The sequence below is a fragment of the Microcystis sp. M015S2 genome, from assembly GCF_020245945.1.
Lineage (GTDB): Bacteria > Cyanobacteriota > Cyanobacteriia > Cyanobacteriales > Microcystaceae > Microcystis.
Genome location: NZ_JADBTX010000048.1, coordinates 1 through 57,671 on the forward strand (window position 1 = coordinate 1; position 57,671 = coordinate 57,671).

Below are 57,671 nucleotides of genomic sequence, written 5' to 3' on the forward strand. Positions count from 1 at the left end.
ATTGGGGAAAAAACCAAAAAGTTTAGCAGCACCTCCCAAGACAGCAACCACCAAAGCGATGAGAATCCCCCGGTTGGTAAATTCCTGATAAGCAACCCGTACCGTTAATCCCTCGATTTTCTCGTCTAATACTTTAATATCTCCTTTTAACTCGGCCTTGAGTTCGGCCTGTCCGATTTCTAATTGGGTTAGCCGGTCATCCACCTTGTCAAATCTCTCATCTATCCGTTTTTCCAGGGAGTCGATTTTACTTTCAATCCTTGTCAGTACGGATTCTAGGGAATAGCTGACAGTTTCGTTAGACATTTTGCTACACTCCTCGACTTATCTGGCGACTATCTTAATTATTATACTAAATCCCTTGAGTAAGTAAGTGGTTCTAATTAATATGATTCAAAACTTATAAATTCAATATAATCGAATACACAACTAAACTTGATATTTCTGTAATGCTTAAGTAGATAGGTATTAAAAACTTTCAGATCCCCCCGCCTATCGGCACCCCCCTTATCAAGGGGGGATCAAGGGGGGATTAAAGGCAAAATCCATTTTTAATTTAATTATAACCAGCTACTTAATTCCTTAAAAGCGTTTTCTAGTCGCAGATATGAACAAGCTGGTTATCCTCAATCAGATGGGAAAGATGCTCTTTGGTCTCCTAGTTATTTTGTTTCTTCTGTGGGAACTGTGCCATTGGCAGTTCTTAAGTGATATATTAGAGATCAAGAAAAGCCGTCGTGAAACGACGGGGTTTTAAACCCAAATTTTCGATAATCAGATAGCCATTATCTCAAAAAATATCACCATGACGATCGATCCGCAACAACTCATCGAACTAGCTCTCAAATCGGGAGCAGTGGCAGCCGAAGTTTATCAATCTTCCTCCCTTTCCCATCCCGTTTTTTTTGAGGCTAATCGTCTCAAACAGCTAGAAAGTTCCGAATCCGTGGGAACTGCCTTAAGATTATGGCGCGAGGGTTGTCCGGGGTTAGCGGTGGGTTATGGTGATGTGGAACCGAAAATTTTAGTAGAAACGGCGTTAAATTTATCCTATCTCAATGCCCCGGAAGAAATCGAATTTTCGGCACCACGACGGGCAATTTATGACCCGATTGGTCAGGATGTGGCGGTAGAATCTTTAATCGAGATGGGTAATCAAATGATTGGCCATATTCGCCAAGTTTATCCTGAGGTTATTTGTAGTGGTGAATGGGAATGTGAACGGGAAATCACCCGTTTGGTTAATTCCCAGGGTTTATATTGTCAATATACCGATACATCTTTGAGTTATTATCTGGGGATTGAATGGGTACGGGGGGAGGATTTTCTCGCGGTTTATGATGGGGAATATACTCGCAGTACACCTCATCCCGCAACCGTAATTAAACAGTTATTGCAGCGACTACAATGGGCAGCCAATAATGTGGATAGTCCCACGGGAAAATTACCAATTTTATTGACCGCTAATGCAGTTACCCTGTTATGGGGTACGGTGGCGATGGCTTTAAATGGTAAACAGATCTTAGAAAAGTCTTCGCCCTGGAGTGATAAAATCGGTCAATTGGTGATGTCAGAAAAGTTGACTTTATCCCAACAACCCCAGCAAGAACCCTATAGTTGTCCCTTTGATGATGAGGGAACTCCCACCAAATTTTTATCTTTAATTGAGGGAGGTAGAGTTAAAGAATTCTATAGCGATCGTACCACGGCCAGATTATTAAAAACTACTCCGACGGGAAACGGTTTTCGTCCCGGTTTAGGGGTTTATCCCATGCCAGATTTGGTTAATTTAATCGTGGCACCGGGAGAGGGAACTTTAGAGGATTTAATCTCGCAAATAGACGAAGGCCTAGTTATTGACCAAATTTTAGGTCATGGGGCCGATATTTCGGGCGATTTTTCTGTCAATATCGATCTGGGTTATCGCATAGAAAAGGGCAAAATCACCGGACGAGTTAAAGATACAATGGTGACGGGAAATGTTTATACAGCTTTGCAGAATTTAATCGCTTTGGGGTCAGATAATCAATGGAATGGTTCCTGTTATACTCCCTCGCTAATCGTTGATAGTTTATCGGTGGTGGGTTAAATCAGTTATCAGTTATCAGTTCACTGAAATTAACTCAGCCTACTTTTTCGGGGTAATTCTTTGGGGCTTTATTTGACCTGAAAAGAGGGGGGTCGCAGGCCGGCACGGATTCCCATTCTATAAGAAATTATCTGTCAAGTCGCGGGGTTTTGTCAAGCTTTTTTGGGAAAAAAATTTAACCGACACTCAAGGGGAGAGGCAAGGAGCAACAGGTAGTTAGATATGTGCAATTAATTGTGTCTAGCTACTTATCAGTTCACCGTTCACTGAAATTAACTCAGCTTACTTTTTGGGGTTAATTTTTTTGGGCTTTATTTGACCTGAAAAGAGGGGGTCGCAGGCCGGCACGGATTCCCATTCTATAAGAAATTATCTGTCAAGTCGTGGGGTTTTGTCAAGCTTTTTTGGGAAAAAAATTTAACCGACACTCAAGGGGAGAAAATTGTCGGCAGAAATATTATTTAATTCCCCCTGTGAGTCGGTATTTTTTAGCTTGGGATTAACGCTTTAGTTGCCGAGGCACCAAGGCGATTCAATTGCCGATTAATTTGCCATCCGACGAGGGTTAAACCCAACCACTGACTGAAGATTGCTAAAGCAAAAGAGGGAAGTGTAGCGTATTTAGTAGCGGCAATGGGGAGAAAAGTAAAAAACCATAAAAGCGGAGATTGACTGGGATTAACTCTCAAGACAGCGAAACAGAGGAAGGGGAAAATAATCAAAATGCCGATGCTAGTAGCTGCCAGCAAAGCGCGTTTATTTGTGCTGGCTAACATCAATAATTGGGCGATAGCGGCATAGACTAAAATCATGTTCATTGCCAAGAGAAACCCGGCTGCAGTGGCTAGTTTATATTGATGGAGAGGGGCGATAAAAATAGCGGGAAGGATGAATAAAATGGCAATGGCGACGTTAACAGCCATGGCTAGGGTAGAAGGGCTTTTTTCGCCAAAGATTAAAGCTTTCCCCAGACTAATGCCCGTTTTTCCTTGTAGATGACGATAGCGCGCCCAATCTTGGAGAGTTTGACGGGGGGGAGTGAGGGCAAAAAGGATTAACAAGCCAAAAATCGCCACAAAAACGCTAAGAATGACAAAATTATCGAAAAGATAGCTCGGTTCCAGAGTTTGGAAGACAAAACCCAGGCTAATGGCACTAAAACAGCCCATCATCCAGTAACTTTGGGGTTTACTAACAAGAGTAACGAGGGGATTATGGAAGCGACGCTGGAGAATTCTGGTTAAAACGTAGGTGCAGAGGGCAAAATTGAGCAAAATTAAACTAATACCCGTTGTAACCGATTGCCAGAGAGATTGACCGTACCAACGCAGATCAAAGATTTGTGAGATTCCTAGATAGCGTACCGCATCGGGGGGGAGAAAGGTAGATTTAACTAGATAGGGGAGGACAAAACTAGGATTAAAGAGAATTAACCAATCAAAGGGGGTACGGGAACCACCATAGCCCGATAAAGTAAAAATACTGCTATAAAACACAAAGATTAAGACTGTTGCACTGCCTAACCAGGGTTGAAATCCTCCTAACCATGGCGTGGCTAAAGCGAAACTGAGGGCGGCATGATAGAAAAAGGCACAACTAGCGATCAGAACCGCGTAGAACGCTAAAATTAACGACAAGGGAATACCCGCTAATAAACCCGCCCCCAAGTGAAAGGGTAAAGCGAGAAGACAGACGAGATAGAGGAGAATGGGAACCCCGAAAATTTTGCCGATAAAAATCGTTTTGGCGGGTTGGGGACTCAGACGGATAAAATTAAGTGTACCCCGGCGCTCTTCCCCAGAAAGATCGGCGATTAATTGATAGGTTCCCACCACTAAAAGAGCGAAAATGCCGGTAATGCTCAGAAAAGTGAAGATATCTAACCACCATAACCGGGAGATAATCATCCATTGACCATTTAAGTCTTGGATGCAGTATTTAAGCCCACTATAGGGATAATAATCGTTGTTATTGGGGGGATTAGCGGTACAGTAACGACTAAATCCCGCCCCCACTGGCAGTAGATTTTTGTAGTATAAATAAACTAATAATTGACCAACTAAGGAGATAACCGAGGCGATCGAGATATTTTTCGGGGTTAATCTTCCTTGCCATTCTCGCATAATTTGCGGGTTGGTTTCCGTGAGGCGATCGATTATTGTCGCTATCATATTTCTGTCCTCTCTACAGCCGTTATCAGGAGCTAATCCTAGATTAACCCGGCAACTTCTCGATCGGTTCGGGGAGGAAGAAATCCATCGAGATGCAGCTAAAATCTGGGTTCGGGAATCAAAAAGGGAAAAGTGCCGGACCCGGGAGCTTCTGTTTTACACTAGAATTTGGCCGCCTGAATCTAGATCTATGCCCACTCTGACCCTCAATTTTCCCCTAACTGCCGTTGTCGGCCAAGAAGCGATTAAATTAGCCCTACTCTTAGCCGCCGTGGATCCCGCCCTCGGGGGTGTGGTGATTGCCGGTCGTCGGGGAACCGCCAAATCAGTCATGGCGCGGGCGATACATTCCCTATTGCCACCGATCGAAATTATCGCAGGTAATGTCTTTAATTGTGATCCCAACCATCCCGACGAATGGGACGATCGCACTAAAGAAGAATATAGCAGTGGAGAGGTCCCCACGGAAGTTATCCGGGCCCCTTTCGTGCAGATTCCCCTAGGAGTGACCGAGGATCGTTTATTGGGTTCCGTCGATGTGGAAGAATCGGTGAAACAGGGGGAACCAGTCTTTCAACCCGGTTTATTAGCCAGCGCCCATCGGGGAATTCTCTACATCGATGAAATTAATCTACTTGATGACCAAATTGCTAACCAATTACTCACAGTTTTAAGCGAAGGACGTAACCAAATCGAACGGGAAGGCATCAGTTTTCAACATCCCTGCAAACCAATCCTGATCGCTACTTATAACCCGGAAGAAGGGGATTTACGACCCCATTTATTAGATAGAATTGCCATTGCGCTTTCCGCCGATGGTGTCCTTAGTTTAGACCAACGAGTCACCGCCGTCAATCAGGCGATCGAGTATGCTGTTTCTCCCAGCGCTTTTATCGCCCAATATGCCCAAGAAATCGATGATCTAAAAACCGAAATTATTCTGGCGAGGGAATGGTTAAAAGAGGTAAAAATTAAACCCGAACAAATTAGTTATCTAGTGGAAGAAGCGGTGCGCGGTAAGGTAGAAGGTCATCGCGCCGAGATTTTTGCCGTGAGAGTAGCCAAGGCGGCCGCTGCTTTAGAAGGTCGGGATTTAGTCAGTGCCGATGACTTAAAAAGAGCCGTCGAATTAGTTATTGTACCTCGATCGCTGATTACGCCACCACCCCCAGAACAGGAACAACAGCCACCGCCACCACCGCCACCACCGGAACCGCCCCAAGACGAAAACCAGCAGGAACAGGAAGAAAAAGAGGAGGAGAAAGAGGAGGAAAAAGAACCGGAACAGCCCGATAATTTGCCGGAAGAATTTGTTTTCGACCCAGAAGGGGTTTTACTGGATCCCAGTGTGTTGTATTTTGCCCAGATGGCCCAGCGTCAGGGGAAATCGGGGGCGCGTAACCTGATTTTCTCGGAAGATAGGGGACGTTATATTAAGCCGATGTTACCCCGGGGCAAGGTAAAAAGAGTCGCCGTCGATGCCACTCTCCGGGCGGCCGCCCCCTATCAAAAAGCCCGTCGCTTAAGAAATCCCGAACGTCATGTGATTATAGAAGAAGGGGATCTGCGCTCAAAAAGGCTGGCCCGCAAGGCCGGTTCTTTAATTGTCTTTGTGGTTGATGCCTCCGGTTCCATGGCCCTGAATCGGATGCAGTCGGCTAAAGGTGCGGTTATGCGTCTGTTAACGGAAGCTTACGAAAATCGCGACCAGATTGCCCTGATTCCTTTCCGGGGTGAGCGAGCAGATGTACTATTACCGCCGACCAAATCGATTACCCTAGCGAAAAAACGTCTAGAAACCCTGCCCTGTGGCGGCGGTTCCCCTTTAGCCCACGGTTTAACCCAAGCGGTTCATGTGGGGATGAATGCCCGTTTATCGGGGGATATCGGTCAAGTGGTGATTGTGGCGATTACCGACGGTAGAAGTAATATTCCTTTGGCGAAATCTTTAGGCGAACCGATTCCGGAGGGTGAAAAACCCGATATTAAGGCAGAACTGCTCGATATTGCCGCTAAAATTCGCTCTTTAGGCATTAAATTGCTGGTTATCGATACGGAGAAAAAATTCGTCTCCACTGGTTTTGCCAAAGAATTAGCCCTAAAAGCCGGGGGTAAATATTATCATCTACCCCGGGCCACGGAACAAGCGATCGCATCTATGGCGCGAGGGGCAATTGCAGGACTGTAGCTAGGGTTTGCGGCAAAAAGTTTTTCCTGGGGGCAGGGTGTGGGGTGTGGGGTGTTAGGGTGTGGGGTGTGGGGTGTAGGGTGTGGGGTGTAGGGTGTGGGGTGTAGGGTGTGGGGAAGGAAACCTCTTTCATCTGTGGGGGTGAAAATTTTTTCATCGGGACTGCCTCCTGCCTTCGTTAATGACTCGAATTTTGCTGATTTTCTGTTTTTTTTTCGGTCCAGTGTGACAGCATCTAGAAAAACTTAACAATAATCAGCAATCAGCGAGAGATATACTACAAACAAACTTGAGCAAGTTTTAATTAAGAGAACTATGAACTTTCGATTTGGCAAAATCTTGATAGCAGGGGTATTAGCGGTACTTTTGCTAGTAACTTCCTGTGCTAAAGCTCCCTCACAATTTGACCAAGCGCAACAAGAAAGCACCGCTCGTGGGGCGGCGGCAGTGGTGAAAGAATCCACCTCTGGCGGCAGTTTTAATCGGTTTTTCCCGCCTTCTGGGGAAGGATACGAGCGCGTCTATACCCAGGAGAAAAAAGGCTTTGCTGAGGCAAAACTGAAGCAAGATGGCAAAGTTCTGGCTATGTTAGCCATATCTGACATCAGCAATAATCCCGCCGCGGCCAATAAATTCCAAGACAGTCAAACCACAATTAAAGGTTTTCCCTCTGTGGAACAGGGTGCAACCGCCAGCGCCGTTTTAGTCAATAATCGCTATCAAGTCAAGGTTTTATCGCGGGAGCCAGATTTTGCTGCCAGCGATCGCCAAGCTTGGTTAGCTAAGTTCGATTTAGATGGTCTAGCAAAATTAAAGTAAGGAGACATCCGTGAGTAAGCCAATTTTTGAACTGGTGGACGAATTACCGACGAATAATCTCACCGTCAAAGTTCTCAAAACCCTTGATTATGTCGTGCCGGGAGAGTGGGATAACCTAGTCGGGTTTAAAAATACGATTATCACAGTCACCGGCGAAACCGACGAAAGCATGATCCAACAGATTGGCGATCGAGCCGTTTGGTTGTTTAATGATAAATCCCAGGGCTATCAACGGGCGCTCTGGCTCTACCAAACCATCGACAGCGCCGATAATGCCCTAGCCGCCGCCTCTCTTGCTAATGCCGTCGGTGGTAAAATTCCCCTCATGGGCGGTTTAATCGAAAGATTAACCCCTGCCCCCGAAAAAGCGCAAACCATCGATCTAACCTTGAAATTAGTGACCGAATTAGTCGCTTTTTGTCAAATTAATGGCATTCCGGGGGATAGTATCGGGGATTTCGTCACTTCTCTGGGAGATTATAGCGGCGAATCCCTCATGCGGATGGCGGCGTTAGTTTGTTTGGATGGTTTAATCCCTCTGGGGGGCAGTTTTATCCGCAAAGTGGAATCGGGCCTCAGCATTCTCAGGCCAGGAGAATTAGAATCTAACTCCACTTTCGCCAGTATTAAAGAATTGATTCCGGGGGCAACTACTGCCAGAAAATTAGACTTTATCGGTCAAAGTTTCGACTCGACTAAAGGTTGGATGAGTAATTTTGTCAGGGAGCGCGATTTGAGCCAGCAGGTATTATTGAGCAAAATTCAGGGATTTATCGACTTTTCTGCCGATAAATTGGTATATGTTGGGGCATTCCTCGATATGACGACTAATTACTATGAACATACCGGCATTCAAACCCTGGCTCGTCGTTTAATCGAAAGAGCCGTGGCGGAAATTTAACTGCAAGACTCGGAAACAACCGAAGAAAAAGCCCTAGAGAAACGGGAGGAGTTAACTGAAGCTGCTGAGACTCTATCTCATCAGAGACACTCCTCTTTTCCCATCAGGATGTAGGTGCTTACTTCGGCTATCAAAAAGCGGTGAGTGAAATGCCCGCACAACCCGGAGCGATCGAACAAGCCCGATCAATTTTCCTGTCCCCAACCTGATATGATCGGAATTGGCGATCTTGCGATTAAGACCAATTCAAAATTTTCCTATCTCCAAATCTCAATGATTTAGGGCTTTTTTTCTTGGGAATTTGTCGTTAAGGACAGCAGCACCAGCTTATTTTTGATCTCTAGCCCCGCATATCTAACCGCTCATGTCTATTGAAGAAGCCTTGAAACTCCTAAAAGAATATGGCTGTATTCAACTAAAAATTGCCCAATCCCCTGAAGAAGAAGAAGCTCTAAGACAGGCAATTTTATTAGTTAATCAAGGTTCGGAATCAATTAATTTAGGTATCTGTGCCGATAACAATGAAGAGGGATTTAAAGCCCTGAAAACTTATCTACAGGCCCTAGGATACCCTCCACCTAATAGTCTCCCAGAAGACCAACCAGAACCGAGAGCGGTGTATATTAAATACAATAACCAAAGACAAGCTTCCTATCTCGATTCCTACACGGGAACCTATCGCGGTGTCCTGATTTCTTGTCAATCAGAAAATGATCAATTAGTCGGTACTTATGGTCACTTTCCCCTCGATTTATTCTCTTAAGAGGGATATTTTTGGGGTTATTTAAGCGATTAACAATCATCGGCACCCCCCTGATCAAGGGGGGATTAAGGGGGGATATATTTAAACCACTTACTTAACCAGCAAAAAGCTCCCCACTGCTGTCCACTGAATTCTTAACTTTTTACCTGAAAAAAATATGTATTTGTTAATTCCAGCAGCGGGAATGGGTAAACGGATGGGCAGCGGTCGCAATAAGTTACTGCTCACCCTGCACGGAAAACCGCTCCTGACTTGGACTTTGCTGGCTGCCATGCAATCCGGGGCAATTATCTGGATTGGGATTATGGCACAACCGGAAGACTTTGAGGATATCCGAGAAATTATCACCGCCATAAATGCCCTTAAACCCGTGCAAATCATTCAAGGAGGCGAAACCAGACAAAAATCGGTTTATAATGGCTTACAAGCCCTACCAGAGGAGGCTGAGGCGGTTTTAATTCACGATGGGGCGCGCTGTTTAGCCACTCCCGAATTATTTGATCGCTGTGCCGCCGCTTTAGCCACTTGTCAGGGTTTCATTGCGGCGATTCCGGTGAAAGATACGATTAAAATTGTCGATAGCAAGGGCTGGATTGAGGATACACCGGATCGCTCGCAGTTGTGGGCGGCCCAAACGCCCCAGGGTTTTCAGGTAAAATTATTAAAAGAATGTCATGAACAGGGCCGAAAATTAGATTGGGAAGTCACCGACGATGCCGCCTTATTAGAAAAATGTGGTTTTCCCGTCAAAATTGTCGTCGGTGAAGAAACTAACTTAAAAATTACGACTCCGGGAGATCTGGCAATTGCCGAGTATATTTTAAGTCAACGTTTATAATTTTTCATCTACTTTAACGCCGTCCCGTTTAATAATACGAGCGGGAATACCCACCACTACACAATTAGGTGGAACATCTTTGACTACCACTGAATTTGCGCCCACGGTGACATTATCACCGATGGTAATGTTTCCTAAGACTTTAGCGCCGGCGGTAATCCTGACATTATTGCCAATTTTGGGGCGACCGCTTTTATCTTTATAGCCAATTGTTACCTGTTGATTAATCCAACAGTTATCGCCCAAATCCGCCATAACAATCGTACTAAAACCGTGTTGAATAAATAATCCTTTGCCAATCGAACAGGAAGAATCTAGAAATAAGTAGGAACTTTCGCGATAGAAAAACCTAAGAATATACATTAAAAAACGGCTGAATGAACCACCTTGAAAAAGACGACAATAATATAAATTTCTAAATTCTTTTGCCTCCAGACACAGAGCTAAGAATTGTAACCAATCTGCTCTTTTTTCCCAGCCTAATAACTCTACCCAACGCCGCACATCACCTAAGATAAGCTCTCGATTATTAGCTACCTCAAAGGCAATGATTAAAGGGGAGAGCCAAAGAATACCCGCATAGAAAAATAATTTTCGGAAGAAACTTTTCATCGTTGGTCTAAAATAAGTGACAATAGACTTGCTTTTTGTTGCTCTTGATTATAGTAGTATTGTAGCGAATAGTTCAACCGTCGCCCGTTTATTGGACTCCAACGATGTCAACTACCTTACAGTTCTTGCCCGAAGTATCCGTGATCGTGCCAATTTATAACGGAGAGAAAGATCTACCCCCTCTCATTGATTGTTTAGCCAAACAGACCTATCCCCGTCAATTAGTTGAATATATTTTAGTTGATAATAATAGTAGCGATCGCACAGCAGAATTATTAGGAAAGGCAGCAGAAGAATACAGGGGACTGAACCTGATGATTTTAAGCGAAAATCAGATACAAAGCTCCTACGCTGCTCGTAACAAAGGGATCAAAAGCTCTCGTTATCCTTTTCTGGCCTTTACCGATGCCGATTGTCGTCCCGCACCGCAATGGTTGACAGAATTGATTCAACCCTTTAAAGATAATAGGATTGGTCTGGTAGCGGGTGAAATTGCCGCCTTAACTGGTTCCACTTGGTTGGAAAAGTATGCGGAACGTCGTCACTTTATGTCACCAAAATTTCTTTTAGAACATTCTTTTTGTCCCTACGGTCAAACTGCTAACCTCGCTATTCGTCGAGAAGCTTTTCAAAAAGTTGGTTTATTTCGTCCTTATTTAACTACCGGTGGTGATGCCGATATCTGTTGGCGTATTCAACAACAAACTGACTGGCAATTAACCTACGCACCGGAGGCAATTATTTACCATCGTCATCGTTCCACCTTAGAAGACTTAAGAAGTCAATTAAAACGTTACGGGCGCTCGAATCGCTATCTTCACGAATTGTATGATATCGAATTGATGCGACCTTTAACCAACCAAGAGTTATTTTTTACTCTCGGTCGTTGGTTATTAAAAGAGCTACCAAAAAATACTCTCAAGTTATTGTTTGGTAAAGCTGATATAGTAGATTTATTGGCTACTCCCCTCGATTTAATTGGGTTTCAGTCCCGCAGCCAAGGACAAGCCACGGCTAAATTACCCGAAAAAGCTAAAGAAATCGAATGGCTTTAATTCAGTGATCAGTTATCAGTGATCAGTTATCAGTTATCAGATGTGAGTTTTCAGTGATCAGTTATCGGTTATCAGATGTAAGTTTTCAGTTCACTGATTACTGTTTACTGATTAAGGTTTCCTCTATGGTTTCTCCCTGAGTGAAACATCCTGGAATATCCTTAATTTCTGATACATATCCCCCGTCATCATCAGGATAAATTGTTATTGGATATTTTAACCATAAATAAAACTCTAATGATTCCAGCTTAGTTTTATTACTTGTACTAATATTTTTAGCTCTTTAAAGTTAGCAAATAGGATAAATATAAGTAGGTAGGTATTATTTCAGATGCCCCCGCCTATCGGCACCCCCCTTATCAAGGGGGGATCAAGGGGGGATTAAAGGCAAAATCCATTTTTAATTTAATTATAACCAGCTACTTATTTTGAATAAATACTCAGAAAATATCAAGAAGAGAATCAGCTTTAAACCTTGTCGGTCAACTATCCATTCCCCTCTTCTGGCGCTCCAGGCTTCAAAGTGGGCGACAAAATGAGGTAAGGTAAAAAAGCTGTGCCGATAACCGAGACTATGAGCGTTGAATGGCAATCCGTCAAAACCTACGAGGACATTCTTTACCATAAATGGGGGGGAATCGCCAAAATTACCATCAATCGCCCCCATAAGCGTAATGCCTTCCGTCCAAAAACAGTTTTTGAGCTTTACGACGCTTTCTGTGATGCTCGCGAGGATGCCCGCATTGGGGTAGTATTGCTCACGGGTGCAGGTCCCCACAGCGACGGCAAGTATGCTTTTTGTTCTGGCGGCGATCAGACGGTGCGCGGTCTGGCGGGTTATATTGGCGATGATGGCGTACCCCGGCTCAATGTGCTGGATTTACAGAAATTAATTCGCTCCATCCCCAAGGTAGTTATCGCGCTGGTGGCAGGTTATGCGGTCGGGGGCGGTCATGTTTTGCACTTGGTTTGTGATTTAACCTTAGCGGCGGATAACGCCGTTTTTGGTCAGACAGGTCCGAAAGTGGGCAGTTTTGACGGCGGTTTTGGCTCTAGTTATCTGGCCCGGGTGGTCGGTCAGAAAAAGGCTCGCGAGATTTGGTTTCTCTGTCGGCAGTATAACGCCCAACAAGCTTTAGAAATGGGTTTGGTTAACCATGTCGTCCCGGTGGAGGAATTAGAGCGGGAAGGGGTTAAATGGTCCTTAGAAATTCTCGAAAAAAGTCCCTTGGCGATTCGCTGCCTGAAATCGGCTTTTAATGCTGATTGTGATGGTCAAGCGGGTTTACAGGAGTTAGCGGGCAATGCCACTTTACTCTACTATATGACCGCCGAAGGAGCCGAAGGGAAACAGGCTTTCCTCGAAAAACGTCCCCCCGATTTTAGTCAATATCCTTGGCTACCCTAATCAGTGATCAGTAAACAGTAAACAGTAATCAGTGAAAAGAAAGCAGAAAACCGCCGTGTAATACTGCTCACTTAATACTCCCTACTCCTACTGATAACTGATCACTGATCACTGATAAGCTATGCTAGTTTAGAGAGAGTAGTTAGGTTCGGTAGCAGCATTGGTTTCAAACAGAAGTGGTTTTTCCCTGATGGCCTTGACTGGGTTGTGTCCGATCTCCTTCTCGAAATGGCTGTGATATTGGGAGACAATCCATGACGATTTACGTTGGTAATCTGGTTTATGACGTCACGAAAGAGGACTTGCAAGAGGTATTCGCTGAATACGGCACGGTTAGTCGCGTTTACTTGCCCGTAGATCGGGAAACGGGTAAAATGCGCGGTTTTGGTTTTGTGGAAATGTCCTCCGATGAGGAAGAAGCAATAGCGATCGAAACTCTTGACGGGGCCGAATGGATGGGACGACAGATGAAAGTCAACAAAGCTCGTCCCAAAGAAGATAATTTTGGTGGTGGTGGTGGCGGCGGTGAGCGCAAAAACTCCAGGCGCCTGGAACGTTAAACAGATTCTTGTAAAATTCCAGAAGCGGTTATTTCTGATAACCGCTTTCTTATCGATAATTAATAAATCTCCGTTTGTTTTCTAACATCCTAATGCCCATTTTAAATGTGTAACAGCTATGAATGATCAATCCGTTGCTCTGACCTCGTCCTCGCTCGAGGATGAACCACTCCACCGGACATCGGAGCTGCCGATCTGGTTCGATAATTTCGCCAATCTGGCACAGGCCTACGAGGGAAGGCTCAACGAATCCGACCCCGTAATAGAGCCTAACGATCTTCGTCTGCATCTATTAACCACATTGCTCGGCACGCCTCCGTCAGAGGCCTATTATCTCGTGCAGGGTTTGGGCCGGTGTCGGGAGATAGAGGGCGATGTGTGCGAGTTTGGTGTGGCGCAGGGAGAAACCTCCGCGCTGATCGCCAATGAAATCGCTGGAACGGACAAGACCTTACATCTATTCGATTCCTTTGAAGGGTTGCCCGCCCCCTCGGAAAAAGATCGCTTGCTCCACGATATTTTCGATTTGGGGAATATGGAAGCCTACAGGGGAAAAATGCGATGCCGTGAGGGAATGGTTCTAGAGCGATTACGGAAGATTTCTTTTCCCGAACATCGCTATGTAATTCACAAAGGATTTTTCGATCGAATCCTCGAGCGAGCGGAAAATTTACCCGCGAGGGTTTCTTTCGCCTATGTGGATTTCGATCTGTACGAACCGATCAAACAGGTATTAGAGTTCCTCCACCCGATCACCTCCCCTGGGGCGGTTATCATCGTCGATGATTACGGTTTCTTTTCTTCGGGCGTGAAGACGGCCGTAGATGAATTTATTCAAGATAAAAATGATCGGGAAAAGGTCTACGAGTACATGATCCCGGATACTCGATACGGACATTTCATCGTTTTGACGAAAAAAGGCTAACAGACGCAAAGATATCCGTTCGTCTGTACCCGTAAATTGCCTGTGAATATCCGATGTGTCGGGGGTAAATACAGAACCAAATCCTATTTAGGGTTGGCTGAATATCAGTTTAAGGCTTGCTATAAAATGGTTTTGGGACTCTTGTGGCTAAAAAAGTCCCAGAAACGAACGTTGAGAAATGGCAATAGGGACTCAAAACCCTTGCACTTTCGCTCTTCGATTGGGAAGGGTTCCACTTGCAGACGTGCGAGGTCATTCTGTTATTCTGACTTCCCCTGCCGACGACCGGCTACTGACGACCGACTCCTGACCCCAGCCTAGGACTTTTTCAGCATACCCTAGGTAGTTGGGGAATCTGTCACAACCAATCGATATTCCGACGCAACAAACGCACAAGCTCCCCGTCATCGCCTTAAACCGCCGTTTTCCGTGACTCAAGGATGGGGTGGAGAATTGTCCAGGCCAGGACGATAATTAAAGCCAAGATACCAAAACGAGCCATAGAACTAACTAACTGGTGCAAGGGGAACAAACGGCCTAAAAAGAAGGATAATGTCACCATAATCGTCGCCCACACCGTCGCCCCACCGAGATTACAGAGGAAAAAACGACCGTAGGGCATTCGGGCAATTCCCGCCATGGGACCTGCAAAGATTCTTAACAGGGCCACGAAGCGACCGAAAAAGACCGCCCGGGGTGCATTTTTACTAAATTGTTCCTTGGCTAATTCTAGTTTTTGGGGGGGAATCCCAAAGAATTTGCCAACTTTTAACAAAAACGGCCACCCCCCGGCGCGCCCGAGCCAATAGCCAAAATTATCGCCTAAAACTGCTCCTGTAATTGCGCTGACTAAAACTAACCAATAGTTTAAATCACCGCTACCAGCAAGGAAGCCGCCGACAATGGTGATGGTTTCTCCCGGGATGGGAATCCCCATATTTTCGAGGGTGATGCCGATAAATACCGCCCAGTATCCGTATTGGTGGGCGATTTCTTCAATATTTTCTAGGGATAATAGCTCTAGGGACATGGAGCGCTTTCTTAACAAAGGTTTACGAATATTCTAAGATATTTTTACAGGATTTAACCGTAGCTGAACATGACTTTTCCCAGTATTGATTTATTAGCAATTCGTCAGGGTGAGATAAAAGATTTAGCGGGCATGAATTTGGCAGGGGCTGATTTAGCGGGTGCAGACCTAGCAGGAGCGAATTTACGCGCAAATTTACGCGGTGCTGACCTGACCGGGGCAAATTTAAGGGGAGCAGATTTTCGTAATGCCGATTTACGCGGGGCAATTCTCCTCGATGCGATCGTGACCGGGGCAAGTTTGGCCGGGGCTTTTTTAGCCGGGGCGGTTTTTAATCATCTAGATTTGTCCGGGGCGGATTTTCGCGGTGTCGATGGCCGGGGAGTGAGTTTTGTCAGGGCGATTTTAACCCAAGCGGATTTTACTAGCGCTAATCTGTCCGGGGCAGATCTGTCGGCTACCGATTTAGAGGAAGCAATTTTTTTCGGGGCGATTTTACGCGGAACAAATTTTACTGATGCCAATCTTCTTTGTGCTAGTTTAGCCTCGGCAGTAACCACGGGGGCAATTTTCGATCGAGCTTGTTTAGAAGGGACAGGATTAACCTAAATGGCTATCTTGGATCTTGGCTAAAAAATGTTCACCATGTTACATTATGGGCGCAAGCAGTTCGATAAACTCACTGACCAGGTTGCGCCCCTAGATGGCACCTAGTGTGATTGGTAGGGGCGTATAGCGTATGCCCTTTCTTCGATAAGATTTGCTCATCACTATAACCCTAAGAGAGCCATCTCTTTTGGATCAGATAATCCTAATCGTCTAGATAAAAGAAGATGAGTTTCTAATTCGTTTCTCTCATTGTCAAGAAATAACACTTCTCGTCCATAGATATTCTTCTTGTCCAAATTTATCAAGTTTTTGCCATCCTCCACCAGAAAATTTAATTTAATTGTCCGGGTAATCAGTCCGGCTATTGAAGAATTTTCCCCAACCAATTAAGCAATCAATTTACTTACTTAAGGTAACCTAGTAGAAAAGATTATCCTCAAAAATGATAGGATTGATTGATACCTAGCTGCCGTTAATCGCCATCGATGAGACCTTTACGCCGACTTTACCGCTATTTAAGTTTATTTTGCCTCTGTCTTCTTCTGACCGTGGGCTGTCAGTCCACTAATTCCAATTTACCACCAAGGGATAGCGATCGCCTGATGATCGGGACAACCCTAAAACCACGCTCGATCGATCCTGCCGATAGTTATGAGTTAGCGGGACTTTTTATTATTTATAATCTCGGTGAAACTCTCTACACCTACGCGGAAGGAACCACTAATTTAAAGCCTCTCCTAGCCACGGAATTGCCGCAAATTAGCCCCGATGGTTTGACTTATACTATCCCAGTACGTCGAGGAGTTATTTTTCATGATGGCACGGTTTTTAACGCGGAGGCGATGAAGTTTTCCCTAGAAAGATTTATCAAAAATGGGGGTGAACCTTCCTTTCTTCTTCGGGATACAATTGATAAAATTACCGCTACTAAAGAAGATGAAATTACTATTAAACTAACCAGACCTTTTGCCGCCTTTCCCGCTCTTTTAGCTTACCCCGGAGCCTGTGCGGTTTCACCTAAATTTTATCAAATTGGCGAGGGTAAATTTAAACCAGAAGAATTTATCGGCACAGGACATTATCAATTAAAAGCGGTTACTAGCGATTCTTTTAGTTTAGAAGCCTTCGATCGCTATTGGGGAGAACCAGCCAAAAATAAGGGAGTTAATGTTCAAATTTATCTCTCTAATCCTGCCAATTTATTCAACGGTTTTCAGACGGGTGCGGTGGATATTGCCTATCAATCTTTACTCCCTCCTCAAGTGAGAAAATTACGCACAGAAGCAGCCCAGGGAAAATGGCAAGCGATCGAATCTTCTGGGGCAGCAATTAACTTTATGAGTCTCAATCTCAAAAGTGAACCCACCCATAATATTTTAGTGCGACAAGCAATTGCTTCTCTAGTCGATCGAGATTTACTTAATGATCGCATTTTACAAGGTCAAGGCATCCCTCTTTTTAGTCTGATTCCTACTACTTTTTCCGAGTCACAACCGGTATTTAAAGAGCGCTATGGCAACCATAACATAGAACAAGCCAAACAATTACTAAAAACTGCTGGTTATAGTGCAGAAAACCCCGCAATTGTAGAAGTTTGGCACTCCTCGGGATCGATCACTTCCAGCAGCGTGGCGGCAGTGATGAAAGCTCTAGCAAAACGGGATTTAGATAATATGATTCAATTTGAACCCAATAGTATCCTAGGCGCGGCCTTTTTCCGTAATATTAGCCGGGGACTTTATACCACTGCTCTATCTAATTGGTATCCCGATTTTTTGGATGCAGATAACTATATTTATCCCTTTTTAGATTGTGCTAAAGGTTCTCCAGAAACTGGCTGCGAAGAGGGAGGATCGCAAAGTCAAGGCTCATTTTTTTATAGTCAAGAAATGAATCAATTAATCGCTCAATCCCGTCGGGAAAGTAACCCAGCCAAAAGAAAGCAAATTTTTGGCAAAATTCAAGAAATTCTCGCCGATGAAGTTCCCTATATTCCCCTTTGGCAAACCAAAGAATACGCTTTTGCTCGCCATGGCATCACGGGAGTTATCATCAATCCCAGTCAAACTTTTCCCTTCTGGACAATTGCCAAAAAATCCCGATAATTAATCATGAGTCAGCCGTCAGCTTTTGCTCCCTGCCTCGCCATGCTGGTGGGGGGATTTTATCTGTTAAAATTTCTTATCGTCGTGAGGCGAAAACAAACTGTTCTGGCCTTGCCTCCTGTCTTACAATGGTTAAATATAGGTTGTGTAGACAGATCGCCATGAAACACACATTATCCGTATTAGTTGAAGATGAAGCGGGAGTCTTAACCCGTATTGCTGGATTATTCGCCCGTCGCGGCTTTAATATTGAAAGTCTGGCCGTCGGTCCTGCCGAACAGATGGGAGTTTCTCGGATTACGATGGTAGTACCAGGAGACGAGGACAGCATCGAACAGTTAACTAAACAACTTTACAAATTAATTAACGTCCTCAAGGTGCAGGATATCACCCAAACGCCTTGTGTGGAAAGGGAATTAATGCTGATTAAAGTTAATGCTACCGCCGAGCGCCGGGCGGAAGTGATCGAATTAGCGCAGGTATTCCGGGCCCGGATTGTGGATATTTCTGAGGAAACCCTGACCATCGAAGTGGTGGGGGATCCGGGTAAAATGGTGGCGATTATGCAAATGCTGAATAAATTTGGCGTTCGCGAGGTGGCCCGTACCGGTAAAATTGCTCTGATTCGCGAGTCGGGAGTCAATACGGAATACCTCAAAGCTTTAGAGGCTAAAATGTCAATTTAGGGATATTGGGTATCAATTGGGAATTGGGGTGTTAGGGTTTTAGTTGCAATTCCCCACTTCCCCTCTTGCCTTCAGAAGCTGATAACTGATAAAAACTATGTCTAACCAGTCGCCGAAAACCCAAATTAGTCAACTTGTCACCGTTGCCGTGCAGAAATTGCAAGGAAAGGTGAATTTTCAGGCGGTAAATCTCAAAAAAGGGGCGAGAGTTCCTGAATTACGCCTTAAAAACGAGAATGGCAGCGGGGAAAGCAAATATCCCCTTATCGGCGATCGCTATTTGTTAGGCCGCAGTTCCAGTTCCTGTGATATTACTATCCGTAATACCGTGGTGAGTCAGATTCATTGTTCCCTGCAGCGGGACCCGAAAAATCCCCATAATTTCCTGCTCACAGATGAAAACTCCACTAACGGGGTTTATATGGGTAAACGTCGTCTGAAAAGCGTTTCCCTGCGTCATGGTGATACCTTTACCCTGGCACCTCCAGACTTAGCCAATTGTGTCACCATCTCCTATTACTGTCCCCCTCCCCTGTGGGCGCGACTTTTGCGCTATGGTTTCTATGGTGCGGGTGGTATTTTCGGTTTATTAGTTCTAGGGATTATCTGGGAAAGTCGCAAAGTTAATGTTTATCCACTCCCTTCCGGGGTGAGCGGTCCGGTGGTGGTTTACCCTAGGGATGGTCAAACTCCCCTCAATCCCATTCGACAGGAAACTCACCAAGAATTAGATAATCTGGGGGATTTTTCTCCCTATTTGCCCAAGGCGGTTGTCGCTTCCGAAGATAGTCGTTTTTACTGGCATTTTGGCGTTGATCCTTTCGGGATTGTCCGGGCTGTTATGATTAATTGGCAAGGTCAAGGCATTCGTCAAGGGGCCAGCACCCTAACTCAACAGTTAGCGCGTAGTTTATTCCCCGAAGTCGGTCGCCAAAATACTGCTGATCGCAAACTGCGGGAGGCTGTGGTCGCTTTACAATTAGAAGCGGTGTATAGTAAGGATGAAATTCTCAAAACCTATCTCAATCGAGTTTATCTCGGTCAGGCCGGCTACGGTTTTGAAGACGCAGCCCGCTTTTATTTCGATAAATCCGCTAGAGATTTAGATATCTCCGAGGCTGCCACCCTTGTGGCTATGTTACCCGCCCCGAATTTATTTAATCCCATTCAAGATTACGACACTTCCGTACAATTACGCAATCGTGTCATCGATCGCATGGCCCAATTAAGGATGATTTCCCCAGAAGAGGCCGCCAGCGCTCGCAGATCCCGCATTGAAATCAGTCCCCAAGCCAAAAAATCCCTATCTAGTACGATTGCACCATATTTTTATAGTTACGTTTTCCAGGAATTACAGGACCTTTTAGGGGAAGAAGTGGCTAAAGAGGGCAATTTTATCCTTGAAACCAGTTTAGACCGCCGGCTGCAAGCGATCGCAGAAAAAAGCTTAAAAAATAATGTCTTAAACCAAGGCCCCCGCTATCGATACTCCCAAGGGGCTTTAGTTACTTTAAACAGTCAAACCGGGGAAATTCTCGCTTTAGTCGGGGGAGTTGATTATCAAAAAAGCCAATTTAACCGCGCTGTCCAAGCTAAACGTCAACCCGGTTCTACTTTTAAGGTATTTGCTTATGCTGCCGCCCTGGAAAAGGGAATATCGCCCTATAAAACCTATACCTGCGCTGGACTCTCTTGGCAAGGACAGTCCTATTCTCCCTGTGAACGCAGCAGCGGAGCCATCAATATGTTTCAAGGTTTAGCGCGATCGGAAAATAGTGTCGCCCTTCGCATTGCTCGCGAGGCAGGATTAAGTAATGTGGTCAATGTAGCGGAACGTTTGGGGGTGAAATCACCTTTAAATCCCGTACCAGGGCTAATTTTAGGACAAAGCGAAGTAAATGTCTTGGAAATGACCGGAGCTTATGGGGTTTTTGACCATGGCGGGCGCTGGAATCGTCCCCACGCCATTAAACGCATTCTCGACGCTTCCGACTGTGAAAATGTGGAGGATTTGAGGACTTGTCGGGTTATTTATGACTATGGCGACGATAGCGAGAGAAATCAGCAGGTAATCTCCCCTAAAACCGCCGAGACGATGAATAGCCTATTGCGGGGGGTGATAACTAATGGTACAGGAGGCGCTGCCAGTATTGGCATGGGAGAAGCGGGTAAAACGGGAACTACTAATAATTATGTCGACCTCTGGTTTATCGGTTATCTTCCCCGTCGCGACTGGGTGACGGGTATTTGGTTAGGGAATGATAACAATTCTCCCACTTCCGGCAGTAGTCAACAGGCAGCCCGGTTATGGGGCGATTATCACCGTCAGTTAATCACTACCCAAAACTAATCCCAATGCGACTAGCTACTGTTCCCGTTGCCTATTCCAGAGTTCCCTAAAACCGGAGACTTCCTACCTCACTATTAAAGTAATAAGGGTGTCTTAGCCCTAGCTAACACACCAGCAGAGATTATTTCTGGGGGCTTAATTTCCCCCCCAAAAAATCCACAATCGCCCGACCCACCGCAGTGGAGGGACAGGGATAGATTAGATAACGACAATATTAGTATTGGTGATAGTTACCAAGTTACTGAGAGTTGCGATTTGAACCGAAGCAATGCCACCAGGAGTGTTGCCATCTACGTCAAACCATAAACCACCATCAGTGGTATTGTAGATGAATCTCTGATTGGGACTATTAGCGGTAGTAACTCCCGCACCAGAACGGAATCTGATACCGGACAAAGTACCAGCAACCAGTGAACCCCCGAAACCAGTGGCAGAAACATTGATAATATCCTGACCAGCAGCGACGTTAAAATCGGTGATGGTGTCAAGGGCTTCGCTAGAACTATTGAAAACAAAACGATCAGCACCATCACCGCCGGTTAGGCTATCGTTTCCTGCGCCGCCGGTTAGGGTATCAGCACCAAGACCGCCGGTTAGGGTATCGTTTCCTAGTTCGCCGGTTAGGATATCAGCACCATTACCGCCAGTTAGGCTATCGTTTCCTGCGCCGCCGGTTATGGTATCCGCTAGATCACCACCAGTTAGAGTATCGTTAAACCCACTACCTGTAATGAAATAGGAATCAGTGAGGAGGAAATTTCGGATCCCATTTACTTGCGGTTCTGACGCTTTCGTGTTATTAATACCGCCGGTTAGTTTATAAGTGCCGGCATCCCCACCTCTAACAAAGGTCAGGCTATTTGCTGGCAGGGAAAGGAGCTGAGAAAAGCCTCCACCGAACTTGGAAAGGGTTGTTGTGTTATCAGCAAGGCCGAAGTTGGTTATTCTCCAAACTGTAGGGCCGCCGCCGGGTAAAAGTCCCTCGGAGGTTAAATTATCGCCAGTAAGGCCTGTTGCCGCCAGAGAAATGGGGACAGTAGGATTGGTGGTTAGGAACCCCGCAACCGTCCCACCGGCAGCGAAAGAAACACCAGTGAGGGCACCAGGGAAGGTTATAGTTACAGTGGGCATGATTTTTTCTTTGAATGATATGTTTGAATTTGAAGAGTTTGACGATCCTCCTCCCGATTATTATATAATAGGAGAAAAAATGCAACTATTGTTTTGGGGCTTGTTTCCCAGATTATTCTTAAAGACAAGCATCTGCTAGGCTAAATTTAACTAGGCCGCATCGGAAGACGATGCAAAATCCTGTCATAAGATGTTGACTATTTAAATTACTCGTTAAGACTGCATGGGAGTGCCGGAGAGGCGGAGCAGCAGTTTGAGCATTTGTATTAAAGTTCCTGAGAGGCAGTTTAAATGCAGTACAGCTTACTCAGGTTTTGACTATTGGAGCGAACTTCAGTTTAAAGTAAGCTCAGACGCATTTTAACCCCCTATCCTGAGATTAGTGGAATCAACCACAAAGACACAAAGGACACAAAGATTGATCGCTCCTCATAGTAAGTTAAACTTATCACACAAAGAGTAAGAGAGCCTCCGCACCGAACCGGAATTGTGTCGCCAACAAAGCACCAGCAGTCAGTCCACCCCCGAAACCAGCGGCAGAAACTTGGATAGTATCGGCATTGCCCCCAGTAGGGTTAAAATCGGTGATGGTGTCAAGGCCTTCGTTTAGGTTATCGTTGCCATCACCCCCGATTAGGCTATCGTTATTTTTTAGGTTTGTTTCCTCAATTATTGCTAATGATTAAGTTTTTCTGAATTTTCTGTTAATTTTCGGCTGGGTGTGATATAGACCAGACCAGAAATTAAGGTTAATGTTACTGATAGCCAAAAAGCCACCTGAGCAATTAAATTATATTCAGAAGGCAAGGGAGCAATTAAGAGAGCGATAGCGATAATTTGGCTGACTGTTTTGCTTTTTCCCCACCAATTAGCTCCTTTTATGTCGCTATTTCCTGTTAAATTGGGATTAATGCGCCAACCAGCGATCGCTAATTCCCGAGCAAGAATCAAAAATACTCCCCAAGCAGCAATTAAATCCATTTCAATGAGAGCTAAAAGAGGAGCAAGAACCAACAATTTATCGACTAAAGGATCGAGAAATTTACCTAATTCGGTGATTTGATTTAATTTTCGCGCTAGATAACCATCGAGCCAATCGGTGCTGGCAGCAATCAGAAAGATAATTAAACTTAACCAGCGATCGATTTCTGTGCCTTGGTGCAACCAGTATAAAATTAATGGCAGTCCCAAGAGTCGCGATAGGGTAATCGAGTTGGGTAGGTTCATTTTTCAGTGATCAGTAAACAGTAAACAGTAAACAGTAAACAGTGATCAGTAAATAGTGATAAGTAAACAGTAAACAGTAAACAGGTATAAAGATAAAGATAACTAACTAACTAACTAATTAACTTAAAACTTACATCTGATAACTTACATCTGATAACTGATAACTGATAACTGATAACTGATAACTGATATTTAGCTGGCTAATTTGAGATCGAAATTACTTTGTTTATTGCCTAATTGTCTGAGCCAACGATAATTATAAGCTAGAGCACCCCTGAAGGTGGGATAAACGGCATAATTAACCCCAAATTCTTGGCAAACTTCCGCTAAAATTGGGGCAATTTTAGGGTAGTGAATATGGCAAATTTGCGGGAACAGATGGTGGACTACTTGATAATTTAATCCCCCTAAGTACCAATTTAAAAAAGCATTTTTGGGGGCAAAATCTACGGTAGTTCGCACTTGAAAAATTGCCCATTCGTCTTCGATTTGGTTGGTTTCCGAGGGTTGAATAAATTCGGCAGGTTCCAAAACGTGAGCTAACATAAATACATGACAGGCAAGCACTCCATAGGTCATAAAAGTAATGAGAAAACCGATCGCTATTTCTAGGGGACTATAACCAACTAAGAGAGGAATGCCAATAAACCAAAAAAGATAAACAACTTTTCCGCTCAATAAAACGAATAGATCGATCGGTTTAGGATTGGGAATTTTAATCTCGCCAAAACGATTACAAAAGAGGATAGAGCGCACATCGGAGAATGACCAATAGATAGGAATTATAGCGTAGATAATCGGGATAAATAAATGTTGATAACGATGGTACCATTTATGCTCGGCATGGGGAGTCATTCGCACGATACCATCGCCGTGAATTTCCACATCGTACCCTAAAACATTGGTGTAGTTATGATGGAGATAATTATGACGAAAACGCCAGAGATAACTGGAAGCACCGATGATATAATCGTAGGTCATGCCAAGGAGAGAATTAACCCATTTTTTACTAGAATAGCCGCCATGGTTGGCATCATGACCAATGCTAAAACCAATCCCTGCTAATCCTCCTCCTAAAACCATGCAACCGATAATTTTTAGCCACCAGATATCCGGACCAAAAAGCACAAATAGCCAAGCGGCAATTACCCAGATTAAAATCGTGATCGTCTTCAGGTACATGGCAAAATTATCTCTGGTGGGGATGCCGTTTTCGGTAAAATAAGCATCAACCCGTTTATTCAATTCCTTTCTAAAACCCTGATTTTCGGTAAAAGTTACTCGCATTCTTATTTTTGTCCTAGAAGTTGATATGACGGCAATTTGTGGCAGCTCAGAGTTAATTTATGAGTCTTTTGCTGGTTTGCTAAGGCTGTCTCACTATAACTGATAGTTTCTCATCAGTCTCTCATCTATTGTCAGAGAAAGAGGTGCGCTTGGCAAGGGAATCACTGAATTTATTTGCTACTCTGGCAGAAAATCCTCGGTTTTTACCTAATCAGATATCAGATACCTGTAGCCGGTGATAGAGATGAGCGTTAGGTACTTTTATACTACGATTAAGGCCATTGAAGGCGATCGAGTTTTCTGGTGGGAAGTGCCACAATTAAGAAAATCACTCGCTGCGATCGCTCGAAGCGTGGCCAATGATGAAGCGGTATATCTTGATCTGTGGCAATGGTTACAGAATGAGCCTAATAACCAATTAGTCAAGTCCCATTGGATGGTTTTTTTACAATATCGCTCCTGTATGGTAACTCAAAGGGTCTATCAAAATGTTGGCCATCGGATCGATGCTGATTATGAAACCCTATTCTACTATTTGCTGAATTTGCTTTCTACGGCAATCATTAATAATCCTAGCAATTTTTACGGTAATTTTCAGGATAACAAGACCAAACCGGGATTTTTTCGCTTAATCTTAGAAAAATGGACAGATAAAAAATTGAGAAATACTCTCTATAATTTTCTGCGAGGAGAGTATAAAACCATTGGCAGGACTAATCTCGGTATAGTCAGTCTTTTTAGTGCGAATAAAATTCAAAAAGTTTTACGAGCATCGGGTATCTTTACCGAGAATCATCTGCTAATATTTAACTGTTTTCGAGAGGTAAAAAAAGCTTCTCTTAGATCATTGGATAACTGGCAAGAGGAGGATTGGCAACAGGTAATCGATCGCTTGCAGCAGTTACAACCGCAAGTTATTCTCACCGTGGGGGAAGTGCAAGCAAAACTCAATCAAATAGGGGAGATAATGCGTAATCATATCGATCCTCCTTACTCTAGATTTGAGCCTACTAATTATGACGATAATAGCAATTACTTTTGGGAAAATCTCCCCAGCAAAAAGCCAAGTAACGATTTACTACAACAGCAAGAAATCCAGGAAAATATTAAGAAGTTATTAATCACTCTTGAGGAGGAAGTTAAACAGATTGTATATTGTTACTATCATCAAAAGATGACGCAAGCACAGATCGCTAATCGATTGGGAGTTCACTCATCTACTATTAGTCGAGAAATAACCCAATTATGTAAAAAAATTTATCAGCTACTCTGTGCAAGGGAAGGCAAAGATTGTCCTAAGTTGTTAAATGAGATTAAATTACAATCTCGGCAAAAACAAGAGATCGATGCTTATCTAGAATATTTTTGTCAGTCCTACTTAACTCAAATCTAATCTGTTAGGAGATACCATGAAAGTCCACCTCGATATTTTGCAACAAATTAACCCGAAATCCCTTTGGCTAACTTTTTCAGAAACAGAGATTAAACAAGCTCGATCGATTCTCGGTCAATACTCTAATCAAACTGCCAAAAATCAGGCCTTGATTAATTATTTAGTGCAAATATGCTTAAGCAATTGGCTGAAAGATAATCTTGATTGTTCCCTTCAAATAATACCTGAAAATCATCAGTATCTTTGGGAGTTTATTAACGGGTTTACTTGGCAAATTCAAGATAAAAAAGTTACTACTATTCCCAGTCAAGCGATTGACATTGAGGGATTGACAATAGAGCAAGAATGGGTTGATATTCCCGATTTAGCGGCGGATTTTTATCTAGGGGTGCAGGTAGATTTAGCAGAAAAATTTCTCAATATCTGGGGTTTTATATCTAGAAAAGATGTTAAAAATCTCGCAGAATACGATCCAATTTACCATCAATATTATTTGGACAGTGAGCAAATAATTGATGATTTAGATATTCTTTGGCAGAGTTGTTTAGAGGGAGAGAGTGAAAAAGGAAAACTGGAATCTTTAGCAAACTTATCGCCAGCAACAGCAGAAAATTTAATTAAAAAGTTAAGTCAAGTTTCACCCTATTCTCCGAGATTAGATATTAGTTTTCAGCAGTGGTTAGCTTTGTTGAATAATCAACAATGGCGAGAAAAACTTTATCAGCAGCGTTTAGAGGTAATCCCCACTAAACTTAGTCAATGGTTGCAGGGAATTATTAGCGAAAAATGGCAGGAAATCCTCAACACCATCGACAGTTATCGTCCAATTAATCCGGGTTTTTTGTTGGCTGCCGAAAAAATCAGCGGCCGAGAATCTCCAGCAGATATTCAGCGAGAAATTAGACAACTATATGCTAGTCAAAAAGAGGTGGAATTTTGGGAACATTTAACCCCAGAGGAAGCTTTGGCAAAACTGCAACATCAAACCCAAGATGAAACTATTCGCTGGCAAGCGGCCGAATATCTCTGGAATATCGATCCCCATTATCCCAATGCTGCTATCAGCAAAATGCTCGATGTGGGTAGTCAATTAATGGGTTATAAAATCGCTTTAATGGTGGGAGTTTTATCGACCAGTGACCAGAGAATTGCTGTCTTAATTCGTGCCTATGCCATGGACAATTTTGCCAAGCTACCCCCCGGTTTATCTTTGCAAATTAGCGATGAAATAGGACAATTAATCCCCAGTTTAGAAGCAATAGCAAGGGAGAAACCCTTAGATAGCTATCTGCAACTTTATTTTCTAGCTGATGCCGACGATCGCTTTAATGTTAACCTAAGTTTAGGGAACAGTAGCATTACCGAGCAGTTTAGTATTTAATAGAGATAGCAGAAAATGTCAAGGATAAAGACATGAGCAGAGTTGTGATTCTGAAAATTGGGGAGGGAAATTTTGCAACGGGATTTTCCGTCACTCTAGAAATTCGTGACAATCATCGCTTGATAGCACCTTTTGCCGAGGGTAAATTAGTCCCTAACCTTGACATTGCTGACGCTTTGCAAAATTATCGTCGAGCTTATTATCATTGGGTAAAAAGTCAACCCAGTTTAGGAATTACCGTTCCTCATAGTATGATCACCAATGCAGCGGTAGGTGATCCTAGAGACAACCTCAGAAAAGCCACTAAAACTTTAAAAGATAGCCTAAATGAATGGCTAAACTCTAGTTATCTGAGTTCGATACAAAATCATATTTTGTTCCATATAGGTACTGAGTCAGAAGTAAGATTTTTTATCCAAACTACCCACTTTGATTTACAACAAATTCCCTGGGAGTGTTGGAATTTTTTACACGAATGGTGTCCCGATGTGGAAATTGCTCTTACTATCCAGAGAAATCCCCCGATAATTAACCTGACTTCTCCGATTAAGGTTTTAGTAATTTTGGGTAATATTGACATCGAAAACCAGCATAATTCCCTGTGTTTATCCAGTTTGCAAACGGTCTTAGGAAACCCAGATAAGGTTTCTATGAAAATATTGAGTCCCAGTTCAGAAGTTCCTCTTTCAACGAAAAATATTCACAATGAGTTGATCAAAAATCCATGGGATATTGTAGTTTATTTAGGTCATAGTCAAACCAGTAGCGACGGTCACGATGGAGTTTTTATCATTGATAATGATACGGCTTTATCTCCTGCACATAACTTAAGAAATTCCCTAGAAATAGCTGTTAAAAAAGGCTTAAAACTTGTTATCTGTAATTCCTGCGATGGGTTGGGTATTGGTCGTCAGTTGGCTAATATCGGAGTACCCCATATTATTGTTATGAAAGAACCCATCGCTGTGCGGGTTGCTTTGAGATTTCTAGAAGTTTTTCTTCCCAATTTTCTTGGACATAAATCCCTACAAGAATCCTTAACAATCGCTCGACAAGAATTAAGATTACATGAATTTGAGGTGGATGCTGCTAGTTCTTCTTTGCTGCCTCGTTTGATAGAAAATCCTGAAGAACCACCATTAATTTTACCTTTACCACCTGAAAATACGGAGGAAAATCACCAAAATAGTTATGAGCAAAGTTGGCATTTACGTCTATCTAGTCGCTGGAAACAAGCTCTGTTATTTATTTTAAGTATTCTGGTAACTTTATCAGTTTTATATTGGGGAGGAGTATTTTCCGATGATGCTAGTAAATACCCAGAAATTAGCTTAGGTGAAGAAATATTATTAAAGACAAACCGACAAGATAACATTATTGAACAGGGAAGACAAGCTTTTAAAAACAAAGAATATAAACAAGCAATTCAGCTTTTTAAACAATCCCTTGATCGCTTGCCCAATAATCCAGAGATTCGCATCTATTATAATAACGCTCGTGCGGCCTATCAAGACAGAAATCCCTTAAAAATTGCCACCAGTGTTCCTCTTGGTAATAATCCAGAAATTGCTCAGGAAATTTTACGAGGTATTGCTTTATTCCAACAGGAGTTAAACGATGAACAGGCCAACAACCCCGATTTTCACTTTCTACAGGTACTGGTCGCTAATGATAATAATAGCCCCGAAGATGCCAAAGATCGAGCCGAAAAATTTGTTAAAGATCCGTCAATCATAGCAGTGGTTGGTCATAATGCTTCTGCTGCTAGTGAAGCGGCCAAAGATATCTATGTACCAGGGAAAATTGTTGCCCTATCTCCCACCAGCTTTTCCCCGAAAATCTCTGGCAATGGCTATATATATAAAATGGTTCCCGATCTGGAAACTTTTGCCACAACCTTAAGTGAATATATCCGCGAACAAACTGACAAGCTAATTATCCAAAACCCGACTAATTTAATTTGTTATGATAATCGCTCTGGAGATAATTATAACTTCGCTCAAAAATATAAAAACATTCTCCTCGGTCAGCAGTTTCAAAAAGTCATTAAAGATGCAGATTTTGACTGCAATATCGAACCAGAAATTAATTTAGATGAACAGGAAATTTATCAAAAAATCGCTCAATATCAAGTAAATATTCTCATGGTTGCTCCCTATATTGACGATCTGAAAAGAGCCGTCAGTATCTTTAAGCAACGTCCCGCACAACAGTTAAACTTAGTGATTTTAGGTTCCCCCAGTTTTCAAAGTTATCTCACCCTTGCAGAAGGTGAACAGGGGGTAGAAAATTTAGTTATCACCGTGCCTTGGTATGATCTCACACGAGATAATTATATCCACAGTTTTTGGCAAAATAAGATCAATGTTTGGCGCACTCCCATGGCCTACGATGCGACTAAAGTTATCCTCACCGCTTTGCGAAAGTTATACCAACAAGGACAAAAATTCGATCGAAAATTGTTAAATCAAGTTTTAAGAAACGATTTTTCTATTGAAGGAATGACTGGCACTGTTAGATTCGATGAGAATGGTGTCCGCAACATGAACAATAATCCTGATGATCGCCGCTACTTGATTCTAGAGGTCAAAAAGGGTCGATTTGTCCCCCTCGCTCCCATTAAATCTGCCGGTCCAGTCTAAACCTTCCTATCCTTGTCAAGACTTTTTACAAAAATTAACCTTACCCACTGCATCAAAGTCGGCCATCACTCCTAATTAACAGGTAACACCTCTAGGAGACAAACGGCATGAAATTGTTCAAAAAATTAACCCCAAAGGCCTTGATTTTTTGGCTGATCGGTGATAAAGCAGGAAATTCTCTCGTTGCGATCTGGAATTGGTTGTGGGGTATTCCCATCGAATCTGGCGGAAAAATTGCCGTAGAATCGGCCAGGGAATCCCTAGAATCGATGCAAAAATCCCTAGCGGAATTAACAGAATCGGTGGCGAAAGTAGTAGCAGCCCAGCAATCGGCTCAAGCACAATACGAGGCGAAAAAACAGGAACACACAAACTACTTACAACAGGCTGTCACCGCTCAAAAAAAAGGTCTTCAAGAAGCGGCAAGACTAGCTATGGTTAAGGTTCTCTCCCTAGAAAAAATTCTACCCGCCATGAAAGATCGGGTCGATAATGCCGAAAAAGTGGTCATTGCTGCTAAGGAAAAACTTCGTAAAGAGCAGGAAAAAATCGAGCATTATAAGTTAGAAATGAGCAACTTAAAAGCGATTAGTTCCATGAATGAGGCTTTAGGCAAAATAAACGAATTTGATAGTAGTCTCAACCTCAATACCTCCCGCGATCGCTTTGAGGATGCCAATGAAGCGATTAAAGACCGTTATCGAAAAGAAAACGCCTATAGTGAATTAAGCGAGAACTATAGCGAGAAATTAGCTCAAGAAATCGATTTCTTAAGCCTTGATGACGAAATTAACCGCCGTTTAGCCGAATTCAATCAGCAAAGTTAAGGAGTAAAGCAATGACAAAGACTGGCAAAAAAGCGGGTTTACCGCCAATTTTCTATGTTTTACTGGGGTTGATCGGTTGGTTTCTTTTTCCCCAAATATTGGCAATATTTGCCCCAAAAGCCGATAATAATCCCCGCATCAGTTACGGCAATCATCTCCTGATCAAAACTAATTCTAACACCGCCAAAGAATCAGCGATCGCTGCTATTGACCAGGGTTACTACGAAGAAGCAGCGCAACTCCTGCAAAAATCCCTCGCTCAACATCCCAACGATCCCGAAAGCGTAATTTATCTCAGCAACCTGCAAACTGGCTCAAATCCCTTCAAAATCGCCGTTGTTGTGCCGGCGAAAAATCCCAACGTCGCTCAGGAAATATTGCGAGGAGTCGCCAGCGCACAAACCCAGATCAATCAACAGGGAGGGATCAACGGCAGAAAACTGATGGTTATCGTGGTTAATGACGATAATCAGCCACAGATATCGAAAGAGGTAGCTGGTGAATTAGTCAAAAATCCCGATATTATCGCTGTTATCGGTCATAATGCCTCCGATGCCAGTTTAGCCGCCGCTCCCATCTACGAAAAAGGCGGTTTGGTGATGATTTCTCCCACCTCCCTGGCTAATAATCTCTCCGGTGCGGGAAATTATATCTTTCGTCTCGTGGCTTCTAACGGCAAAATTACGGAAACCTTAGCAAATTACATAGTAAATACTGCTAAAGTCCAGAAAATTGCTTTTTGCTACGATTCTCAAGCTCCTGATAATATTTCCTTTAAAGATGAGTTGATGGCTAATGTGGCGAAAAAAGGCGGTCAAATTGTGCCGATTGTCTGCGATCTGAGTGTACCCAATTTTAAGGCCGATCAAGCTCTTAATCAGGCGATTTCTGGGGGTGCTAACGGCCTATTTGTCGTCGCTCATGTTGATCGTCTCGATCCCGTTTTTGAGGTTATTCGCTCCAATCGTCAGCGTTTGCCTCTGTTTAGTAGTCCCACCCTCTACAATATTCGCACCCTCGAAGATGGCGGCAAAAACGCCCAAGGTTTAACCCTTGCCGCACCCTGGCACCCCTCGGTTAACCAGACTTTTGCCAATCTTATGCAGGAACAGTGGCGCGGTCCGGTTAGTTGGCGCACAGCCACCAGTTTTGACGCTACACGGGTGATTATTGCCGGTTTAAGGGAAAATCCTCATCGTCAGGGCCTACAATCCCTGCTGCGCTCCGGCAATTTTCATCAAACAGGGGCCACCGGAAAAATTAGCTTTGATCCCAATACTGGCGATCGCATCGGTCAACCAGTGTTAATTCAAGTGCGATCAACTCCCTCCGGTGAGCAGTTTGTCCCTTTACCTTGAAAAGTCCCCAGTCCACCAAAGTCGGGAGAGCTGCCAACTCTCCCCCCCCCAAAAAATGATCAAAAATTACAATTATTTCAATGTTCAAACTTGAGCAAGAAATGAATAGCTAATATGTTAAAATATGCCTAGATATTTGTGAAATTTTTCCCTTGTATGGATATCGTTATTATCGAGGATGAAATTGAAATCGCCCATTTGATTCAGCAAACTTTAGAGAGGGAGTCCTTTACTTGTCATCTGGCTTATAATGGTAGGGTAGGACTAGAACTATTTTATCAAAAGCAACCAGAATTAGTGATTTTAGATTTAATGTTACCCGAATTAGACGGACTAGAATTGTGTGCTAGAATTCGCCAAAAACCCGGGACAAAAGACCCCTATATTCTCATGTTAACCGCTAGGGGAGAAGAAATTGATCGCATTATCGGCCTATCTACGGGAGCCGACGATTATATGGTCAAACCCTTTAGTCCCCGGGAATTAACCGCGCGGGTAAGGGCATTATTAAGACGTAGTTTAAGACACGATAGCCAACCCCAACAACTCCATCGCAGCCGTCATTTTATTATCGACTTGGATCAACATTCTGCTGTTCGTAAATTGGAAGGAATGCCAGAGGAAAACCTCGATTTAACCACCTTAGAATTTAATTTATTAGCTACCTTTGTCAGCTATCCCAATCGCGTCTGGAGTCGCACCCAATTAATCGATAATCTCTGGGGAAATGATTTTTTTGGCGATGAAAGGGTAGTAGATACCCATATCCGACGCTTACGCAAAAAAGTAGAACCCGATCCTGCTAATCCGATCTTTATCAAAACTGTAGTCGGTGTCGGTTATAAATTTGAGGATGACAGTGTTTAAGGACTATTGATCAGTTATCAGTTATCAGTTATCAGTTATCAGTGATCAGGTGCGAGTTTTCAGGTGTGAGTTTTCAGTGAATAGTATTAAGGGACAAGCTCGCAGCTGCCTTTTTACTGTTTACTGCTCACTGTTGACTGCTCACTGTTTACTGACCAACACCCCAACCCCAATAAAAAATTCTCCCTAAAGGCATTTAAGCAGTCTTTAACCCTTATGTGCTAAAATTTTTGAAGATTTTGCCATTCATTTAGGTTCAATCAGGGATCACAGCCTTTTTAGGGAAATTTTATGACAAGTAACTACGGCGCGGAACAGATACAAGTTCTCGAAGGGTTAGAACCAGTCAGGAAGCGGCCAGGGATGTATATCGGTACGACTGGGCCGCGGGGACTACATCATTTAGTCTATGAAGTGGTGGACAACTCGATCGATGAGGCCCTAGCGGGTTACTGTACTCATATCGAAGTGGATATCAAGGCCGATGGTTCCGTCAGCGTTACCGACGATGGCCGGGGTATTCCCACCGATGTTCACCCGACCACGGGTAAATCTGCCCTCGAAACCGTTCTCACTATACTTCATGCCGGCGGTAAATTTGGCAGTGGTGGTTATAAAGTGTCGGGAGGGTTACACGGAGTCGGGATTTCCGTAGTTAATGCCCTTTCTGCATGGGTCGATGTCACCGTCTGGCGCGATCATAAAGTACATACCCAACGCTACGAAAGAGGTATCCCCGTCACAGAATTGGTCAGCAGTCCCAGTCAAGAGGAAAAAACGGGAACTAGGGTTAATTTCCTGCCGGACACCGAAATTTTTAGCCAAGGCATCGAATTTGATTACAGTACCCTCTCCGGACGTTTACGAGAACTAGCCTACTTAAATGCCGGTGTTAAAATCACCTTTAGCGATTACCGTCCCGAAGAACCCCACATCGAAACCTATTGTTATGAGGGGGGTATTAAAGAATACGTCGCCTATATGTGTCGGGAAAAAGAAACCCTGCACAAAGATATTATCTATGTATCGGGGGAAAAGAACGGAATTAATATCGAAGTGGCGTTTCAGTGGTGTATAGATGCCTATAGCGACAATATTCTCGGTTTTGCTAATAATATCCGCACCATTGACGGGGGAACTCACCTAGAGGGATTAAAGGCAGTTCTGACTCGTACTTTAAATAATGTCGCTCGTAAACGCAATAAAATTAAAGAAAACGAGCCTAATCTAGCGGGGGAAAACGTCCGCGAGGGTTTAACCGCCGTTATTTCCGTAAAAGTCCCCGAACCGGAATTCGAGGGCCAAACCAAGACCAAATTGGGTAACACCGAAGTCCGGGGTATTGTTGATTCCCTGGTGGGGGAAACTCTCAACGAATACTTAGAACAAAATCCCCAAGTAGCCGACACGATTATCGAAAAAGCAGTACAAGCGTACAAAGCGGCGGAAGCGGCCCGACGGGCCCGGGACTTAGTACGACGGAAATCGGTCTTGGAATCCTCACCTTTACCGGGTAAATTGGCTGATTGTAGCGAAAGAGACCCAGAAAGGTCAGAAATTTACATCGTCGAAGGTGACAGCGCCGGCGGAAGTGCCAAACAGGGGCGCGATCGTCGTTTTCAAGCGATTCTACCTCTGCGGGGAAAAATCCTCAATATCGAAAAAACCGATGATGCCAAAATCTACAAAAATACGGAAATTCAATCCTTAATTACAGCCCTCGGTTTAGGGATTAAAGGAGAAGATTTCGACCCCTCACAATTGCGCTATCATCGCATTGTTTTAATGACTGACGCTGATGTGGATGGCGCGCACATCCGAACTTTGTTGTTAACTTTCTTCTATCGTTATCAGAAGAATTTAATTGACCAAGGTTATGTATATATCGCCTGTCCTCCTCTCTATAAATTGGAACGCGGTAAAAATCATTCCTACTGCTATAGCGATCGAGAATTACAGCAAAAGATAGCGGAATTTCCCTCTAATGCTAACTACACAATCCAACGTTTTAAAGGGTTAGGAGAAATGATGCCCCAACAACTTTGGGATACTACCATGAATCCCGAAACTCGCACTTTAAAACGGGTGGAAATCGAAGACGCAGCCAAAGCAGAGGAATTATTTACCATTCTTATGGGCGATCGAGTTGCCCCCCGGCGAGAATTTATCGAAACCCACGGATCACGTTTAAATCTTACCGATTTGGACATTTAAACGGTAACTTGGGGCTGTGTTAGTCTAGGCTAATACAGCCCGATAAAATCCCTAAATCCAGTTACTAATCGGGGGGCTAGGGATTCAAGGAAACCGGGGTGCATTCCACGACTTCATCGAAAAAATCAGCCGGCAGCGGTGGATTATCGGGGTCTTCTAGGGCGTTTTTGGCAATTTCTGCCTCACTCATGCCTTTAACTTTCTTCCAGTCTGTTTTGCCTTTCAACTTCGCCCACTGTTCGCGGGTAACTCTGGTAATATGTTCTTCGTTCACGGTTATTAGCCCTCCTAGCACTAATTATTCGACGAACCGAGCCACGCCATGGATAAAGCACCACTCAAGTGGAGTGATGTCGCCGTTGAAGATAACTACCTGAGATCGATCGAAATGGGATTTAATAAAAATAAGGCCGCATGACTAGCCATTTCTGCTGATAAATAAATCTTTTTATATTTAATAATCCCCGTTTCTAGAAAAGAATCCCTTAACATGGCTTTTGTGCCACTATTAAAGTCCGCTTCGTAAAAAACTTCTTTAATTCCCGAAGAAATAATTAGTTTTAAACAGGAAATACAGGGTTCTAAAGTAACGTAAATACTAGCACCTTGGGTAGAAATACCGTGTTTAGCCGCTTGAGCGATCGCATTAGCTTCGGCATGAATTGCCCGAGAGGGAATTTCTCCAGATTCTCGACAGGTTCCCAAACCGGGATAACAAAAACCCTGGGCAGTACAATGAACTGTTCCTGATGGCGAACCATTGTACCCCGTGGCTAAAACCTGCCGATCTTTGACAATTACCGCACCGACGGGAAACGCTAAACAGGTGGATCTGGTGGCGGCTAATTTAGCGATCATTAAAAAATATTCGTCCCAAGTCGGTCTTTTTTCTTCAGAGTTGATCACGGTTTCATACCAAGCTAGAAAAAGCGCAAAAGAGGGGGTTATCTCTGATAGCTTATCATTAGATGACCTCTAAAAATTAAGAACGGGATCAGGTTAATAATTCCTGTTGAATGCGACGGAGATTTTCGATTCTTGCCTCGGTGGATGGGTGAGTAGCGAATAAATTAGCCAGAAACTGCCCCGAAAAAGGACTGCTAATTAACAGCGGTTCAAAGGCAGGATTGGCATTTAAGGGCATTTGACGACCGATCAATTCTAAACGGGTTAAAGCCCGGGCTAAAGCTTCGGGATTCTCAGTCAACCTGGCGGAACCAGCATCAGCCTCGAATTCTCTGGTACGAGAGATAGCCATCTGAATCACAGTGGCGGCAAGGGGGGCCAGAAAGATGGTAAATAGTAAACCGATGGGATTGCCCCCTTGACGATGGCGAGAATTGCCAGCAAACAGAAAACCATAACTCAGCATTCTGGCGAGGTAGGAAATCGCCCCGGCAACGGTGGCCGCAACAGCTTGGGTTAAGGTATCCCGGTTACGCACATGAGTTAATTCGTGGGCGATAACCGCTTCTAATTCGTCGGCGGGCAGCAGGTTTAAAATGCCCTCGGTAACGGCGACGGCGGCGTGTTCGGGATCTCTGCCGGTGGCGAAAGCATTGGCGGCGGGGGTGGGGACGATATAGAGTTGCGGTGTGGGAATATTGGCTTGACGAGAGAGAGTTTCCACTATTTGGTAGAGTTCGGGGGCTTGTTGGCGGCTGACCGGTTGGGCTTGGTAAGCGGCCAGAGCAATGCGATCGGAGAAGTACCAAGAACCGATATTAGTAATGGCGGCGATTACTAAACCAATTAAAGCACCGCCCTGACCACCGAGCGCGTAGCCAATAGCGACAAGTAAACCGGCTAGTAAACCCAATAAAGTAACAGTTTTAAGCTGATTCATCTTTATTTATGTTAGGAAGTAAGAGGTATAAAAGATGTGGGGAGACCTTTCAGTTATCGGTTATCAGTGAACAGTAATCAGTGATCGGTGATTAATATTACTTAAAACTCAGTGGTTAGTAGTCACCAGCCTCTTCTAACTGATAACTGATAACTGATAACTGGTTAAGGCCTAGCATAAAAACTGAAAAAACCCCGAGAAATTAATAATAATTTAAATAATTTGACTGCTTGAGAATAATTGAGATTTTGGCCGATAGCTAAACCCTGACAACCGGAAAAATAACAGAAATTCTTAAGAAGCTAAAGGGTTTAAATCCCCAGAGAGGGCATTGTAGAATGAAGCGGTTAGTTATCTACTAGAAGAGAGGACTTTTCCGTCCCAGCCAAATAATTCTCTTGAAATCTTTAACCCAAATTGCCAAGGAGACTGAGTTTTAATGTCTGTTAATTTTCTAGGAGTTGGTTTGTTTCACCCTCTGCTGACCCCTTATCTCGCCCTCCATATACCCGACGGCTTTTTGAGTCCATCGGTGAGTCTATTTACTTGGATAATTGCCGTCGTCCTGATTAGCTTTTCTCTCAAAAAAGTGCGCGGTCACTACGCTGAACGGGCTGTACCTTTGATGGGAGTTTGTGCCGCCTTCATTTTTGCCGCCCAGATGATTAATTTTCCCATTCCGGGGGGAACCTCCGGACATTTGTTAGGGGGGACTCTCGCGGGGGTTTTACTCGGTCCCTGGGCGGGTTCTCTGGTGATGGCGGTGGTTTTTATCGTGCAAGCTTTATTTTTTCAAGATGGCGGTTTAACGGTTTTAGGGGCAAATATCGTCAATATGGGTCTGATCGGGACTTTTGGCGGTTATTATCTCTATCTGGGGATTAGAAAAGCCCTTGGTTTTAATAGTTGGCGCAGTATGGCGATCGCTGTTGCCCTGGCCGCTTGGACAAGTGTGGTGGTGGCTGCGTTGGTTTGCGCCCTGCAATTGGCTTTATCGGGGACTGTACCGCCTTTAGTCGCCCTTTTTGCCATGTTATCTTGGCATATCCTCATCGGTATCGGGGAAGCGGTGATTACCGTTTTCGCTGTCGGTTATATCTGGCGAACTCGTCCCGATCTCCTCTACGATCCGCCCCATTCCGTTAATACTTCTGTTTCCCCTTCCTAAGCTTCTCGTCAATAAAGCAATTAAGTCGATGAATATTCGCAGAAATAGCCAATTTTTCCTGATTGGCTTGATATTATCCCTAATTATCGCCGTTTTCCTTTCTCCCTTTGCCAGTCCCGATCCCGACGGACTCGATCGAGTGGCGGAAGATTTACAATTTAGCAAGAAAGAAGACCCTAACGCCCTCGGTAATCAATTACCTTCCGCCCGAATTTTTGATGGTTATGCCCTCAAAGGTGTTCCCGAAGGTGTCGCCACTCCCCTCGCCGGTTTTCTGGGAACTCTTGCCACTTTCGGCATCGCTTGGGGTATCGGTAAATTAGTGATTCCAAAATCCCAAAATCAGGAGTAAGGAATCAGGAGTCGGGAGTGGGGCATTTAGCTGAAATTTCCCCAAATCCCTAAACCCCTAAACCCCTATATCCCCTTTCTAACTGATAACTGATCACTGATAATTGATCACTGAATAAATGCTACACATTGCTACTTTTTCTCGCGAAAATGAGTGCCAAAATTGCGGTTTTTGGCAGAAACTTGCGCCCCATACCCGGGTTTTAGTGACTCTTTTGTTAGTTTTTGCCACAGCCTTAACGCCGAATGGTAGCTGGGAAACTTGGGGGATTTACGGATTAGGATTAATTATTTTAATTCTGATCAGTCGGGTGACTATTCTCGTACTTTTACGAAGAGTAGCGATCGAATTTGTCTTTATCAGTGTGGTTTTATTGGGAACTCTTTTTCGCGATGGCGGCGAAATTCTTTGGTCTTGGGGATTTTTACGGATAACTAGCGAGGGATTGCTAGTTTTAGGCAGTGTCGCCCTAAAAGCTTTTCTCTGTCTTTGTACGGTCAATATTCTGGTTTTAACCACAGCAATTCCCGACCTGTTGCAAGCCTTAGTTACCCTGAAAATTCCACCTTTATTGGTGGCAATTTTAGCCTCTATGTACCGTTATCTAGCTGTTTTGATCGCTGAATTTAATTCCATGCGAAGGGCAGCAATTGCGCGTAATTTAATGAGTAGTCCCCGATGGCAACGGCTGCTAGTGGGACACATGATCGGCTCTTTATTTATCCGCACCTACGAACGTGGCGATCGCATTTATCAAGCCATGTTATCGAGGGGTTACACCGGTTCCTTGCCTTCTGTACAGGTTCCCCAAAGCAAGCTGAACGATTATCTCGCTATAATTTGTATAGTAATTCTGATCCTCTGGGGTCAAATGGTACATCTACTCAGTTGACACTCCCGTTGCCTAAACTTGAAGCTAGATTGACAACCTGTTGCCAAAAAAGCCGTCCTCCGCTACGCTAAAGGACGGGGAACCTTAAACCCAATTTTTCGGTAAAAGTCTCGTTTTTCATGCACCACAACCCGATTTTTATTGAAAACCTAGTTTATACCTATCCTGACGGCACAGAAGCGTTAAAGGGTATTAATTTAGCCATTGAAGCTACGGAAAAGGTGGCTTTAGTCGGGGCCAATGGATCGGGAAAATCCACCTTATTGCTGCATTTTAACGGTATTCTCCCGCCGCAAACCGGTAGAATCACCGTCGGTCCCTACCAAGTTAAACCGGAGAATTTAGAAAATATCCGCAATTTTGTCGGTTTAGTCTTCCAAAACCCCGACGATCAGCTATTTATGCCCACTGTCTGGGAAGATGTGACTTTTGGCCCGATGAATCAGGGAATTCGGGGAGAGGATCTAAACCATCGCTGTCATCATGCTTTACACGCGGTGGGATTGGATTCCCAGCATTACGGTAAGAGAAACAGTCAGAATCTATCGGGGGGTGAAAAAAAACGCGTGGCCATTGCGGGGGTTTTAGCCATGTTGCCGGAGGTCTTAGTTTTTGATGAACCTAGCGCTCAACTGGATCCCCGGTCCCGTCGGCAATTAATACAACTGTTGGCCACTTTACCCCAAACCCAAGTGATCGCCACCCACGATCTCGATCTGGCTTTAGAATTATGCGATCGCACGGTGGTGTTAAGTCGTGGTCAGGTGGTAGCTGAGGGAGAAACCGCTAAGATTTTAAGTAATCGGGAATTTTTGGAAGAACACGACCTGGAAACACCCCTTTGTTATAGTCGTCCCTACTGTGCGATCGCTGATGCCCCCTCTACTGACGTCTGATGCACAATTTGGAGATTTATTATCGGTTTCTTGCATTATGAGAGAGGACAAAAGCGAGAAAGTCTGACATTCTTAGCATAGGTAGCACGAAAATCGAGGCCATTTCTCACGATGCAAGCTCTGCTAGAAAAAGCTCAGATAGCGTTGAATAAAAAGGACTGGGAGACAGTAAACGCCAGCATACAGCGACTTTTAAACCAAAAAGATGCGATTGAACCGATTATTAACGATGAAATCCTCGATTTAGCCCTAGAAGCCTTACAAAAATGCGATTTTCAACAGCGATGGGAGATAGCTAAACTATTTCCTCAAATCGGTCAACCGGCGATCGCTCCTTTAATTGCCCTGTTAGAATCCGAGGAACAAGATGGGGAAATGCGCTGGTTTCTGGCGAGAATTCTCAGTCAATTTGACGATCGAGCCTGTATTCTCGCTCTCAGTCAATTATTGCAAAGATCGGAGGAGGAAGCCCTCAGCCAAATGGCTGCGGCCGCTTTAGCCAATATCGGCAGTTCTGCGATCTCTAGTTTAGGACAATTACTGTCCGACTCGAACAGGCGTTTTTTAGCCGTACAAGCTTTATCACAAATTCGCCGGCCGGAAATTATCGAACCGCTTTTAACCGTAATTAAGGATCAATCTAGCGCCATTCGGTCGATGGCGATCGAAGCTTTAAGCAGTTTTCACCATCCCCAGATTACTGCGATTATCCTCGATGCTTTACAGGACCCAGCCATCGAGGTGCGACGGGAAGCAATTAAAGCTAGTAGTTACCTAGGGCCGAATTATCCCCAAGCAGATTTAGTTAACCATCTGCAACCGCTGTTATTCGATGTCCACCTCGAGATCTGTCAAGAAACTGCGATCGCTCTCGGTCGTATCGGCACAGCAACCTCAGCCAAAGCTTTAAACCCACTGCTGCAATCTCCCTTAACTCCCGATAGTTTAAAATTAACTGTAGTGCGAGCATTGGGCTGGATCGAGGATGGGGAAGCTTTAAATTACCTAGAAAAGGCTTTATATAGCGAAAATGTCTTGATTTGTCGGGAAATTATCGCTATTCTCGGCCGGCAAACCTGCCAGAAATTACGCCGACAAGCAGGGGAAATTCTCGGTAATTTTTATCACTCCCGTCCTGCGATCCTCGGTGATACAGGAGTTAAACAGTCTCTAGCGATCGCTTTAGGAGAATTAGATCGGGATAATAAAAGTATTTTGCTGACTTTAGCAGCCGATGGGGAGGCGATTGTCCGTCTCCATGCTCTCAGCGCCCTAAAAAAGCTAGATCATGGGACTATATAGCTAATTTCCCGCTGCACAAATGTGGTGAATTTGCCAGTGATCCGCATCCATTTCCCCAAGGATAGCGTTTAATACTAAATCTGGTTATTAAAAACTGATTATCTATTGCTCCTTTTGCCTATTGCCTATTGCCTTTTGCCTGTCCTCATAAGTAGCCTATACTCAACGGATTTAGTATGATTCTAGCTGATAACTAAAAAACTGATTACTGATCACTGATCACTGATTTAAGGTCTTTGCAGGAAGATTAATTCTTCAACGGGGAGGAAATCATAGTATTGACCTTGATTAGCTAAAACTGCGATTAAATGGAGACGAGCATCGGGTTCAATGTGTAATCCTTCCCAGGGGACAGCAATTTCCAAACATTGATTAAAAGAAGCTTTGGCACTACTAGGAACTCGCTGCCAAGTAAAATATTCTTGAGCGAATTCTAACCAAGTAAATTCCGTGATTAAATTTATTCCTAGATGATGATGATAACCGTAATCGAGGGGCGATCGAGGGGGAATATCTGCTAGGGGAATTGGACTTTGCAGACGATGCACTTCATCATAATACCAATATAAATGCACTTCTGCGGGAATTTCTTCTCCTAATTTTGCCCCCGGTTTCCAATCGAAACGCAGATAAAAATTGAGGTGATCCCAACCGAAAAAGAGTCTTTGTACTAAGGAAGTCCGGTGCATTGTACCACTGGCGCCGCCAATTTCGATCCGTCCGGCTTTATCCCAATCCTGTTCGTCCCCAAAACCGTCGATAATGGGGTGAATGAAAGCCAGTGGACGATTACTTTGTTTATCTCTGTGTTCTTCCACCGGTTCGAGCAAATAGGAGGGAATTGGCTCATTTAAAGCTTGATACAGAGCGATCAGGTGTTCGCGGAAAAGTTGATCAAAAATTGCGTCATGATTGGAGGAATGGCCATAACCAAACCACCAAAACCAATCGGAACCTTCCGCTGCATACAACGCTTCCCACGCATCGGGGTTATTATCTTCCGTCGCTTCCGGGTGATTAGCGAGGGTTTGACGGGCTAAAATTAGATATTCCCAAGCCTTATTTTTAGCGGGATCGCCGATCCAAGTGGTAAAATTGGCATCGATCCAAGAGCCGCTATGAAGTTGATTGACAGGAATTTTGGCATTAGCGGGAAAGCGATCGAGATATTCGGAGACGGTGACTAATTCGATCGCTTGGTGGTCGCTTAAAAGTTGATAAAGGTTCTCTAGGAAGGGTAAACCGTCTTGATGATAGTTTTCCCAACAGTTTTCGCCATCTAGCGCAATGGTAACTAACCAGGGTTTTTCTAGGGTCGTGGTTTCTGCGTTGGTTTTCAGTTGTTCGGCGATCGCTTCTAGGTGTTTAACTAAGTCTGTAGCTGCCTCTTGCGCTTTCATGCCACTATAGCTAAATCCGATCAGATCCGAGAGACGATGATCGCGGAAAACCATCGATAAATTGCCGTTGCTAGTTTCCAGACAGTAGGGACGATAAAGCAATTCCGGTTCGCTAATATTGCCTTTTTCGTCGCGATGAAAGTAATGTCCCAGAGACCAACCTAACACCCCCTCATCGGAACATAACCACTGAAAACCCTGTTTAGCGACTGCGGGGAGAATTGCGGGACTAACGGATTGTTCCGAGGGCCAAAGTCCTCGAGGATGTTTATCAAAGCGATCGATATAGATTTGCCAAGCTTTCTGGAGATGGCGCGAAATATCTTCAGGATAGCGGAAATATTGGCGAGGAAGGGTCATATTCGCCACCGCTACCCGGCCGGCTTCCGAGTTGGCCAGCAGGGGTAAAATTGGATGGGTGTAGGGACTGGTAATGATTTCTAGTTGTCCGGTTTCCTGCATTAACCGGTGTTGCGGCAAGATACGACGCAGAATTTGACGCTGTTTGGAGATAATTCGCTGGCGATCGCTTAAAGTGAAATTTTTTCCCTGTTCTAACCAGGCAGCAATTTCCGGGTCACTGTGAAAGATAGGATCGATCCAAGCGAGGTTATGCCAAGCCAAGAGATCGCTATAATCTTGCAGATTCCAATGGCTAATACACCAACTATGACCGTTTTCTTGACGCTCTGCGTATAATTGCGCGTAACGGGGGTGCGGATCGATCAGAGTTCGATGGTTAGCATCAAAAAAGTGTTCGAGGATAAAGTGTTTTTGTGCCAGGGTTAACTGCGCTTCCGGGGTGACGGTGAGAGCAAGATAGGGGTCTATAGCTAGTCCATTGACGTAATCCTCTAATTGCAGGATTAAAGAGGGGACAAGGTTGACAGTTTGATGTAATTTGGGAAAACGTTCTAGAATCAGGATTAAATCGAGATAATCTTTCACCCCATGCAGTCGCACCCAGGGTAAGCGATATTGTCCCGAAGCATCGGTGCGAGTTTGACAAGATTTGTAGAGGGGTTGGTGTTGATGCCAAATAAAAGCGACATAGAGAGGATAGGCCATGATAATACCGAGGAAAAGTGCATATAACAGGCTTTAAAGCCGTTATATTAGATAATAATGGACAATAAAGCCCATTATAGATTCTTAAAAGTTGATTTCGGTCACTACCATAATCCTATCAACTGGTTTTGAGGGGGTATCGTCTCTTTGTATTTGTTAAAGGATCGGATTCTCCGGTGATGAGTATTGGGAGTTCAGCAGTAGAATCTCTAATATTATTTTTCTGACTGATTACTGTTCACTGATTACTGATTACTGAAAAACCCCCATCACCCGATCAACAACATTTTTCAGGGTGATAGGATAAGCTGGAATTATCGAAACCGTAAAAATAATAGATAAAATGAGTAATCTCCTCTGGCCGCGTTTTCTCAAGAAAGCTTACCGTCAAGAACCAATAACTAGCTTTATCTTTACCGCAGCGGCAGTAGATGTCATCATCGGGGTTCTAGGACAAAGATGGACACTGCTATCTTTAGGGGCAACGATTATGGCGATCGCTATCTTCGCCAGGTGGCAACAGAGCCAAAAAAGCAAGCAAATCAAGCAAGAAGAAGCAGCAAGATACTATTTACCGCCCCAATCGGGTCAAGTAGCTTTACCAACCCTGAAAAACGAAAAAAATCGACCTTCTTAGTTCAAAAATTTCACCTTGCTTGGCAATCAATCCCCTCAAAGGCTAGAATCTATAGCACCGTTCATTTGTTAATATTCAACTAAATTTATGAAATTCCGATTTACGGGTGCGGAGAAACTTGTCGGAGCAATTGTGGTCAGTGTTCTAACCACGCTGACAATTGGGCAACATCAGCTTACTCAGGCCCAAAGTCCTATTGCCCCCCCTAAACCCGCGGCTGCAAGTGGCGAAAAAACCCCAGAAACTATCCTAGTAGAGGGTTTAGGCAGACTTACCCTCGCTAAAACCTTAGAGGGGCAACAATCCACCCCTAATGCTGTGATTTTCAGCCCCGATAACCAATTGGTTCTCGCTGGTGGTAGTGATACGGATCCTCTCCTGAGAATTTGGTCGGTAAAAACAGGGCAAAAAGTCTCCCAAACTCGCGCCCAAAGAACCAGCGTCAAAGCTTTAGCTATTAGTCCCAACGAAAGATTATTAGTTAGTAGCGGTTTAGATGGTTCCATTAATTTTTGGAATCTGGTGGAAGGCAAGTATTTAGGAATTGCCCTCGAACACGGTAATACTGTCCTCGCCCTTACAGTTACTCCCGATGGTAAAACGTTAATTAGTGGTGGTTTGGAAGGAATTCGCCTCTGGACAGTGCAACCTCCCCGCCGTCCCCTCTATCGTTTAAATTGGGTGGGTAATTTTGTTTATTCCCTAGGCATGAAATCCGATGGTGTCACCCTTGCCAGTGGTCATGAAAACGGTGAGGTAAATTTTTGGGACATCCGCGAGGGCAAATTTTTGTCGAAATTTTCCGCCCATCCCCAAGCGGTTAGCAAGCTTTTATACACTCCCGACGGCAAAAATTTAATTACGGGTAGTTTAGACCGCACGATTAAAATCTGGGATACGAGCAATAATAAGTTATTATTTACCCTCATCGGTCATACAGCCCGAATTCGTTCCCTGGCACTCCATCCTAACGGACAAATTCTCGCTAGTGCCAGTAATGACGGTGTGCGTTTATGGGATGTGACCACGGGTAAACAGTTAGCCTGGTTTGATAATAATTCCGACTGGGTGGAATCCCTGGCTTTTAGTCCCGATGGGCAGTATTTGGCTAGTGGTAATTATGATTTTAAAATTCGCCTCTGGCAATTCGTCCGTTAGGCAAAAATATCTTCATTTAGCCTTTAACCACTTCTAGAAAAGCTGATTTAGCCGCTGCCTGTTCCGCTGCTTTTTTGCTTCTGCCAGTTCCCACTCCTAATTTCTGCTCATTTAACCACACTTCCGCACAAAAACGTTCTTGATCTAAGCCATTGATTTCTTTTACTAAATATTGCGGCAGTTTTTTATATGTTGCTTGTGTCCACTCCTGCAAGGCATCCTTATAATTCTGTCGGGCCGGATCTCGACGAATTTCGGCCGCTTTTTCCCTTAGTGGTTCATCTAGCCAAGAACGCACTAACACCATAGTCTGTGTACTAAGATATAATGCTCCCAAGACCGCCTCAAAAGCGTCTGCTAGTCGAGAAATTCGCCCCGCCCGATCAATACTCGTACTACTTGATACCAACAAATAACGCTCGAAACCGTAGCGATCCGCAAATTCCGCCAGAGTGCGATCGCTAACCATCATCGATCGCAGCGCGGCAAATTCTCCCACTAGCTCCTCTGGATAGGTTTCTAACAATACCTCCGCCGCCACCAGTCTTACCACAGAATCGCCCACAAATTCCAATTGTTCATAATTCTGATCACGGGAAACACTGGGATGAGTTAGAGCTAAATCTAATAAATCCCACCTGACGGGGACATCAGCTGATAAACCCAGCTTTTCCACTAGGGTTTTTAATTGTTTTTGGCGACGCGGATCACTTAAGGACATGGGAGCGGGAATTATGAATTATGAATTATGAAGTGGGGAGATTTTTTTCAATGATCAGTAAACTGATAACTGATAACTGATCACTGATAACTGATAACTGATAAAGGAGAGAGTCAGACATAAGCCGAATTCTGTATTTCCCAACAGCAGTAAAATTGCTTTTACCTTTGTTGAAATAGAGGTTATCTATCTGGGATAATTGTTACCAATTACCTCAAGCGGTTCCTAAAAACGGGACAGGAAAAAGACCAACCTTTGTCCCTCCACCTTGCTCCCCACCGGGGTTTACCGAGCCAGTACCTCTCGATACTGCTGGTGCGCTCTTACCGCACCTTTGCACCCTTACCCCCAATCAGTTATCAGTTATCAGTTATCAGTGGAAAGTTATCAGTGAATTTACTTTCGTTACTGATTACTGTTTAATAATCACTGAAAAAGGGGGCGGTATTTTTCTGTGGCACTATCCTCACGCTCGCGCGCACTGGACGTTATCCAGCAAGTGTGGTCTTTCGGGAGTTCGGACTTTCCTCGGAATCATTGATAAAATGATCCCGCAACCTCTCGACCAACTCTCTCCCATTCTCTAGTATGACTTACCAGAGACTCGATCGCTCATATATCCCAGTCAATAATCACTGATCAGTAAACAGTAAACAGTGAACAGTGAAAAGACAGTAGGAAACTGCTATTTAGGGTTTGCGGCAAAAAGTTTTTCGTGGGGGTAGGGTGTGGGGTGTGGGGTGTAGGGTGTAGGGTTTTACCCGTTTTCAGAGCGTCAATTACCTAATTTTCAGAGAAAAAGTACCTGAATTTTCCCCCCGATCACTGCCATATCCGGTACTTTTTGATTGACAAAAGGTCTAAAAGTCTTACCCAACAAGGTTTTTAGATTTATTCAGCAGACCCTACATACTGCTCACTTAAAACTCAAATCTGATAACTGATAACTGATAACTGATAACTGCTCAATGTCGATCGCTCTCAACGTTAACATCAAAGGTAATGGCTATCCGATCCTCTGTCTGCACGGTCATCCCGGTTCGGCAGCGAGTATGTTTGTATTTACCGATCATTTTTGCCAACGCTGGCAAACCCTGGCCCCGGATCTGCGCGGCTACGGTAAAAGTCGTTATCGCCTGGATTTTCAGCTAGAAGAACATCTAGAGGATTTAATCGGACTGCTCGATCGCCAAAAAATCCAGCAATGTTTAATTCTCGGTTGGTCTTTGGGGGGTATAATCGCACTGGAGTTAGTATTGCGGCATCCCGATCGCTTTCCTGGTTTAATTCTCGTGGCTTCGGCTGCGCGGCCTTGGGGTAGTCATCCTCCCATCACCACCACAGATTTAGTTTTGACGGGGATAGCGGCAATTCTCAATCAGATTAAACCGGGATGGCGTTGGAATATTAATACTTTTGCCCGTCGTTCCCTGTTTCAGTACCTTTTTTCACAACATCAAGCGATATCCTATCAATATCTCGCTCAAGATGCTGTTCCCGCCTACTTACAAACTTCTCCATTTGCCGATCGCGCTTTAAATCGGGCTTTAAAAAAAGGTTACAATTGTTTAAAATCTCTTGACAAAATTACAATTCCCTGCTTGGTTCTGGCGGGGGCAAATGATCGCCATATTACCAGTGCCTCGAGCCAAGAAACAGCCGAAAAACTGAAACTGTGTCAGTGGAAATGTTACCCAGATACGGCCCATCTGTTCCCCTGGGAAATCCCCGACTTAGTTTTAGGGGACATTGATAATTGGTTAGCCGAGCATTTTAGCGATAAACTGGCAGGGTGAAGTGAAAACTACTGCCGTGGTCGGGGACACTATCTACCCAAATTTGACCGTAGTGGGCGCGAATAATCTTACGACAGACCGATAAACCGATGCCATAACCTTCTTTACCCTCATCCCGTTTGAGACGCACATGACCCTCAAAAATATGCTCTTGTTTTTCTTCGGGGATGCCGGGACCGGTATCACTGATGCTCACTTGTACTTTTTGAGTAGTACGATGGAGGACAGAAAGGGTAATTGCGCCGCCGGCGGGGGTATATTTGATCCCATTCTCCAAGAGATTAATAATCACCTGTCGGATTAACTCCTCATCAGCATAGACGGGGGGCAGATCTTGGGGGATATCGCTTTGGAGAGTTAAAGTCTTTTCCTGAAAAATATCGGTAAATTGAGACAAAATTTCCTGACAGAGGGCTTGGAGATAAAATTTACTCTGTTGGAGAGTGAATTGCGCCGCCATGCTCTTAGAAGCTTGCAGAATATCCGTAATCAAACGGTTCATAATCCGAAACTGTTTGCGGGCCTGTTGGTGCAGTTGTTCTCGTAATTGCAGACTGCGCTCCGTATCTGGTTGATGATAGGCTAATTCTAGGGTTTCCACGGCGATGGAAGCGGCGGTGAGAGGACTGCGTAAATCGTGGGCTAACATAGCCAAAATTTGGTCTTTAAATTTCAATTGTTCTAATAATTCTTCCTTTTCCTGTTTGAGACGAAAAACCTCATCGGCGATGCGGATGAGTTCGCCCGAATGTTCCACCTCTTGAAGTTGTCCATCCTCAGCGTGATCATTTTTAATCTCCTCTTTAATCGCTTTTTGCCAACGTACCAACCATTTTTTAAACTGTTCCACCAGATTACTGCCCGCGAGGGTATGACGGGGACCGGGGGCGATTTTGACCAAGGCGGGGGTAGCTACAAGGCGAAAATGTTCGACTAAATGAGGTTGCTGGCGAATTTCGATGATTTGTATGTCAATCGGGTAATCAGACTTTAAAGACTGGAGATAGGCCTGAATTTGACGGATAATTTCTTGAGAACTGGGACGGTCATCAACAAACAGCAAAAGTTGAATCGAGAGAGGCGTTGTCGTCTCTCTTCCTAAAGCAGTCAGTGGCTCGTTAGATGGGAGCATCGGAAAATTAGTAAACCTAGGGATTGACGAGATCGATCGATGATCGATCGACTTTTATCATATTCTTTATTGTAGAAGCTTAAGATAGTATAAAATCTACTCAACCTAATCTTAAAGTTTTATTCCTTAATTCTAAGAAGAAATCCTATGGCTTTTGGCTATGTTGCCCTAGTTCTCCACGCGCATCTCCCTTTCGTCCGCCATCCCGAAAGCGATTACGTCCTCGAAGAAGAATGGTTATACGAAGCAATCACAGAAACCTACATCCCTCTCCTGCAAGTTTTTGAAGGTCTCAAGCGGGACGGTATCGATTTTAAAATGACCATGAGCATGACTCCGCCTTTGGTGTCGATGCTGCGGGATCCGTTACTGCAAGAGCGTTATGAAGAACACTTAGGTAAGTTAGAAGAATTAATTGCTAAAGAAATCGACCATAATCAACATAATGGCCATATTCGCTACTTAGCCGAATATTACGCTGAATCTTTCCAAAGTATCCGACAAACTTGGGAAAAATACGATCGAGATCTGGTCAAAGCCTTTAAACAATTCCTCGACAGTAATAACCTAGAAATTATCACCTGTGGTGCGACTCATGGTTATATGCCCCTGATGAAAATGTACCCACAAGCGGTCTGGGCGCAAATTGAGGTGGCCTGTCAACACTACGAAGAAAATTTCGGTCGTCGTCCCAAGGGCATTTGGTTGCCGGAATGTGCCTACTACGAAGGGGTAGAAAGAATGTTAGCCGATGCGGGCATTCGTTATTTCCTCGTCGATGGCCACGGTATTCTCTACGGTCGTCCTCGCCCCCGTTACGGCAGTTACGCGCCCATTTTCACGGAAACCGGGGTGGCCGCTTTCGGTCGTGACCACGAATCTTCTCAACAGGTTTGGTCTTCCCAAGTCGGTTATCCGGGGGATATAGTTTATCGGGAATTCTATAAAGATTTGGGCTGGGAAGCGGAATACGAGTATATTAAGCCCTATATCATGCCCAACGGTCAACGCAAGAATATAGGCATCAAATACCATAAAATTACTAGCCGGGACGGTGGTTTATCGGAAAAAGGGCTTTATGACCCTTACTGGGCCAAAGAAAAAGCCGCCGAACACGCGGGCAATTTTATGTATAATCGCGAGCGGCAAGTGGAGAGTTTAGCGGGAATTATGGGCCGTCCTCCCCTGGTTGTTTCTCCCTACGATGCCGAGTTATTCGGTCACTGGTGGTATGAGGGACCCTGGTTTATTGATTTTCTGTTCCGTAAGTCCTGGTATGACCAAAATATCTACCAAATGACCCATTTAGCCGATTATCTCCGGGCTAACCCGACTCAGCAGGTCTGTCGTCCTTCCCAATCCAGTTGGGGTTATAAGGGTTTTCACGAATACTGGCTAAATGAAACTAACGCTTGGATCTATCCTCACCTGCACAAAGGCACGGAACGGATGATTGAATTAAGTCATCATGAAGCGGAGGATGAATTGCAGGAACGGGCTTTAAATCAGGCGGCCCGGGAGTTATTATTAGCGCAATCTTCTGACTGGGCCTTTATTATGCGAACCGGTACAATGGTTCCCTATGCTGTCCGGCGCACTCGTTCCCACCTGCTGCGGTTAAATAAAATCTATGAAGATGTGAAATCGGAGAAGATTGACTCTGGTTGGTTGCAAAAAGTCGAGGAAATCGATAATATTTTCCCCAATATTGATTACCGTGTCTATCGACCTCTGTAATCTGGGTGAGTAGTATAGATAAAAGGGGGGTTAGTTAATACCCCCCCGATTTGATTTTTTAGAAAGTTAAATTGGTGTGTCTTGGGCTAATTCTGAGGCTAATTTGGCCAGAATTTTGGGTTTAAGTTCCTCGAGTTTCCGTTTTAACATCCGCTTGCTAATTTGTGGGCTGCCAACCTGGGCAAATTGACTATCGGTCAGCCATTGCTGCAAAATTTGGCATTGATTGGTGGGAATATTGGCGGTGATCACATTTTCACAGATCGGGCCGCCTTCGAGGGAGAAAAATAAAATCCAGTATTGACCGGTTTCGCCGAGGGTTTTGGTCATTTTTTGACCCTGGGGGGTTTTTAAGTCCAAATAACAGGGCAACCAGCGCGGCCCCTGTTGACGATGATAGAGGACAGTAATCCAGAGAATCATCGGGTGGGGTGTGGGTAAAAAGAGAAATTGATTATAACGGACACTAGCAACCCGGACGGGGATATCTTCTCGAGCCAACATTACCCATAAACTGGCAAAAACGCCGTCAGCAGCCTTGATACAGCGTGGGAAGACGATTTTTTGGCGCGGTTTATCCTCGGGCCAACTGGACTTGAGACAGATATCCTTAGTATTAGCGACAGCAAGACCGGTTCGATCTAAATCTTCAAGGGTTTTAATTTTAGTGGTGTAATCGTCGATTTTTTTGACTATTTCACCGATACGATGCAATTTATTGGGTTGATTATTTTTGACTAGGGGTTCGAGTCGTTCGAGAAGTTGTAGTATATCTGTAACACTTTGCGGTCGATCGCTGGGTGCTTTGGCTAAACAGCGCAGGATTAACTGTTCTAATTCTGGCGGTAATTGCAAGCTAGGATTAAAGGGACGGGGTTCAGCGTAGTGGTGAACCTCATACCAACCGCCAAAGGAGGAATTATCGGGAAAAAAGGGCGTTTTTCCCGTGAGCATCTCGTACATCACGATCCCGAAACTGTAGATATCGGAACGATGATCGAGTTCTTTACCTTCCATCTGTTCTGGGGAACAATAGGCTAAGGTTCCCATAAACGATTGGGTTTGGGATTCTCCCGATTGGATGAGTTTAGCGATGCCAAAATCGAGAATTTTCACCAATTCCCCTAATCCTGAGTCCTGAATCACGATAATATTGCTAGGTTTTATGTCCCGGTGAATAATCGGACACATCTCGCCTTGGAAGATAATACCCTTATGGGCGCATTCGATGCCGAAACAAATCTGACGGGTGAGATGAAAGAAGCGCGGGAGAGGCAGCGGGTGATATTTGATGATTTCTCCTATGCTTTCCCCCTGCAAAAATTCCATGACGTAGAAGGGGACTTCCTTTTCATCTACACCATAATCACGAACTTTAACAATATGAATACTTTTTTCGCCTAAAAGTGCCGAAATAGTTGCCTCTCGCTCGAAACGCTCGCGCATTTTTTTGTTGAGGAGAGTTTGCGAGAGGAATTTCACGGCGACGGTTACGCCACCTAATAGTTTATCTTCTGCTCGATATACTTGTCCCATGGCACCGCTACCGATCAACTCGACCAGTTGGTATCGATTGGCAAGTAAACGCCGATGTCTAGATTCTGCCGACATAGCTAGGCTACTGTGTTAATTATAGTGAGTCTGGTGGAGAGAGTTTTTTTAAGAACTGCTGCAATCCGTGGCTGATCGAGAGGACTTAACCTTAGAATGCCCTTTTTTTAGGCTAAAAGCATGATTGTTAACATATATTTTCAGGCATTTTTAGTCCTTGCCCCTTGCATAATTAATTTTTGGGGGTTGAAAAAAATGAAAAAACTAAGTATAAAGTCGCATAAAATCTCTAAATAGACAATTTAATTGATTATTATGATCACTGACTGCTGCCTACTGACTCCTAAACCGATGCTACACTGAAACCCCTAACACCTGTAAAACTTTTTTGCCGAAAGTGACCGATCTGCGTAATAATTCTTTAATAAAGATTTGTAAACTTGAAAATGATTATCCTTTCGCAGTGCTAGAGATTTAATGAGACGACTAATTGCGATCGAAAAAGCTCTGCTCATCGGTCATATTGTATCGATGGCTTTTGGACTAGCGGGATTGTTGCTAGTTTTGCCCCATCCCGAATTTGTGGCCAATTTACCAGATTTTGGCAAAACTGCCTTTGCTTGGTCAATGGCCGGGGGGGGTGTGGTGTATATGGTGTTAGGAATGGCAGCGGTGGCTGTTTATGCCTATCGGACTCTAGGAGTGTGGCACTGGTTAGGATTCATGGTTCCCGCTATCAGTTTATCCCTTTGTAGCGAACTATTAGGAACCAGTACCGGCTTTCCTTTCGGTCATTATCGTTATCTTTCGGGCCTAGGTTACAAAATTGCGGGTTTAGTCCCCTTTACTATCCCCCTATCTTGGTTTTATCTCGGTTTTAGTGCCTATATTATCGCTCGTGTTGGTTTATCCACTCTTGCTTTACCCCAATGGCTACAAAATCTAGGAGCGATCGCTATCGGGGCGGTATTATTAACTTCATGGGATTTTGTCCTAGATCCGGCCATGAGTCAAACTACCATCCCCTTCTGGATTTGGGAACAACCGGGGGCCTTCTTTGGGATGCCCTATGAAAATTTTGCCGGTTGGTTTGGTACAGGCTGTGTTTTTATGACGGTAGCCACTTTAATTTGGCAAGTGCAACCGGTGAAACTGCCAAGTCAAGATTTAACCCTGCCTTTTGTGATGTATTTGGGTAATTTTGGCTTTGCTACGGTCATGAGTATCGGTGCTGGTATTTATCCGCCGATTTTCTTAGGATTACTCACCGGTATTCTGCCTTTAACACTCCTCTATAATCGCGCCAAGGCTGTTGCTTCCGGGCAAACAGTGGCAACCAGCGAAGTAACAACCCTAAAAATCCCCGTTGTTTCGGTGAGAGGAGCCAAATAAGTTGTTAACTGAGATAATTCTCGGTGCATTCTGCCTGGGGCTACTGCTGTCTCAGGCTGTTGCCTTTTTTATCCTTCTTTCCCGTCTGCTAAAAGGGGCGCGTCGTCGTCCTCCCCTGACTCCCCAACCCCCCACCCCGGAGATGTTAGGGACAGTAAGCGTGATTGTGCCGACGTTAAACGAAGTGGCCAGGATTGACGGTTGTTTACGGGGATTGAGTCAACAGAGTTACGAAGTGCGAGAAATTCTGATTGTCGATAGCAATTCCCAAGATGGTACGCGGGAAAAAGTCAAAGAGATAGCGGCAAAAGACCCCCGCTTTCGCCTGAAAACCGATTATCCTTTGCCTCCCGATTGGGTAGGTCGTCCCTGGGCGTTACACAATGGTTTTTTGTTTAGTTCTCCTAAAAGTGACTGGATTTTGGGCATTGATGCCGATACCCAACCCCAAGCAAATTTAGTCGCTAGTTTAGTTAAAGCTGCGATCGCAGAAGGTTACGATTTAGTTTCCCTGTCGCCGCAATTTATCCTCTCCTATCCGGGAGAATGGTGGTTACAGCCAGCTTTATTGATGACTTTGCTCTATCGCTTTGATGCGGCCGGAGTGCGCGGGCAAGATCCCGAACGAGTCATGGCCAATGGTCAATGTTTTCTCTGCCGGCGGTCAGTTTTAGCGGCTTTAGACGGTTATAGCGGGGCAAAAGGTTCTTTTTGCGATGATGTCACCCTGGCCCGTCTAGCGGCGACGAAAGGCTATCGGGTGGGATTTCTCGATGGGGCGAAGTTGATTCGCGTGCGGATGTACGAAGGACTTAAGGAAACTTGGCGCGAATGGGGCAGATCTCTTGACCTCAAAGATGCCTCCTATCAGGGGCAATTATGGGGCGATTTAGCTTTATTAGCTCTTACTCAGGGATTACCGATAATTATCACCCCTTTACTGCTCACAGCTTTGATTTTTGGCTACGATTTCCTCAGTTTACAAATTGTCTTGACTTTAAACCTGCTGCTGTTATTGATTCGTTTTGCCCTTTTATTGGCTGTTTCTCCTAGCTACTATCGCGGCGAAAAAGTCAATCTATCTTCGGGATTATTTTGGCTATCTCCCCTCGCGGATCCGCTGGCAGTTATTCGCATTTTTATCTCTGCTTTTACCCGTCCCCAAAGTTGGCGCGGTCGATTGTATTAAAAATATGGCTCTCTTAGGTTTGGTGGGTAAAATGGATTCTAAGATACAGTCCTGTTGGCGAGGGAGTGGAAGGAACCACAAAGACACAGAGGACACAAAGATCGATCCTATGTAAGTTAAACTTATCACACAGAACCTAGAAGAGCCGATAAATTAGGCTTTTAGTCATCACCTAAAATCATGGCTTCGACTTCCTGTTTAGCTTTTTCTAGGTCGTCTTTCGCTTGTTGTTGGAGTTGTTTGGCTTGATTCCGAATGGCGGTGATATGCTCACTAATTTCAATTTGTTTTTCAAGTGGTGGCAGAGGAATTAAAATATTTTTTAACTCCTCTTGTGTAATAGCAGGATAATTGCCACCACTACTTCTTTGCTCCATTTGTTTTAAAGAAATTGATTGCCGAAGAGCATAAAACAGGAAATCTTTATTTAAATTTTTGTTTATAATTTGTCGAATGATTGCAAAGCCAGTAGATGCTATGAATAAATTGTCTCCTTGATCTATTTTGACAATAGCTCCTCTATTAGGACGGGTTGTAGAAATCAAAATATCACCACCTCTTACTATCATTCTTGCTCTACTTGGTGCATCTTCAATTTCAATCATACTAATATTTTGAATCTCACCAAGAGAAACATTTATTTCGCCAATTTCAATATAGGGAAATTTTTCAACAAAAATACTTTTTTGATCCCAAGCCTCATAAGAAAATTTAACAATGTGACCTAACTTATCATGTGATAATTTCTTGATTGTAGAAAATAAAAAAATATGTTCAGGTTTATAAAAACTAGGATCAAACCTATCGCCTGATACTTCGCTTAAATTACGGATAAAAATTCGGTTTTGAATAGTGTTTTCTTCGGGTTCTGGTAACTCAATCCCCAACTCCCCTAACAGATAATCATCAATACTATCTAGTAATCGCTGTGCCTCTAATTCTTTTTGTTTTTTCTTTGCCACAGCATCCTGAATTTTTTCATATATTCTTTGATCACTGATAACAGGAATGGAAAATAAAGCAGGATAATCTAAAGCAGGACGAGTACCACCCGTTGCTCTTTTTGAAGCAAGTTTTTCTACTGTATCTAAGTTTAAAAAAGCCGCTAAATTCTCGCTAATTTCCTTAGAAACAGTACGAATAACAACAATATGCTGATTTATATTACCTTCAAAATTTTGGGGGACAACAGAGGCAATAGCCATCCTTCCAACGCCAGTAATTTTTACTAATAAATCTCCTTCTCTTATTTGACTTCTTTTTAATAAGCTTTCGTGAATTTCCCTAGAGATATAAACTAAATCAGTTTGATCTAGCTCTCCTGTCACTGATAAATTTTGCACACGCACAAATGGAATGCCATTCTCAGCATCAGAATAATAACTATTTTCGCTTTTACTGGGAGTAGCTCCACTTGAATGATACTTAGAAAAGTGCCGTAAACGATATTGAGTTTTTGCTTTAACTTTTTTATCTAATTTAACAAGCTCAGGAATATAACAAAATGGATCAAGCCGTTTTTCTAGTTCCTTTGAATTTACTAAAAATACCTTATTTTTATCCACATCAAGACCTAAAAAAAAACCATCCTTACCTGACTCTATCGACTCAATAAACCGCGCAAGCTCCCGACCAATAAAATCTAACTCATTATTATTAGTCGGTTTACCCGTTGCATCATAACCAATATCTTCAGCAATTGCCATAAAAATCGGATAATCTTCGATTACCTTTTGCTTTTCTTCCCCATACTGATCACTCAAAGACTCCTTTAATGCCTCAATTTGGTCATTATATTCCGCCGTAACCGACTTTTTCCACTCCTTATAAAGCTCCGAATCCGTCAACGCTTTACCGGACAAATTTTGAGCATTATCAAAACCTCGTAACTCCTTTAAATGCCGCTTCTTATTATTTTCAATCTTATCCAATAACTTTAAATAATCATTACTTTGCTTTATTTGATCCTGTAAAGCCAGTTTAGCCTGTTGAATACTT

At 43.9% G+C, this 57,671-nt stretch carries 49 protein-coding genes, 1 other RNA gene and 1 pseudogene (1 of these 51 running past the window's edge); 34 read left to right on the forward strand and 17 right to left on the reverse strand.

Translation table 11 applies throughout. From position 1 onward, the window contains the following. Positions 1 to 306 (reverse strand): DUF4164 family protein (locus IM473_RS09595; protein WP_287658175.1); only part of this gene is annotated, 306 nt, incomplete at its 3' end. 264 nt (positions 307 to 570) lie between these two features. On the opposite strand from IM473_RS09595, the pseudogene IM473_RS22715 reads away from it, so the two are divergent. Both IM473_RS22715 and IM473_RS09605 read left to right on the forward strand, forming a co-directional pair. Next, a pseudogene (locus IM473_RS22715) lies at positions 571 to 711 on the forward strand (transposase); the annotation flags it as partial. Positions 712 to 805: 94 nt separating this feature from the next. Next, complete coding sequence (locus IM473_RS09605) at positions 806 to 2,089, forward strand: TldD/PmbA family protein (protein ID WP_287658174.1); 1,284 nt, start codon at positions 806 to 808, stop codon at positions 2,087 to 2,089. Positions 2,090 to 2,577: 488 nt separating this feature from the next. Here IM473_RS09605 and IM473_RS09610 read toward each other — a convergent pair whose 3' ends face one another. Then, complete coding sequence (locus tag IM473_RS09610; protein WP_287658173.1) at positions 2,578 to 4,260, reverse strand: hypothetical protein; 1,683 nt, start codon at positions 4,258 to 4,260, stop codon at positions 2,578 to 2,580. Positions 4,261 to 4,450: 190 nt separating this feature from the next. On the opposite strand from IM473_RS09610, the gene bchD reads away from it, so the two are divergent. From bchD to ispD, 5 genes are all read left to right on the forward strand, one after another. Then, positions 4,451 to 6,448, forward strand: coding sequence for a magnesium chelatase ATPase subunit D (gene bchD / locus IM473_RS09615; RefSeq protein ID WP_287658172.1), 1,998 nt, complete (start codon positions 4,451 to 4,453; stop codon positions 6,446 to 6,448). Between the two features lie 315 nt (positions 6,449 to 6,763). Next, positions 6,764 to 7,267, forward strand: coding sequence for a hypothetical protein (locus tag IM473_RS09625; protein WP_287658170.1), 504 nt, complete (start codon positions 6,764 to 6,766; stop codon positions 7,265 to 7,267). Between the two features lie 10 nt (positions 7,268 to 7,277). Next, positions 7,278 to 8,168, forward strand: a complete 891-nt coding sequence (locus IM473_RS09630) for a hypothetical protein (protein WP_287658169.1) — start codon at positions 7,278 to 7,280, stop codon at positions 8,166 to 8,168. A gap of 364 nt (positions 8,169 to 8,532) precedes the next feature. Continuing rightward, positions 8,533 to 8,931, forward strand: a complete 399-nt coding sequence (locus IM473_RS09635; RefSeq protein ID WP_287658167.1) for a DUF1824 family protein — start codon at positions 8,533 to 8,535, stop codon at positions 8,929 to 8,931. Between the two features lie 157 nt (positions 8,932 to 9,088). After that, positions 9,089 to 9,769 carry a 2-C-methyl-D-erythritol 4-phosphate cytidylyltransferase gene (gene ispD / locus IM473_RS09640; RefSeq protein WP_287658166.1) on the forward strand — a complete coding sequence of 227 codons (681 nt, stop codon included), beginning with the start codon at positions 9,089 to 9,091 and terminating at the stop codon, positions 9,767 to 9,769. Here the strand turns inward: ispD and IM473_RS09645 are convergent. Then, the gene (locus IM473_RS09645) at positions 9,764 to 10,381 is read right to left on the reverse strand and encodes a serine O-acetyltransferase (RefSeq protein WP_287658165.1); all 618 of its coding nucleotides are present in this window, start codon (positions 10,379 to 10,381) and stop codon (positions 9,764 to 9,766) included. The genes ispD and IM473_RS09645 overlap by 6 nt on opposite strands. Before the next feature lie 104 nt (positions 10,382 to 10,485). Between IM473_RS09645 and IM473_RS09650 the strand changes: the two genes are divergently transcribed. Next, entirely contained in the window at positions 10,486 to 11,436 is a 951-nt protein-coding gene (locus tag IM473_RS09650; RefSeq protein ID WP_287658164.1) for a glycosyltransferase family 2 protein, read from the forward strand. A 97-nt stretch (positions 11,437 to 11,533) separates the two neighbouring features. Here the strand turns inward: IM473_RS09650 and IM473_RS22535 are convergent, their stop codons facing one another. Further along, entirely contained in the window at positions 11,534 to 11,707 is a 174-nt protein-coding gene (locus IM473_RS22535; RefSeq protein WP_287726165.1) for a type II toxin-antitoxin system HicB family antitoxin, read from the reverse strand. A gap of 303 nt (positions 11,708 to 12,010) precedes the next feature. On the opposite strand from IM473_RS22535, the gene menB reads away from it, so the two are divergent. From menB to IM473_RS09670, 3 genes are all read left to right on the forward strand, one after another. Further along, on the forward strand, positions 12,011 to 12,844 hold the full coding sequence (gene menB / locus IM473_RS09660) for a 1,4-dihydroxy-2-naphthoyl-CoA synthase (protein ID WP_287658163.1): 834 nt from the start codon (positions 12,011 to 12,013) through the stop codon (positions 12,842 to 12,844). Between the two features lie 254 nt (positions 12,845 to 13,098). After that, complete coding sequence (gene rbp, locus IM473_RS09665) at positions 13,099 to 13,404, forward strand: RNA-binding regulator (RefSeq protein ID WP_287658162.1); 306 nt, start codon at positions 13,099 to 13,101, stop codon at positions 13,402 to 13,404. A 118-nt stretch (positions 13,405 to 13,522) separates the two neighbouring features. Further along, positions 13,523 to 14,329 carry a TylF/MycF/NovP-related O-methyltransferase gene (locus IM473_RS09670; RefSeq protein ID WP_287658161.1) on the forward strand — a complete coding sequence of 269 codons (807 nt, stop codon included), beginning with the start codon at positions 13,523 to 13,525 and terminating at the stop codon, positions 14,327 to 14,329. A 412-nt stretch (positions 14,330 to 14,741) separates the two neighbouring features. Here IM473_RS09670 and IM473_RS09675 read toward each other — a convergent pair whose 3' ends face one another. Further along, positions 14,742 to 15,359, reverse strand: a complete 618-nt coding sequence (locus IM473_RS09675; protein ID WP_287658178.1) for a DedA family protein — start codon at positions 15,357 to 15,359, stop codon at positions 14,742 to 14,744. A gap of 69 nt (positions 15,360 to 15,428) precedes the next feature. Here IM473_RS09675 and IM473_RS09680 point away from each other — a divergent pair, with 69 nt between their 5' ends. From IM473_RS09680 to IM473_RS09695, 4 genes are all read left to right on the forward strand, one after another. After that, positions 15,429 to 15,968, forward strand: coding sequence for a pentapeptide repeat-containing protein (locus IM473_RS09680; protein ID WP_287658160.1), 540 nt, complete (start codon positions 15,429 to 15,431; stop codon positions 15,966 to 15,968). 485 nt (positions 15,969 to 16,453) lie between these two features. After that, on the forward strand, positions 16,454 to 18,073 hold the full coding sequence (locus IM473_RS09685) for an ABC transporter substrate-binding protein (RefSeq protein WP_287658159.1): 1,620 nt from the start codon (positions 16,454 to 16,456) through the stop codon (positions 18,071 to 18,073). 161 nt (positions 18,074 to 18,234) lie between these two features. Next, complete coding sequence (gene ilvN, locus IM473_RS09690; protein WP_002732118.1) at positions 18,235 to 18,759, forward strand: acetolactate synthase small subunit; 525 nt, start codon at positions 18,235 to 18,237, stop codon at positions 18,757 to 18,759. A gap of 97 nt (positions 18,760 to 18,856) precedes the next feature. After that, positions 18,857 to 21,109, forward strand: coding sequence for a PBP1A family penicillin-binding protein (locus IM473_RS09695; RefSeq protein WP_287658158.1), 2,253 nt, complete (start codon positions 18,857 to 18,859; stop codon positions 21,107 to 21,109). Between the two features lie 198 nt (positions 21,110 to 21,307). Here IM473_RS09695 and IM473_RS09700 read toward each other — a convergent pair whose 3' ends face one another. Continuing rightward, positions 21,308 to 22,240: a calcium-binding protein gene (locus tag IM473_RS09700; RefSeq protein WP_287658157.1), complete on the reverse strand. Its 933-nt coding sequence runs from the start codon at positions 22,238 to 22,240 to the stop codon at positions 21,308 to 21,310. 487 nt (positions 22,241 to 22,727) lie between these two features. Between IM473_RS09700 and IM473_RS09705 the strand changes: the two genes are divergently transcribed. Then, on the forward strand, positions 22,728 to 22,850 hold the full coding sequence (locus IM473_RS09705) for a hypothetical protein (RefSeq protein WP_287658156.1): 123 nt from the start codon (positions 22,728 to 22,730) through the stop codon (positions 22,848 to 22,850). A 65-nt stretch (positions 22,851 to 22,915) separates the two neighbouring features. Here the strand turns inward: IM473_RS09705 and pgsA are convergent, their stop codons facing one another. Together pgsA and IM473_RS09715 are read right to left on the reverse strand one after the other, a co-directional pair. After that, entirely contained in the window at positions 22,916 to 23,467 is a 552-nt protein-coding gene (gene pgsA, locus IM473_RS09710; protein ID WP_287658155.1) for a CDP-diacylglycerol--glycerol-3-phosphate 3-phosphatidyltransferase, read from the reverse strand. A 192-nt stretch (positions 23,468 to 23,659) separates the two neighbouring features. Then, the gene (locus IM473_RS09715) at positions 23,660 to 24,754 is read right to left on the reverse strand and encodes a fatty acid desaturase family protein (protein WP_287658154.1); all 1,095 of its coding nucleotides are present in this window, start codon (positions 24,752 to 24,754) and stop codon (positions 23,660 to 23,662) included. A gap of 244 nt (positions 24,755 to 24,998) precedes the next feature. Between IM473_RS09715 and IM473_RS09720 the strand changes: the two genes are divergently transcribed. The 7 genes from IM473_RS09720 to gyrB all read left to right on the forward strand — a co-directional run bounded on the left by IM473_RS09720 (position 24,999) and on the right by gyrB (position 35,436). Then, the gene (locus IM473_RS09720) at positions 24,999 to 26,147 is read left to right on the forward strand and encodes a sigma-70 family RNA polymerase sigma factor (protein WP_287658153.1); all 1,149 of its coding nucleotides are present in this window, start codon (positions 24,999 to 25,001) and stop codon (positions 26,145 to 26,147) included. 16 nt (positions 26,148 to 26,163) lie between these two features. Beyond that, a complete protein-coding gene (locus tag IM473_RS09725) occupies positions 26,164 to 27,528 on the forward strand; it encodes a DUF1822 family protein (RefSeq protein WP_287658152.1) in 1,365 nt (454 codons plus the stop codon). Positions 27,529 to 27,560: 32 nt separating this feature from the next. Beyond that, positions 27,561 to 30,170: an ABC transporter substrate-binding protein gene (locus tag IM473_RS09730; RefSeq protein ID WP_287658151.1), complete on the forward strand. Its 2,610-nt coding sequence runs from the start codon at positions 27,561 to 27,563 to the stop codon at positions 30,168 to 30,170. Between the two features lie 107 nt (positions 30,171 to 30,277). Next, positions 30,278 to 30,997 carry a PspA/IM30 family protein gene (locus tag IM473_RS09735; protein WP_287658150.1) on the forward strand — a complete coding sequence of 240 codons (720 nt, stop codon included), beginning with the start codon at positions 30,278 to 30,280 and terminating at the stop codon, positions 30,995 to 30,997. 11 nt (positions 30,998 to 31,008) lie between these two features. Further along, a complete protein-coding gene (locus IM473_RS09740) occupies positions 31,009 to 32,355 on the forward strand; it encodes an ABC transporter substrate-binding protein (protein WP_287658149.1) in 1,347 nt (448 codons plus the stop codon). 156 nt (positions 32,356 to 32,511) lie between these two features. Then, positions 32,512 to 33,222: a response regulator transcription factor gene (locus IM473_RS09745; RefSeq protein ID WP_287658177.1), complete on the forward strand. Its 711-nt coding sequence runs from the start codon at positions 32,512 to 32,514 to the stop codon at positions 33,220 to 33,222. Between the two features lie 291 nt (positions 33,223 to 33,513). Then, entirely contained in the window at positions 33,514 to 35,436 is a 1,923-nt protein-coding gene (gyrB, locus tag IM473_RS09750; protein WP_002781027.1) for a DNA topoisomerase (ATP-hydrolyzing) subunit B, read from the forward strand. Between the two features lie 76 nt (positions 35,437 to 35,512). On the opposite strand, the gene IM473_RS09755 is transcribed toward gyrB, so the two are convergent. The 3 genes from IM473_RS09755 to IM473_RS09765 form a co-directional block, all read right to left on the reverse strand. Further along, on the reverse strand, positions 35,513 to 35,710 hold the full coding sequence (locus IM473_RS09755; RefSeq protein ID WP_041804248.1) for a hypothetical protein: 198 nt from the start codon (positions 35,708 to 35,710) through the stop codon (positions 35,513 to 35,515). 95 nt (positions 35,711 to 35,805) lie between these two features. Beyond that, positions 35,806 to 36,342 (reverse strand): deoxycytidylate deaminase, encoded by a 537-nt coding sequence (locus IM473_RS09760; protein ID WP_043995593.1) that lies wholly within the window; start codon positions 36,340 to 36,342, stop codon positions 35,806 to 35,808. 88 nt (positions 36,343 to 36,430) lie between these two features. Next, positions 36,431 to 37,282, reverse strand: a complete 852-nt coding sequence (locus IM473_RS09765; RefSeq protein WP_287658148.1) for a zinc metalloprotease HtpX — start codon at positions 37,280 to 37,282, stop codon at positions 36,431 to 36,433. A gap of 439 nt (positions 37,283 to 37,721) precedes the next feature. Here IM473_RS09765 and IM473_RS09770 point away from each other — a divergent pair, with 439 nt between their 5' ends. The 5 genes from IM473_RS09770 (at position 37,722) to IM473_RS09790 (ending at position 41,892) form a co-directional block, all read left to right on the forward strand. Next, the gene (locus tag IM473_RS09770; RefSeq protein ID WP_287658147.1) at positions 37,722 to 38,450 is read left to right on the forward strand and encodes an energy-coupling factor ABC transporter permease; all 729 of its coding nucleotides are present in this window, start codon (positions 37,722 to 37,724) and stop codon (positions 38,448 to 38,450) included. Positions 38,451 to 38,478: 28 nt separating this feature from the next. Beyond that, entirely contained in the window at positions 38,479 to 38,802 is a 324-nt protein-coding gene (locus tag IM473_RS09775) for a PDGLE domain-containing protein (protein WP_287658146.1), read from the forward strand. 118 nt (positions 38,803 to 38,920) lie between these two features. Beyond that, complete coding sequence (gene cbiQ / locus IM473_RS09780) at positions 38,921 to 39,694, forward strand: cobalt ECF transporter T component CbiQ (protein WP_287658145.1); 774 nt, start codon at positions 38,921 to 38,923, stop codon at positions 39,692 to 39,694. Positions 39,695 to 39,813: 119 nt separating this feature from the next. Then, a complete protein-coding gene (locus IM473_RS09785; protein WP_287658144.1) occupies positions 39,814 to 40,590 on the forward strand; it encodes an energy-coupling factor ABC transporter ATP-binding protein in 777 nt (258 codons plus the stop codon). Between the two features lie 111 nt (positions 40,591 to 40,701). Beyond that, positions 40,702 to 41,892: a HEAT repeat domain-containing protein gene (locus IM473_RS09790; protein WP_287658143.1), complete on the forward strand. Its 1,191-nt coding sequence runs from the start codon at positions 40,702 to 40,704 to the stop codon at positions 41,890 to 41,892. Positions 41,893 to 42,119: 227 nt separating this feature from the next. On the opposite strand, the gene IM473_RS09795 is transcribed toward IM473_RS09790, so the two are convergent. Next, a complete protein-coding gene (locus tag IM473_RS09795; RefSeq protein ID WP_287658142.1) occupies positions 42,120 to 44,360 on the reverse strand; it encodes a glycoside hydrolase in 2,241 nt (746 codons plus the stop codon). Positions 44,361 to 44,703: 343 nt separating this feature from the next. Between IM473_RS09795 and IM473_RS09800 the strand changes: the two genes are divergently transcribed. Together IM473_RS09800 and IM473_RS09805 are read left to right on the forward strand one after the other, a co-directional pair. Then, positions 44,704 to 44,997, forward strand: coding sequence for a hypothetical protein (locus IM473_RS09800; protein WP_287658141.1), 294 nt, complete (start codon positions 44,704 to 44,706; stop codon positions 44,995 to 44,997). A gap of 87 nt (positions 44,998 to 45,084) precedes the next feature. Continuing rightward, positions 45,085 to 46,155, forward strand: coding sequence for a WD40 repeat domain-containing protein (locus tag IM473_RS09805; protein WP_287658140.1), 1,071 nt, complete (start codon positions 45,085 to 45,087; stop codon positions 46,153 to 46,155). A gap of 16 nt (positions 46,156 to 46,171) precedes the next feature. On the opposite strand, the gene rnc is transcribed toward IM473_RS09805, so the two are convergent. Both rnc and rnpB read right to left on the reverse strand, forming a co-directional pair. Continuing rightward, complete coding sequence (gene rnc / locus IM473_RS09810; RefSeq protein WP_287658139.1) at positions 46,172 to 46,876, reverse strand: ribonuclease III; 705 nt, start codon at positions 46,874 to 46,876, stop codon at positions 46,172 to 46,174. A 105-nt stretch (positions 46,877 to 46,981) separates the two neighbouring features. After that, positions 46,982 to 47,449: RNase P RNA component class A (rnpB, locus tag IM473_RS09815), an RNA gene on the reverse strand. A gap of 395 nt (positions 47,450 to 47,844) precedes the next feature. Between rnpB and IM473_RS09820 the strand changes: the two genes are divergently transcribed. Further along, positions 47,845 to 48,672, forward strand: a complete 828-nt coding sequence (locus IM473_RS09820) for an alpha/beta fold hydrolase (RefSeq protein WP_287658138.1) — start codon at positions 47,845 to 47,847, stop codon at positions 48,670 to 48,672. Here the strand turns inward: IM473_RS09820 and IM473_RS09825 are convergent. Continuing rightward, on the reverse strand, positions 48,650 to 49,804 hold the full coding sequence (locus IM473_RS09825) for a histidine kinase (protein ID WP_287658137.1): 1,155 nt from the start codon (positions 49,802 to 49,804) through the stop codon (positions 48,650 to 48,652). The two genes, IM473_RS09820 and IM473_RS09825, sit on opposite strands and share 23 nt — an antisense overlap. Before the next feature lie 147 nt (positions 49,805 to 49,951). Between IM473_RS09825 and IM473_RS09830 the strand changes: the two genes are divergently transcribed. Continuing rightward, positions 49,952 to 51,541, forward strand: coding sequence for a glycoside hydrolase family 57 protein (locus tag IM473_RS09830; RefSeq protein WP_002801847.1), 1,590 nt, complete (start codon positions 49,952 to 49,954; stop codon positions 51,539 to 51,541). A 66-nt stretch (positions 51,542 to 51,607) separates the two neighbouring features. Here the strand turns inward: IM473_RS09830 and IM473_RS09835 are convergent, their stop codons facing one another. Beyond that, positions 51,608 to 53,152 carry a serine/threonine protein kinase gene (locus tag IM473_RS09835; RefSeq protein WP_287658136.1) on the reverse strand — a complete coding sequence of 515 codons (1,545 nt, stop codon included), beginning with the start codon at positions 53,150 to 53,152 and terminating at the stop codon, positions 51,608 to 51,610. A 417-nt stretch (positions 53,153 to 53,569) separates the two neighbouring features. Here IM473_RS09835 and cruF point away from each other — a divergent pair, with 417 nt between their 5' ends. Both cruF and cruG read left to right on the forward strand, forming a co-directional pair. Further along, on the forward strand, positions 53,570 to 54,484 hold the full coding sequence (gene cruF, locus IM473_RS09840; RefSeq protein ID WP_287658135.1) for a gamma-carotene 1'-hydroxylase CruF: 915 nt from the start codon (positions 53,570 to 53,572) through the stop codon (positions 54,482 to 54,484). A 1-nt stretch (position 54,485) separates the two neighbouring features. After that, complete coding sequence (gene cruG, locus IM473_RS09845) at positions 54,486 to 55,673, forward strand: 2'-O-glycosyltransferase CruG (RefSeq protein ID WP_287658134.1); 1,188 nt, start codon at positions 54,486 to 54,488, stop codon at positions 55,671 to 55,673. A gap of 161 nt (positions 55,674 to 55,834) precedes the next feature. Here the strand turns inward: cruG and IM473_RS09850 are convergent, their stop codons facing one another. Further along, a protein-coding gene (locus tag IM473_RS09850) for an N-6 DNA methylase (protein ID WP_287658133.1) crosses the window boundary here: on the reverse strand, positions 55,835 to 57,671 show its 3' portion. It continues 1,739 nt past the right edge of the window; the window shows 1,837 of its 3,576 coding nt (coding positions 1,740–3,576); its start codon lies off the right edge, out of view — the gene reads right to left on this strand; it ends in the stop codon at positions 55,835 to 55,837.

What these genes read in the sequence shown, in the direction of transcription:
- IM473_RS09605 (WP_287658174.1), top strand. Translation starts at nt 806, where the DNA reads ATGACGATCGATCCGCAACAACTCATCGAACTAGCTCTCAAATCGGGA.
- IM473_RS09610 (WP_287658173.1), bottom strand. Translation starts at nt 4,260, where the DNA reads ATGATAGCGACAATAATCGATCGCCTCACGGAAACCAACCCGCAAATT.
- bchD (WP_287658172.1), top strand. Translation starts at nt 4,451, where the DNA reads ATGCCCACTCTGACCCTCAATTTTCCCCTAACTGCCGTTGTCGGCCAA.
- IM473_RS09625 (WP_287658170.1), top strand. Translation starts at nt 6,764, where the DNA reads ATGAACTTTCGATTTGGCAAAATCTTGATAGCAGGGGTATTAGCGGTA.
- IM473_RS09635 (WP_287658167.1), top strand. Translation starts at nt 8,533, where the DNA reads ATGTCTATTGAAGAAGCCTTGAAACTCCTAAAAGAATATGGCTGTATT.
- ispD (WP_287658166.1), top strand. Translation starts at nt 9,089, where the DNA reads ATGTATTTGTTAATTCCAGCAGCGGGAATGGGTAAACGGATGGGCAGC.
- IM473_RS09645 (WP_287658165.1), bottom strand. Translation starts at nt 10,381, where the DNA reads ATGAAAAGTTTCTTCCGAAAATTATTTTTCTATGCGGGTATTCTTTGG.
- IM473_RS09650 (WP_287658164.1), top strand. Translation starts at nt 10,486, where the DNA reads ATGTCAACTACCTTACAGTTCTTGCCCGAAGTATCCGTGATCGTGCCA.
- menB (WP_287658163.1), top strand. Translation starts at nt 12,011, where the DNA reads ATGAGCGTTGAATGGCAATCCGTCAAAACCTACGAGGACATTCTTTAC.
- rbp (WP_287658162.1), top strand. Translation starts at nt 13,099, where the DNA reads ATGACGATTTACGTTGGTAATCTGGTTTATGACGTCACGAAAGAGGAC.
- IM473_RS09670 (WP_287658161.1), top strand. Translation starts at nt 13,523, where the DNA reads ATGAATGATCAATCCGTTGCTCTGACCTCGTCCTCGCTCGAGGATGAA.
- IM473_RS09675 (WP_287658178.1), bottom strand. Translation starts at nt 15,359, where the DNA reads ATGTCCCTAGAGCTATTATCCCTAGAAAATATTGAAGAAATCGCCCAC.
- IM473_RS09680 (WP_287658160.1), top strand. Translation starts at nt 15,429, where the DNA reads ATGACTTTTCCCAGTATTGATTTATTAGCAATTCGTCAGGGTGAGATA.
- IM473_RS09685 (WP_287658159.1), top strand. Translation starts at nt 16,454, where the DNA reads ATGAGACCTTTACGCCGACTTTACCGCTATTTAAGTTTATTTTGCCTC.
- ilvN (WP_002732118.1), top strand. Translation starts at nt 18,235, where the DNA reads ATGAAACACACATTATCCGTATTAGTTGAAGATGAAGCGGGAGTCTTA.
- IM473_RS09695 (WP_287658158.1), top strand. Translation starts at nt 18,857, where the DNA reads ATGTCTAACCAGTCGCCGAAAACCCAAATTAGTCAACTTGTCACCGTT.
- IM473_RS09700 (WP_287658157.1), bottom strand. Translation starts at nt 22,240, where the DNA reads ATGCCCACTGTAACTATAACCTTCCCTGGTGCCCTCACTGGTGTTTCT.
- pgsA (WP_287658155.1), bottom strand. Translation starts at nt 23,467, where the DNA reads ATGAACCTACCCAACTCGATTACCCTATCGCGACTCTTGGGACTGCCA.
- IM473_RS09715 (WP_287658154.1), bottom strand. Translation starts at nt 24,754, where the DNA reads ATGCGAGTAACTTTTACCGAAAATCAGGGTTTTAGAAAGGAATTGAAT.
- IM473_RS09720 (WP_287658153.1), top strand. Translation starts at nt 24,999, where the DNA reads ATGAGCGTTAGGTACTTTTATACTACGATTAAGGCCATTGAAGGCGAT.
- IM473_RS09725 (WP_287658152.1), top strand. Translation starts at nt 26,164, where the DNA reads ATGAAAGTCCACCTCGATATTTTGCAACAAATTAACCCGAAATCCCTT.
- IM473_RS09730 (WP_287658151.1), top strand. Translation starts at nt 27,561, where the DNA reads ATGAGCAGAGTTGTGATTCTGAAAATTGGGGAGGGAAATTTTGCAACG.
- IM473_RS09735 (WP_287658150.1), top strand. Translation starts at nt 30,278, where the DNA reads ATGAAATTGTTCAAAAAATTAACCCCAAAGGCCTTGATTTTTTGGCTG.
- IM473_RS09740 (WP_287658149.1), top strand. Translation starts at nt 31,009, where the DNA reads ATGACAAAGACTGGCAAAAAAGCGGGTTTACCGCCAATTTTCTATGTT.
- IM473_RS09745 (WP_287658177.1), top strand. Translation starts at nt 32,512, where the DNA reads ATGGATATCGTTATTATCGAGGATGAAATTGAAATCGCCCATTTGATT.
- gyrB (WP_002781027.1), top strand. Translation starts at nt 33,514, where the DNA reads ATGACAAGTAACTACGGCGCGGAACAGATACAAGTTCTCGAAGGGTTA.
- IM473_RS09765 (WP_287658148.1), bottom strand. Translation starts at nt 37,282, where the DNA reads ATGAATCAGCTTAAAACTGTTACTTTATTGGGTTTACTAGCCGGTTTA.
- IM473_RS09770 (WP_287658147.1), top strand. Translation starts at nt 37,722, where the DNA reads ATGTCTGTTAATTTTCTAGGAGTTGGTTTGTTTCACCCTCTGCTGACC.
- IM473_RS09775 (WP_287658146.1), top strand. Translation starts at nt 38,479, where the DNA reads ATGAATATTCGCAGAAATAGCCAATTTTTCCTGATTGGCTTGATATTA.
- cbiQ (WP_287658145.1), top strand. Translation starts at nt 38,921, where the DNA reads ATGCTACACATTGCTACTTTTTCTCGCGAAAATGAGTGCCAAAATTGC.
- IM473_RS09785 (WP_287658144.1), top strand. Translation starts at nt 39,814, where the DNA reads ATGCACCACAACCCGATTTTTATTGAAAACCTAGTTTATACCTATCCT.
- IM473_RS09790 (WP_287658143.1), top strand. Translation starts at nt 40,702, where the DNA reads ATGCAAGCTCTGCTAGAAAAAGCTCAGATAGCGTTGAATAAAAAGGAC.
- IM473_RS09795 (WP_287658142.1), bottom strand. Translation starts at nt 44,360, where the DNA reads ATGGCCTATCCTCTCTATGTCGCTTTTATTTGGCATCAACACCAACCC.
- IM473_RS09800 (WP_287658141.1), top strand. Translation starts at nt 44,704, where the DNA reads ATGAGTAATCTCCTCTGGCCGCGTTTTCTCAAGAAAGCTTACCGTCAA.
- IM473_RS09805 (WP_287658140.1), top strand. Translation starts at nt 45,085, where the DNA reads ATGAAATTCCGATTTACGGGTGCGGAGAAACTTGTCGGAGCAATTGTG.
- rnc (WP_287658139.1), bottom strand. Translation starts at nt 46,876, where the DNA reads ATGTCCTTAAGTGATCCGCGTCGCCAAAAACAATTAAAAACCCTAGTG.
- IM473_RS09820 (WP_287658138.1), top strand. Translation starts at nt 47,845, where the DNA reads ATGTCGATCGCTCTCAACGTTAACATCAAAGGTAATGGCTATCCGATC.
- IM473_RS09825 (WP_287658137.1), bottom strand. Translation starts at nt 49,804, where the DNA reads ATGCTCCCATCTAACGAGCCACTGACTGCTTTAGGAAGAGAGACGACA.
- IM473_RS09830 (WP_002801847.1), top strand. Translation starts at nt 49,952, where the DNA reads ATGGCTTTTGGCTATGTTGCCCTAGTTCTCCACGCGCATCTCCCTTTC.
- IM473_RS09835 (WP_287658136.1), bottom strand. Translation starts at nt 53,152, where the DNA reads ATGTCGGCAGAATCTAGACATCGGCGTTTACTTGCCAATCGATACCAA.
- cruF (WP_287658135.1), top strand. Translation starts at nt 53,570, where the DNA reads ATGAGACGACTAATTGCGATCGAAAAAGCTCTGCTCATCGGTCATATT.